The sequence below is a fragment of the Brachybacterium endophyticum genome, from assembly GCF_003130585.1.
Classification (GTDB): Bacteria; Actinomycetota; Actinomycetes; order Actinomycetales; family Dermabacteraceae; genus Brachybacterium; species Brachybacterium endophyticum.
This window is the reverse complement of sequence record NZ_QFKX01000002.1, coordinates 57672-115342: the sequence shown is the minus strand read 5'-3', so window position 1 is coordinate 115342 and position 57671 is coordinate 57672. Positions and strand designations below refer to the sequence as shown.

Here is a 57671-nt window from a genome sequence, read left to right as displayed (position 1 = left end):
CCTCCTGGTCGGCGCGAACCCCGGCTACCACCGGCACCTCGATACGGCGGCGGGGCGGCTCGCCCGCGACGCCCGGCCCCAGCGTGTGCTCGACCTGGGATGCGGCACCGGCGCCTCGACGGCGGCGATCCTGCGTGCGGCCCCGTGGGCGAGTGTGCGCGGCGTGGACGCCTCGGCGGGGATGGTCGAGCGCGCCCGCGCCAAGCAGTGGCCGCCCGGTCAGGTGGAGTTCGCCCAGGGCATGGCGGGCGACGCGGAGGTGATGGCCGGCGAGGAGGGTGAGCGCCCCTATGACGCCTGCCTCGCCGCCTACCTGCTGCGGAACGTCCCGCCCCACGACCGCACGGCGGTGCTCCGCTCCGTGGGTGAGCAGCTGCGCGAGGGCGGTGCGCTCGCGATCCAGGACTACAGCGTCGCCGGTTCCCGCCGGGCGGCACTGGTCTGGCATCTGGTGTGCTGGCTGGTCGTCATCCCGCTGAGCGCCCTGACGCTCGGCGACACCCGTCTCTACCGCTACCTGTGGCGCAGCGTGCGGGAGATGGAGGACGTCGGATCGTGGCGCGCGCGCCTGCGCGAGGCGGGGTTCGAGCCCGTGGCGGTGCATCCCGGCAGCGGCTGGCAGCGAGACCTCCTGCACACCGTGATCGCGGTGCGGCGATGACCCCGCGCATCCGACGCGCACCGGGGACCGACCACTCGCAGCTCCCGGGTCGGGACCGCCGTGCCGTGCTGCACCACGGGCCCGAGGGCGCGGAGCGGGCCGAGGGGCGCACGGCGATCGTGATCGGCGGCGGGATCGCGGGGATCTCCGCGGCGACCTCCCTGGCCGAGCGCGGGGTGCGGGTGCAGCTGCTCGAGTCCGAGAGCACCTGGGGTGGTCGGGCGCGCTCCTGGGAGGTGGGCGAGGGCCGCTCGATGAGCCGCGGCTTCCACGCCTTCTTCCGTCAGTACTACACGCTGCGACGTCTGCTGGCCCGCGTCGAGCCCGCTCTCCCGCAGCTGCGCGACGTCGGGGACTACCCGCTGCAGATGGCCGACGGGCCCCGCGACTCCTTCCGGGGCATCCCGCGCACTCCGCCGCTGAGCGTGGCCGCTTTCGCCCTGCGCAGCCGCAGCTTCCCCCTGCGCGAGCTGGCCGGGGTCGATCTCGGGAGGGCAATGGACCTGCTGCGGGTCGAGTTCCCCGCGACCTACACCGAGCTCGACGGACTGAGCGCGCAGGAGGTCCTGGATCGTCTGCGCTTCCCGCACGACGCCCGCCACCTCGCGCTCGAGGTGTTCGCGCGCTCCTTCTTCGCCGATCCGCGGGAGTTCTCCGCCGGGGAGCTGGTGGGCATGTTCCACGCCTACTTCATGGGCTCGGCCGAGGGACTGATCTTCGACGTCCCCGTCGACGCCTACTCCCCCACGCTGTGGGACCCCCTGGTCGCTCGTCTGCGCGCGCTCGGCGCGAGCACCCGCACGGGCGTCGCCGCGCAGCACATCGAGGTGGGCGCCGACGGCGGCGTGGTCGTCCCCACCTCGCAGGGCGAGCTGCACGGGGACGCTGTCGTGCTGGCCGCCGATCCGCGGGCGGCGCGCGGTCTGCTCGGAACGACGCGCACGGAGGCCCCGGGCTGGGGCGACTGGACCGGGCAGGTCTCCGCGCAGCGCAACGCTCCCCCGTTCGCGGTGTGGAGGATGTGGCTGGACCGCCAGGTCTCGGCAGCAGCCCCTCCCTTCCTGGGCACGAGCGGCTTCGGGCCGCTCGACAACGTCTCGGTCCTGGACCGCTTCGAGGCGACCGCGAGGGCTTGGGCCCAGGAGAACGGCGGCAGCGTCGTCGAGCTGCATGCGTATGCCCTCACCGGCCACGCTCCCGAGCAGGATGCCGGGCTGCGCCGCGAGCTGTTCGCCCAGCTGCTGCGCATCGCCCCGGAGCTGCAGGGCGCCGGCATCGTGCACCAGGAGTGGCTGGTGCGCGACGACTGCCCGCTGATCGGCACGGACCCGTGGGGCGCGCGCCCGGGCGTGGACTCGCCCGACGGGCGGATCGTGGTCGCCGGGGACTGGCTGCGCACGCCCGAACCGGTCGCGCTCATGGAGCGCGCCGCGACCACCGGGGTCCAGGCCGCGGATCGACTGCTCGCCCGCTGGGGCGTGCGCGGCGAGGACTGGTGGAGCGTGCCGATGACCGGTGTGCTGCGTCGCCGCCGACGGTGAGGACGTCGAGCGGGCGCGTGGTCACCGGGCCTATCGGCCTGCGCTCGCCGACCGTGGTCGGCCGTCGCTCGCCGACAGCGGCGCGGGCAGCGGCGTGCTGGTGGTGTCCCCGCGCAGGCGCTTGAGCACGTTCTCCGCGCTGATCAGGCACATCGGGACACCGACGCCGGGCAGCGTGGTGCCGCCCGCATACAGCAGCCCGCGGACCCTGCGGCTGCGGTTCGATCCCCGCAGGAACGCGGATTGCCGCAGCGTGTGGGCGGGCCCCAGGGCGTTGCCGCGCCAGGAGTGGTAGTCCGCCGTGAAGTCGCCGGGACCGAGGGTGCGGCGCACCTCGATCCGGTCGGCCAGGTCGGGGACGCCGGCCCACTCGGAGATCTGCGTGATGGCGCGGTCGACGGTCCGCTCGACCTCCGCGTCCCCCGCGCCGTCCACGCCTCCCCGGCCTATGCCCTCCCCCGTCGGCGTCTCGGGGGAGACCGGGACCAGCACGAAGAGGTTCTCGCCGCCCTCGGGGGCGACCGCGGGATCCGTGCGCGAGGGCGCGCAGACGTAGATGCTCGCCGGGTCGGGGGCGCGGGTGGAGCCCTCGAGGATCTGGGCGAAGTTGCGGTCCCAGTCCTCGGTGAACAGCAGGTTGTGGTGCAGCAGCTCGGGGACGCGGCCGCGCACGCCGAGCAGGGCGAGCACCGCCCCGGGGCCGGAGGTGCGCCGACGCCAGAAGGCCTCGGGATACGTCTGCAGCTCACGCGGCAGCAGCGCCGTCTCGGTGTGGTGGAGGTCGGCAGCCGAGACCACCACGTCGGCGTCGATCCGCAGGACGTCCCCCTCGGCGGAGCGGGACTCGACGCCCGTGACGTGCGCTCGTCGGCCGCTGCGTGCGGTGCGGATCCGCTCGACCTCGACGCCGGTGCGGATCTCCGCGCCGGCGTCCGCGGCGAGCCCGTGCAGCACCTCGACGAAGCGGGTGAAGCCGCCACGCGGGTAGCGGACCCCGTCGTCGAGGTCCATGGCGCTCATCAGGTGGTACAGGCTCGGTGCGGTGCGCGGCGTGGCGCCGAGGAACACGGCCGGATAGCCCAGCACCTGACGCAGCCGGGTGTCCGTGACGGTGCGCGCGACCCGGTGGTGCAGCGACTCACCGAGCAGACGCGCGAGAGACCCCGCCTGCGGCGCCAGTGTGAGGAGCGTGCGCAGCGGGAGGCGGGAGAAGGTCGTGTACAGGAAGCTGTCGATCGCCATGCGATAGGCGGAGCCTGCGGAGTCCAGGTGGCGACGGAGCGCCTCGCCCGCACCGCGCTCCTCCGCCTCGAACGCCCGCGCGGAGCGGTCACGGTCCCCGTAGAGATCGAGCGGCCCCGAGTACCGCTCCCCCAGCACGCGATAGGCGGGGTCGAGGTCCACGAGATCCAGGTGGTCCTCGAGCCGGGTGCCCAGCAGCGAGAAGAAGTGCTCGAAGCACTCGGGCATCAGCCACCAGGACGGCCCGGTGTCGAAGCTGAAGCCCCCGCTGCGCCAGGTGCCGGCGCGCCCACCGACCTCATGATTCCTCTCCAGCACGGTAACCCGGTGGCCCTCGGTGGCCAGCAGCGCCGCCGTGGCCAGGCCCGCGACGCCCGCGCCGATCACCACCACGCGGCGCGGGGCGTCGCTCCCCTGCCCGGCGCCCGGCGCCACGCGCGTCACCGCTCTCCCTCCCGGCGGCGGACACGCTCGCCATCACCACGCAGCGGGGCCCCTGCCCACGCGGCCCGCGCCGCGAGCACGGCCTTGCGCGGGGCGGGCACCCTGACCCGCCGCGCGCCCAGCTGCGCGGCAGGGGTCGCACGCAGCCTGGAGGCGAGCTCCGCGAACAGGTCGTGCGCGGCCTGCACGGCCGCCCTGCTCGAGGCGGGAAGCAGCCCGATCACCTGCTGGGCGCTCGCGAGATCGCGCTCGATGTCCTCGACCAGCGCGGTCTTCTGCGCCTCGGTGGGGCCGCCCGCCTCGAGCCCCGGGAAGTAGGCGCGGCCGCGCCCCTCGGCGTCGTCACGCAGGTCCCGCAGGAAGTTGACCTTCTGGAAGGCGGCGCCGAGCCTGCGGGCGCCCTCGACCAGCTCCGGGTCGGGCGCGACCGCGACGTCGGAGTGGTCGGTCGCGAAGACCCGCAGGCACATCAGGCCCACGACCTCGGCCGAGCCGTCCACGTACTGCGCGAAGCTCTCCTCGTCGTGCACCGAGATCTCGAGATCGGCCCGCATCGAGGCGAAGAAGGGCCGGGTGAGCTCGGTGCTGATGCCGCAGCGGCGGGCCGTGTCCGCGAAGGCGTGGATCACCAGGTCGCTGCTGAACCCCGAGGACATGGCGGCTTCGGTGCGCTGTTCGTAGTCCTCGAGATGACGGGCGATCTGCGCCGTGGTGGCGCCGTGACCGGCGGCGGCGCCGTCGACGATCTCGTCCGCGACACGGACCAGCGCATAGATGCAGCGCACCCGGGAACGGACGGGCTCGCGCAGCAGGCGCGTCGAGAGGCCGAAGCTCGTGGAGTACTGGGCGATCACGCGACCGGCGGCGGCTCGGGCCGCTCGTCCGTACTCCGCTGCCGCCCGGGCCTGGAGTCCCTGTGTCATCGCCGGCTCCTTCCCTCGTCGGCCACTCCACCGCCGTGGATGGTCCCCTGCACGCCGGCGCGCCGACGTGCCCCGCTCACGGTCTGTCGACGTCGTGATTCATCCTGCGCAGGAAGTCGGTGATCACGGAGCGATCGGCCGGCGAGAGCGCCGCGGCGACCTCGTACATCCGGTCGTGGACGTCGTGGAGGGTGCGTCGCACCTCCTGGTCGCCTCGAGCGGTGGGGACCACGGCGATCGAGCGCCTGTCCTCCGGGTGAGGCGTCCGTGTCGCGTACCCGTCCCGCACCAGTCGGTCCACCAGGGCACTGACCGAGGCGCCCCGCAGGTCCAGCCGCTCGGCGAGGTCGCGCTGGCGCAGGACCCGGCCCGCGGAGCTCGCGGAGAGCAGGTGGCGCAGCGCCAGCAGGTCCTTCTCCCCCATGTCCATGTCGGAGCGGATCCTCGCCCGCATGCGGACGCCGGACTCCTGGTAGCGACGCAGCTCCTCGAGGAGCGCCGTCGGGCTGGGTGAGGTCTCGTCGGGCGCGGGGTACCAGTAACCGCGCTCGTCGGTCGACGCCGACTCCGCGCGCCGTCCGGCGTCGGAGGCGCGCGAGGGGGATGAGGAGTCCACGACCGAGCACCTCCTGGGTCTCGTGGGGCGGCCGCACACCATTGTGCCCGATCGTCGGCGGGGTGAGCGGTCGGCGGCAGCCGGCGGACGGAATGGACACAGGGCCACACTAATGCATAGATTGTCTAACTGTTCTACTTTCTACCGGAGGTGCCATGGGCTCGCGCCGAGACCACCCGTTCCATCCCGCCGTGGACGCGTCCACCCGCCACTCGCCGCGTGAGCGACGAGCCCTGCCGACCTCCTACGACGCGGTGCTGCTGGCATCCTTCGGAGGGCCCGAGAAGCAGGAGGACGTCCTGCCGTTCCTGCGCAACGTCACCCGTGGCCGCGGGATCCCCGACGAACGCCTCCTCGAGGTCGGGGAGCACTACCGTGCTCTCGGCGGACGCTCGCCGATCAACGAGCAGAACCGCGACCTGCTCGCAGCTCTGCGCACCGAGTTCGACGCGCGCGGCATCGACCTCCCCCTGTACTGGGGCAACCGCAACTGGACACTCACCATGCCCGAGGCGGTGCGTCAGCTCGATGCGGACGGCCATCACCGGGTGCTCGCGGTCGCGACCAGCGCCTACTCCTCCTACTCCTCGTGCCGGCAGTACCGGGAGGACTTCGGCGGAGCCCTCGTGGAGGCCGGGCTGCTGGGGCGGATGCGGATCGACAAGGTGCGCCCCTACTTCGACCACCCGGGCTTCCTGGAGCCGACCGTCGACGGACTCGTCCGGGCCGTCTCCGAGGTGACGTCCGACGCCGCGCGAGCACCGCGGGTGCACGTGCTGTTCTCGACCCATTCGATCCCCACGGCGATGGAGCTCGCCTCGGGCCCGCAGGAGGAGAGGTCCGAGTGCTTCGGAGCTTCCGAGCAGGGCGAGGACCGACCGCGCGGTTGGTATCTCGAGCAGCACGAGGCCGCATGCCGGTACGTGATGGAACGCGTGGGCGCGACCCTGCCCGACTGCACACTTCCATGGCAGCTCGTCTTCCAGTCGCGCTCCGGTCCGCCCCAGGTGCCGTGGCTCGAGCCTGATGTCAACGACGTGATCTCCCGGCTCGCACGATCGGGCACCGCCGACGCCGTCGTGGTGGTGCCGATCGGTTTCGTGAGCGATCATGTCGAGGTGATCTGGGACCTGGACACCGAGGCCGCGGACACCGCCCGGGCCGAGGGCCTGGCCTTCCGGCGCGTCGCGACCCCCGGCACCGACCCGCGCTTCGTCGCGGCGCTCGCCGACCTGGTCGAAGAGCGCCTGCGCGCGGATGCGCCACGCCGCTGCGCGACCGGCTTCGGGGGCACCCCGGACGTCTGCGGGACGGCCTGCTGTCATTCCGGGAGCGCACGCAGCCGGGACGCCGTCACCACCTCGGCGCTGGACTCCGAGGCCGACGCGCGCTCCGTGCTCGGCGACCAGGGACTCCAGCAGATCCTCCAGGAGGCAGGAGCCGACTCATGAGCACCGAACACCCCGAAGACCATCCCGACGGCCGACGCGTGCTGGTCACCGGGGCGACCGGCTACGTGGGCGGCAGACTCGTCCCGTCCCTGGTCACCGAGCAGCTCACCGTGCGCGTGGCCGGCCGCAGCGCCGAGCGCCTGCGCGCGATGCCCTGGGCCGAGGACGTCGAGATCGCCGAGACCGACCTCGACGACCGGGCGGCCGTGCGCCGGGCACTCCGCGACGTCGATGCGGTCGTCTTCCTCGTGCACGCGATGGGCGGCGGCAGCGGCTACCAGGAGCGCGAGGCCCGGATGGCGCGGATCATGGCCGAGGAGGCGCAGCGCGCCGGCGTGGGCAGGATCGTGTACCTCTCCGGGCTCCACCCGCGCTCGCAGGACCTCAGCGAGCACATGGCCTCCCGTGAGCGGGTCGCGAGGATCCTGCGCGAGGGCGAGGTGCCGACGCTCGTGCTCGAGGCAGCCACCGTGATCGGCGCCGGCTCGGCGAGCTTCGAGATCATCCGGCACCTGGCCGAGCGCCTGCCTGTGATGCCCGCCCCCAGCTGGGTGCACAACCGCATCGAGCCGGTCGCGATCACCGACGTGCTGCACTACCTCACCCGTGCGGTGCTGCACCCCGAGCCGATCGCGGACACCCTGGGGGTGGGCAGCGGGGAGCGCGAGCTGCGCTTCGCCGACCTGCTCGAGCAGTACGCGCAGGAGGCGTCACTGCCCCGGCGGCGCGTGTACGCCCTGCCGTTGCCCGCACCACTGCTGTCCGGTCTCTGGATCGGCCTGGTCACGCCGGTGCCGCTCTCGATCGCGGTGCCCCTGGCCCAGTCCATGCGCCACGAGGCGATCACGCACGCGCCGCTCGCGCAGGAGGTGCTGGGCGCACCCGAGGGCGGGCCGCTGCCGTACCGGGAGGCGGTGCGCGCCGCGCTCGCGGCCCAGAAGTCCGGTGACCTCGTCTCCCGCTGGGACGACGACGCCACCCTGGCGCGACGCCCCGAGGCGCCGCTGCCCGAGGACCCGGAGTGGGCCGGCCACACGGTCTTCACCGACGAGCGCGAGCGCACGGTCGAGGACGTCGACCCCGAGCGCGTGTGGGAGGTCATCGAGGGGATCGGCGGCGCCTCGGGCTGGTACTCCACTCCCCTGCTGTGGTCGCTGCGGGGCCTGGCGGACAGGATCATCGGCGGGCCAGGGCTGCGCCGGGGCCGCCGCGATCCGCGGCACCTGCGCGAGGGCGACGCGGTGGACTGGTGGCGGGTGGAGCGCGTGGAGCCCGGGCGCCTGCTGACGCTGCGCGCGGAGATGCGCATGACCGGGAGGGCCTGGCTGCAGCTGGGCGTCGAGACCACCGAGGACGGCACCCGGTACCGCCAGCGAGCGGTCTACTTCCCCGACGGTCTGCTGGGGCGTCTCTACTGGTGGGGGATCTCCCCCTTCCACGCCCTGGTCTTCCCCTCGATGGCGCGCAACATCATCGCCGCCGCCCGCGACGTCACGCCGCGAGCAGACCCGCGACCAGGTAGGCGGCGCAGAGAACGCCGATGACCAGGGCGGAGGCCGTTCCCGCGAGCATCGGCAGTCCGTCGCGCGAGAGCACGCCCCGCCCGCGCAGGCTCTCGTGCGCGCGGCGGTAGCCGGTCGCGGCGAGCACGTAGGCGAGGACCGCGAGGCCGCCGCCGATCACCCCGGCGAACACCGCGAGCAGCCCCAGTGCGTCCACGGTGAAGCGCATGCCCACCAGGCTCGCGACGCCGAAGGCGAGGCAGGTGCGGCGCCAGGCCAGCAGGGTCCGCTCGGGCTGCAGCCCCTTGTCGAAGACGGTCTCGCTCGGGGTGTGTGCGCCGTCGTCGGCCGCTCCCTGCGGAGGTGGCGTCGCGCTGCTCACGCGTACAGACCGATGGTCACCAGCGCGGCGGCCACCACCACGCCGAGCACGAGGACCGCACCGACGCCGAGGCCGGGCAGCGGTGTTCCGCGGCGCAGCGAGACCTCGGTGCTCCGCCACCCCCGCCACGCCTGTCCAGCACACAGGGTGCCGAGCACCAGGAACACCAGCGCGGCGGCCGTGCGCCAGGCGACCGCCTCCGGCAGCGAGAGCGCCTCGAGCGCGAACGCCCCTGCGTACAGCGCGAGCGCCGTGCGCAGCCAGGCCAGGAACGTGCGCTCGTTGGCGAGGCTGAACCGCGGATCGGGCTCCTCGCCCTCGCGGTAGACGGAGGCGGGGAAGCGGCGCTGCGCGGTCATGCGGTGGCCTTTCGCGAGGCGGGGGCGGAGACGGTCGCGGCGCCCGGGGCGGGGAGGGAGACGGTGCGGAACCCGGCGTTGCCCATGGAGGAGTCGGGCGTGTTCCGGGAGCGGGCGGAGTTGCGGTAGCGGTTGCAGTAGGAGTGGTGGCACAGGTAGCTGCCGCCCCGCAGCACGCGCGTCTCGCCCTCCTCGGGTCCGACGGGGTCGAGCACGGCTCCGCTCTCGGTGCGGGCCGCTCCGGGCCGACGGTACGCGGCGGGATGGAAGACGTCCTCGCACCATTCCCACACGTTGCCCACGCACTGGAACACCCCGTACCCGTTGGCGGCGAAGGAGCGCGCGGGAGCGGTGGTGAGGAAGCCGTCCTCGAGGGTGTTGGTGCGGGGGAAGTCGCCCTGCCAGATGTTCGCGCGCCAGCCGCCGCGCGCGGCGTCGCCGCCCGCATCCGGCTGCTCGTCGCCCCACGGGTAGGTCGCCCCCTCGAGGCCGCCGCGGGCCGCGTACTCCCACTGGGCCTCGGTGGGCAGGCGGCGCCCCGCCCATGTGCAGTACGCCTGCGCGTCGTTCCAGCTGACGTGGACGACCGGGTGGTCCTCGAGCCCGTCGAGGTCCGAGCGCCTGCCGCCGGGATGACGCCAGTCGGCACCCTGGACCCCTGCCCACCAGGGCGTGCCGGAGGCGGGGCCCATGATGTCGGCGTCCGCGGCCGCGATCGCGAGGTGGAAGACCGCCGAGTACCCGAAGACCTCGGCCTCGGTGCGGTGGCCCGTGGCGTCGACGAAGCGAGCGAACTCGGCGTTGGTGACGGTGGTGGCGTCGATGTCGAAGGCGCTCATGGCGACGAGGTGGCGGGGCACCTCGCCGTCGGCGCGGTTGCGGTCGCCGGAGGAGTCACCCATCGTGAAGGTGCCCGAGGGGATGGTGCAGACGTCGACCGCGCGCTGGTCCGGGTGCGTGTCCTCGCAGGGCGGCTCGCCTCCGCCGTCGGCCGTCGAGGGTCCCCCGGGGTCACGCCCGGGCATCCCGCATCCGCAGCCGTCCCCGGGTTCCTCCATGCTCCACTCCTCCTGCGCAGTGCCGCTGCCGTGCGGGCATCCGTACCTGCGGCTCGCTTCGCCGGTCGGGCGACGGTCAGGCCACGATCCGGGGACATCCTCTCAACTCCGACCCCGCGCGGTGCAGCGGAGGGTCGACACGAGGCCCGGCACCCCCGGCGCCGCCGGGGCCGATCACTGGCGGGAGAGCACGACCGCTCGCACCTGGTCCGCGGCCTCCCGCAGGGCCGACGGCCCCTCCGGCCCCTCGGAGTCCTCGGGGTCCGGGGCCGCCCTGCCCGTGTCGGCCGCGGAGCTCGCGCCGGCCGGGGGTGCGTATCGCGCCCGGGTGACCGCGCCCGCGATCCGCTCGGCCGCCATGTGCGCGCGCTCCGGCACCTCGATGCCCGCCTCCTGCGCGTCCGCGAGCAGCGTCTCCAGGGCCGCGGCGGGCGGCAGCGACCGGTCGAACCGGAGCACGGCGGGGTCGGTGCCGTAGAGGTGTGTCCAGCCCAGCAGGCGGATCGCCCGGGCACGGTAGTCGACCGCGCGGATCAGGTCGTTCCAGGCGAGATCGGCGGCCTCGGCGGGGTCGAGCGCGGCCCAGCGCTGCTCACGGGCGGCGAGCGCGCGGCGCCGCACGCCGCTGCGGGCGAGCGCACCACCGCCGAGGGCCGCCCCTGCGAGACCCAGGCCGCCCAACCCCCATCCCCACCAGGGCACCACGGCGTCGGCGCCGTCGGAGGCCCGGCTCGAGGTCGCCTCGTCGCTGCTGGAGGCCGACTCCTCGTCCGGGGTCTCCTGCTGGGAGGCCGTCGCGTCCTCGGCGGGAGTGGTCGACGAATCGGCGTCGCTGGTGGGGGTCTGCTCGGCGCTCTGGTCGGGGTCGGGGGTGTCGGCCGCGAAGGTCGGTGTCGCCACGCCGTTGTTCGCGGCGGCGGGGGTGGGCTCGAACCGCACCCAGCCGTGGTCGGTGCCGAACCAGGTCTCCGGCCAGGCATGGGCGTGGTGGTTGGTGATGGTGCGCGCGTCACCGTCGACGTCGCCCGCGGTGAATCCGATGCAGACCCGGGTGGGGAACTTCAGGTCGTTCATCACCAGGGCGAACGTGGCCGCGAACTGCTCGCAGTAGCCGACTCCCTCCGAGAGGAACGCGTCGATCGGGTTCTCCCCCGGGGAGGAGGTGACGGTCAGCGAGTACTCGAAGTTCTCGTGGAAGTAGTCGACGAGGGCTGTCGCGACGTCGTAGGCGACGTCCGAGCCGGCGTCGCGCGCGATCTCGGTCGCCAGCTCGTGGATCCTGGGGGTCGAGCCGACCTGGAGGTACCCGTTCTCGTACGGGATCCTCATCTGGTCCCGGCTCACGCTGCTGAGCGCTCGTGCGCTGAAGGTCTTGGGATCCACCGCGACCGAGTACGTCAGCCCGCTGAGGTCACGCGCCCCGCTGGAGATCGGCAGCTCGCCGTCGGTGGTGCCGTTCTTCGCGAGCTGGACGACGCGGTCCGCGTCGGACCAGCGGATGGGGAACGGGGTGGGCAGACGGTCGCCGATCATGTCGGTGATCGAGATGTCGTAGGTGGCGGCGTCGCGGGGCTTGGAGTCCTCGAGCTTGCGGTCGGAGTAGGAGGGCTCGGTGGTCTCGGAGCTCGGTCCGTGCTCGTTGCCCGCGAAGAAGCGCTCCCCGTCGAAGCGGGTGAGGGACTGCAGACGCAGGTAGCCGGGGTCGGGGGCATCGGTGCGCAGCTTCAGCATCTCCCGCTCGGCGCCCTGCTGCAGGTTGCGGCGCACCGAGATCGAGTCGTCGATCATCGCCCCGCCCATCAGTCCGCTGCGGCCCTGCCAGGCGTTGATCCGGTCGAGGTCGACGGGGAAGGCGGGGGTCTTCGCGCGCGGCAGCAGGGCGGAGGCGACGGGCGTGGCGAGCGCGACCACGCCGGCGCCCATCAGCCCGATCGCCAGACGGCGGCTCGGGCGGTCGCGGACTCCTCCCTCTGCTGTGTCCCGCTCCCGGGGACGCGGCAGGCTGCCGACGACCAGGACGACGAGCGCCCCGAGCACCGGGCCCACGACCGTGAGCCAGCCCCCGCCGTCGGGCACCATCAGAGCGGGGACCAGCAGGAACCCCAGCAGCACGACGGCGGTGACGGCGTACCAGTGACCCTCCACGCACAGCACGTCCAGCGCCAGCACCACCAGACCCACCAGCAGCAGCAGGACGATCCTGGCGGTGGGGGCGAGCTCGAGCGGTGCCTGGGCGGCGAGCAGCACGTTCACGCCCTGGCGCACCGCACCGACCTGCCCCGTCACGGCCCCCAGGACGCCGCCCCCGGGCAGGGCGCCGGTGACGATCTCGACCAGCACGGTGAGCACCACGAGTCCCGCCAGCTGCACGGGCAGCGCCCGCAGCCGGCGCGGTTCCCGCCACCGCACGAGCGCACCGAGACCGCCCACGACCAGGGCCGACAGCAGGGGCAGCAGCAGCCAGTCCGCGCCGGAGATGAGCAGGGAGAGCGGCGCGGAGGCGAGCACGATGGCGCCGGCGAGCACGAGGCTCATCAGCACCGGTCGCGGATCCCGGCGTCCTGTGGCATTCACCGGCGCATCGCCCCCTCGGTCCCGGCCGAGGCGTCCAGGACGTCCCGCAGGGAGAGGTCGGCCGGTGCGCTCAGGCGCAGCCAGGCGCCGTCGTGCACGGCACGGACCGCCCCGCGGTCCGCGCCCTCGGGTGGCGCGGGGAACAGGGCGATCGCGGTGCGACGCGAGGCGCGACCGGCGAAGCGGTCGAGCTCGAGGTCGGCGAAGGGCTCCCCGTGGTCCGGTCCCAGGGCGATCGCGAGATCGACATGGCCCGCTGCGTGATCGGTCGCCGCAGGACTGCAGTGGGGTCGGAACTCCACGCCGACCAGGTCGATGAGTGCGCTGCGCACGCTGATCGCCCCGGCCTCCGCGCCCAGCGGGGAGGCGCCGGAACCACCGCGTCCGAGCATCCGGGTGATCTCGTCGCCCTGTGCGTCCAGCACCCGGGTCTCCCAGCCGTGAGCGGCGAGGGAGACCAGCAGTGAGGCGGCGTGGTCGAGCAGGCGGTCCTCGACCGCCGCGCGGTCACCGGCGGGCGCCGTCCCGCCGTGGTCGCCCTGGGACCCGCGGGTGTCCAGCACGATCACGGCGCCCTCGCTGCGAGTGGGCTCCTCCTCGCGCGTCATCAGCTGGCCGGCGCGTGCGCTCGCTCGCCAGTGGATGCGCCGGATGTCGTCCCCTGCGGTGTAGGGGCGGGGGATGACGCCGAGCTCGCCGCTGCCGGCGCCCACGTAGGCGCTCTCGTGCTCGCTCGCCCCGATGCCCAGCCGCCGCGCCCCGGTCTCCTCGAGGTTCTCGATCCGCGGCAGGCCGATCACCCGCCCCGGGACCTCCACCCGTGCTCGCAGCAGCATCAGACCGAAGGGATCGCGCAGGCGGATCGTGCAGTCGCCGAGCTCGTGGATCCCGCGGCCGGTAACGCTCACGTGGTGCGGCATCCGTGCTGCCAGATCCAGGCTCCCCCGCCCCCCGAGCGCGGCGGGCAGGTCCAGGGCGACGGCGCCGTGGCCCAGGGGGATCCGTGCGGCCATGGCGGTGGGCAGCAGGCGCAGGTCCACGCGTGCGTCGGCCCCGGCGGTGACGGCCTCGTCGAGCACACGGCGCGACAGTCCCAGGCCCCTGCGCAGCAGCAGCACGGCGATCACCGAGAGCACCATGGCCAGCAGCAGGGCGATGCCGATCAACCGCCCGGCCATCAGCCCGGTGATCTCGCCGCCGGCCCACAGCAGGGAGGCGATCAGGACGAGCGCCGCCCCACGCGCCGTGGGCCGGATGCGGACGTGGGAGGCTGCGGCGCTCACGGCCTCGGCAGCCGCGGCCATCAGCTCACCGGGACCTGGCCGAGGACGTCCTCGAGCACGTCCTCCGCGGTCGCACCGCGGGAGAGCGCGCCGGGGCTGAGATGCAGGCGGTGGCGCCACACGGGGTGGATCACCGCGCGCAGGTCCTCCGGTCGCACGAAGCTCTCGGCGGTCATCGCGGCGTGGGCCTTGGCCGCGCGCAGCAGGTGGACCCCGGCGCGAGGGGAGGCTCCCAGCACGGTGCGCGGGTGCTCGCGGGTGGCGGCCGCGAGGCGCACCGCGTAGTCGACGAGGGAGGGGGCGGCGTGGATCCGTCGGATGGACCTCACGTAGCCGGCGACGGTCGCGGGATCGGTGCGCGCCCGCACCGCGTCGACGAGCTCGCGCTCCCCCTCGGGAACGGGGCCCGCCTGCGCGGCGAGCATGCGAGCCTCGGCGGTGGCGACCGGGTATCCCATCGACATCTGGGCCAGGAAGCGGTCGCGCTGCGCCTCGGGCAGACGGTAGGTGCCCTCCATCTCGACGGGGTTGGCGGTGGCGACCACCATGAAGGGATCGGGCAGGGCGAAGGTCTCGCCGTCGACGCTGACCTGTCGCTCCTCCATCGCCTCGAGCAGGGCGGACTGCGTCTTCGGGGACGCGCGGTTGATCTCGTCGGCCAGCAGGACCTGGGTGAACACGGCCCCTGGGCGGAACTCGAACGTCCCGGTGGACTGGTCGAAGATGCTGGCACCGGTGACGTCGCCCGGGAGAAGGTCGGGTGTGAACTGGATGCGGTGCCGCTCGGCGCCGAGCGCCGCGGCCAGGGACTTGGCGAGCATCGTCTTGCCGGTGCCGGGCACGTCCTCGACGAGCACGTGGCCGCCCGCGAGCATCACCATCACGGCGAGCGTCGCGGCGTCCTCCTTGCCCTCGACGACGGTCGAGATCTCCGCGACGATGTCGCGCGAGGCACCCGCGATCTCCTCCAGCAGGGCCGCGCTGGGTGGGCCGTCGGCGGCAGCAGGGGCGCTGGGAGCGGGTGCGGCGTCGACGGGCGCGTCGGGAGCGGGCGCGGCCGACGCGGACCGGTCGGGGTGCTCCCCCACGGGACCGCCGGTGGGTCGGATCCGGCTCTGTGTCATCAGTGCTCCTCGTTCGCGGACGTCGATGGAACCGCGCGACGTCGCGTCCCGACCGGGAGGTCGGGGCCCGCCGCGCGGGCACGAGGCGCACAGTCGAACACCCGGGAGAAGTCCGTGCATCCATTCGTGCGCCGATGCACAGGACATGCACTGACCAGCACCCGAAGTTTGCCGGGGTTTGGCGCGGTCCCGGCTCCACGGATGCTGTCCTGTTCATACAGTCTACGGAGCTTTCCGCAGGATCGACCAGAGAACAGCCAGGAACGGGCCGCGAGCCCGGGGACGTCAGGGCGCCGGCGGGCGCACGGAGGGGGACGAGCACGTGCCGCAGCAGCGCCCCCTCATCGGTGCCGCCGTCCTGCTCGGCGTGCTGCTCCTGCCCGCCCCGGCGCTGGCCGCGGGGTCGGACGGGTCCGACGGCAGCGCCCCGGACGGCGCGGGCGGCGGCAGGTCGGCATCGCCGTCCTCGGCGCTCCCCACGGTCTGCTCGGCGCTGACCGTCGCCGCCGACCACGAGGAGGTCCGCGCCGGCGACGACGTCGAGGTCGAGGCCTGCGGGTTCTCCGGGACGACGACGTCGGTCGACGTCACCGTCATCGGCTCCACGACCAGCAGCGAGGGCACTGCCGAGGTGAAGCCCGACGGCACCGTCCGCACCCGCGTCACCCTCCCCCGGACCGGCAGCTTCCGCATCACCCTCGAGGGGCGCGACAGCAGCGAGTCCGGCTCGGTGAGCGTGGAGGTCCACGACGGGGACGGGGCACAGGAGACGTCCGAACCGGCGGCGAAGGACTCCGAGGGCGACTCCTCCGCGGGAACCGACGGCACGGCGGGCGAGGAGCCGACCGGCGACGCCGGCTCCACGGCCTCCGAGGGATCCGAGGGATCCGACGGCACCTCCGACACGGGCTCCGACTCGCGGTCCTCCGACGCAGCGTCGGACACGGCGCCCGGCGCATCGTCCGGGCAACCGGCCGACGGCGCCTCCCCCACCCAGGACGGCGGGCAGACCTCCGACCGGCCGGACGCCCCCGTTGCGGAGGATCCGCAGGCGCCCGACCCTCAGCACGAGCCGGGTGCGGGCTCCGCAGCCGACGACGCCGGCAGCGATGATCGCGGCTCCGACCCCGCGGGGAGTCCCGGCTCCTCCCCCGCCTCCGATGGCGCCGCCGATCAGGACGAGGGCGAGGTGGCGCCGGCCTCCGAGGGCCGGGGGTCGCACCAGGGCAGCGCATCGGGCACGTCCCGTGATGCCGACGCCGGGGCCGGGGCGACGACCCGGGAGGCTTCCGGGACCGGGAGCGACCAGGACTCCGGATCGCTGCCTGCCACGGCCGCCCCCTCCGACGAGGGAGCGGCGTCACCGCCCCCGGAGAACGGCAGTGACGGGTCCGACCCGACGGCCACCGGTGCCTCCTCCGAGGGCTCCACCGCGCCCGCGGCGGGCGCCGGGACGGACGAGAAGCAGCTCCGGGCCTCGCGTCAACAGGATCACCGGTCGGAGGGGATGTGGACGCCGGTGCGCATGGCGGTGCTGTCCTCGCTGATCACCGTGCTCGTCGCGAGCGTCGCCGGTCTGCTGTGGTGGGACCGCCGCTGATCGGGAGGCGGTTTCCGCAGTAGCGGCGAGTGCAGGGCCTCTGCTTAGATGGAGGTCCCCATGGACGCTGAATCCACCGCCCACAGTCCCGGGCCTCGCGGCGTCACGCTGCGAGGCCTACCTCCGAGAGAACCGGGCTCGATCGAGCCCGTCCCGCGCCCGTCGAGGGGCGGTGAGACTCCATGGACGTCCTGCTGAACTGCCTGATGGTGCTGCTGTTCGTCCTGATCGGCGGCGTCTTCGCAGCCACCGAGATGGCGCTCGTATCGCTCCGCGAGGGGCAGCTGCGCCAGCTGGAACGGGCGTCGAAGGCCGGCCGGAAGGTCGCCGACCTGGCCCGGGACTCGGGCACCTTCCTCTCCGCCGTGCAGATCGGCGTGACGTTCGCCGGGTTCCTCTCCTCCGCGTTCGGCGCTTCCACCATCGCGCCCAGCATCGTCCCGGTGTTCGTCGGCCTCGGCATCCCCGAGGGCATCGCCTTCCCGGCTGCGCTGGTCCTGCTGACCGCCGTCGTCTCGTACCTGTCCCTGGTGCTGGGAGAGCTGGTCCCGAAGCGGATCGCGCTGTCCCGCAACGAGAAGGTCGCGACGGTCGTCGGCCCGCCCCTGGCGAAGTTCGCGGTGTTGATGAAGCCGCTGATCTGGATCGTCGACGTCTCCTCGGCCGGAGTCCTGCGTCTGCTCGGCATCGACCCGGACGACGACAGCTCCACGATGAGCGACGAGGAGGTCCGGGACATCGTCGTCAGCCATCAGGGATTCGATCCTGCGGAGCGGGACATGGTCACGGACCTGTTCCAGGCCTCCACCACGCTGCTGCGCGAGGTGATGCGTCATCGCCGGGACGTGGTGGCGCTGCCGGACGGCCTGACGCTGGGCGGAGCGGTCGCCGCCGTGCGCGACCATCCGTTCTCGCGGTACCCCGTCTTCCACGACACCATCGACGACGTAAGCGGCTTCGTCCACATCCGTGACCTCTACGAGGCCGTCGGGGAGACAGGCCCCGAGGCGGAGCTCACCACGGTGCTCCGGCCCGTGCTGATGCTGCCGGGGACATCGCCCCTGCTGCCGGCGATGACCCAGATGCGCAGCACCGGGCACCACATCGCGATGGTCGTCGACGAGTACGGCGGCACCGACGGGCTCGTCACCCTCGAGGACCTGATCGAGGAGCTGGTCGGCGAGATCTGGGACGAGTACGACGCCGCCGAGCACCGCGAGGACCTCCGCCTGCACGAGTCGGAGACCTTCGACGGGCAGACCAGCCTGGAGGACTTCGCGGACCGCGCCGGGATCTCGCTGCCCGAGGGCCCGTACGAGACGATCGCCGGATGGATGCTGTGGCGTCTGGGTCGCCTGGCGGACATCGGGGACATCGTGGAGATCCAGCCGGTCCGGGCCGAGTCCCCCGAGGACGAGCAGCCAGAGGCCGCCAGGCACCAGCTCGAGGTCGTCGAGGTCGAGAACAACCGGATCACCGGGGTCAAGCTCCGCACCGCCATCCCCAACCCGCAGCCCTCGCAGGAGGGCGTCACGGAGAGCACGGGAGAGGGGAAGCGGCCGACCTCGGCGTCCTCGGGCGACTGATCCGCCGGGGCCGGCGTCCCGCCCTAGAGTCCGACGGGATCCCGTTCGATGGGGCAGGTCATGCAGTGGCCGCCGCCGCGTCCGCGCCCCAGCTCCGCGCCGCGGATCGTGATGACGTCGACCCCGGCGTCCCGCAGGGCGGCGTTGGTCTGGGTGTTGCGGTCGTAGGTGATGACCACGCCGGGCTCGAGGGCGACGGCGTTGTTGCCGCTGTCCCACTGCTGGCGCTCCGAGGCGTAGAGGTCGCCGGCGGTCGCGACCGTGCGCAGCCTGTCCAGCCCCATGGCCTCGGCGACCACGTTCACGAAGCGACGGTCCCCCTCGTCGCGCACCTCCAGACCGAGCGGGGTGTCGGCGGGGCGGATGGTGAAGGCGTGGATCCCGTCGACGATCGCCGGGTGCACGGTCGCCAGATCCCGGTCGGCGAAGGTGAACACGGTGTCCAGGTGCATCGCCGCCCGCAGACGCGGCATCCCGGCGACCACGATCCGCTCCACGGTGCCGGCCGCGAACAGGGAGCTCGCGAGCTGGGTGATGGCCTGCCGGGAGGTGCGCTCGCTCATCCCGATCAGCAGGGTCCCGTCGCCCACGGGCATCACGTCGCCGCCCTCGAGGGTGGCCTGCCCCCAGTCCTGCTCGGCATCGCCCCACCACACGCGCGACCCCGCGAAGCGGGGATGGAAGCGCTGGATCGCCTGCATCAGCAGCGTCTCGTCCTTGCGGGCCTGCCAGTACAGCGGGTTCAGGGTCATCCCCTCCCCGATCCAGCAGGTGGTGTCGCGCGTGAAGAGGGTGTTGGGCAGCGGCGGCAGCAGGTACTCGGGCGTGCCGACGGACTCCCGCGCCAGGCTGGCGTAGTCGGTGCGCAGCTCGGCCGGCAGCTCGGTGGTGGCCATCCCGCCGATCAGCACGCGGGCGAGCGAAGGGCCGTCGAGGGTCTCGAGATGCTCGCGGGTCGCATCCACCAGACCCAGGCCCACCCGGTTGGGGATCACCTTGCGATCCAGCAGCCAGGAACGAGCCTCGGGCATCTCCACCGTGTGTGCGAGCAGGTCGTGCAGCTCGAGCACCTCGATGTCGCGCGAGGTCAGGGTCTCCACGAAGTCGGCGTGGTCCTTCTGCGCGGCCTCGACCCACATCACGTCGTCGAACAGCAGCTCGTCGCTCGTGGACGGCGTCAGGCGCTCATGGGCGAGTCCCGGTCGGCACACCAGCACGGTGCGCAACCGCCCCACCTCCGAGTGGACGCCGAAGGACGGCCTCGGACCGCCCGCCGTCCCTGCCCCGGTGCCGGAGGCGGCGGTGGTCGTGGCGCTCGAGCGGGATGCGGTGGGTGCGGGCGCGTCGTTGCGGTCTGTCATGGGTCCTCCCCGGGTCGGCCTCGGCGCACGGCGAGCGTGCGTCCTCGGGTGCACCCTCGCATGATGTCGCACGAGCAGGCGATGCGGTGCGGAACCCGGCCGACGAGCGTCGCGTCCTCCGGTCACGCGCGTCGCCTCCCCCGGTCACTTGCGGGGGTGCCACCCCCGAAGCGGCGGGGTGCGGGAGCGGCCGCGGGCGGCAGAGGGGATACTCGTACGGGTCCGGACCACGACCCCGCCAGGAGCTCCGATGCCCATGACCCCCGACGCCCCGCTCGGCACGGCCCTCTCGCCCTCCGGGTCGGACGGCCCTGCTCTGCCGCTGGTGGTGCTGCACGATCACCTCGACGGGGGTGTGCGCGCGTCCACGGTCCTCGAGCTCTCCCGCGAGTTCGGCATCGAGCTGCCGGAGGGGACGGTCGAGGGCCTCGCCGACTGGTTCTTCGAGGCCGCCGACTCCGGGTCCCTGCCCCGCTACCTGGGGACGTTCGCGCGGACCCTCGCCGTGATGCAGACGGCCCGGGCGCTGCGGAGGATCGCCCGGGAGTTCGTCGAGGACATGGTGGCCGACGGCGTCTGCTACGCCGAGACCCGCTGGGCACCCGAGCAGCACACCGAGGGCGGGCTGAGCATGGCGGAAGCCGTCGCCGCCGTGCGCGAGGGGCTCGAGGAGGGTGTGGCTGCGGCCGCCGCGGCGGGGCAGCGCATCGTGGTGGGTCAGATCCTGTGCATCATGCGCCAGAACGATCCGCGGGTGGCGGCCGATCACGTCGTCGACCTCGCGATCGCCGGGCGGGGCGAGGGCGTGGTGGGCGTGGACCTGGCCGGGCCGGAGGACGGCTTCCTCGCCTCCCGGTTCCGCGACGCGCTCGAACGGGCCCACGATGCCGGCGTTCACGTGACGATCCATGCCGGCGAGGCGGCGGGCATCGACTCGATCGCCGACGCGTTGGACTGCGGGGCCGAGCGCCTGGGCCACGGCGTGCGGCTCGTCGACGACCTCTCCGACTCCGGTCCCGGGCCGACGGCACGACGCGTCCGGGACCAGCGTGTGCTGCTGGAGGTCTGCCCGAGTTCGAACCTGCAGACGGGAGCCTTCGCGGACATGTCCTCCCACCCCGTCGAGGCGTTGCGACGCGCGGGGATGCGCGTGGCCGTCAGCTCGGACAACCGCCTGATGAGCCGCACCTCGACCTCCCGGGAGCTGCGACGGATCATCGACGTCCACGGCTGGTCGCTCGCCGAGCTCGAGCGCGCCGCCCTGGAGGGGCTGGACGCCGGGTTCGCCCCCGACCAGCAGAGGCATGCGCTGCGCGAGGATGTCGTGGTGCCCGCGTACCGTGCGGCGCGAGCCGCAGCGGAGCGCTGAGAGCGCGTCCGTCGGCCGGTCCCCGACCACGCATCCAGCACTCAGCCCCACGAAGGAGCGCCGCATGGCTGCCCGCCGCACCTCCCGCACGACGTCGGCCCCGCGATGGGAGCAGCTGGTCCTCCCCGACCTGGAAGAGGCCGACGGTGCCGTCCTGACTCCTGGCGCGTCCCTCGAGGGGCTCCGGGTGACGTCGGCCGACATCAGCGGACGGGACCTGCACGACCTCGTCCTCAGCGAGTGCGAGCTCGTCGATGTCCTCGCCCACGAGACCGACCTGCGATCGGCACGGCTGTCCGAGACGCGCGTCCGGTGTCTGGGCGCCCCGGTGCTGCGCGCGGGCCGGACGACCCTGCGGGACGTGGAGCTCTCCGCCTCACGTCTGGGCGCGGTCGAGCTGTTCGACGCGGAGCTCGACACCGTGCTGATCAGCGGCTGCAAGGTGGACTGGCTGAACCTGCGTGGCGCCCGACTGACCGATGTCACGCTGCGCGAGTGCACGCTCACCGAGCTCGATCTGGGCGAGGCGACGTGCGAGCGCGTGGCCCTCGAGGACTGCCGCGTCCAGACGCTGACGATGAATGCTGCGCGATGCCAGGACGTGGACCTGCGCGGTCTGGAGGTCGACTCGATCGTCGGGCTCGACGGCCTGCGCGGGGCCGTCATCGACGGCGTCCAGGCCACGGCCTGGGCGCCGTCGTTCGCCGATCACCTGGGGATCCGCCTGGAGTGAGAGCGGGGCGGGCGGGCCCCGTCCGCCCTCAGCGCTGGTGGCCGGTGGCGAGCAGCTCGGCGATCTGGATCGCGTTCAGGGCGGCGCCCTTGCGCAGGTTGTCGGCGACCGCGAAGAGCACGAGGCCCTTCCCGCCGGGCACGGACTGGTCCTGACGGACCCGGCCCACGAAGGTGCCGTCCTTGCCGGCGGCCTCGAGCGGCGTCGGCACGTCGACCACGGTGACGCCCGGGGCCGCATCGAGTGCGGCCTGCGCCTGCTCCGGGGTGATCGCCTGGTCGAACTCGGCGTGCAGGACGACCGCGTGGCCGGTCACCACCGGGACACGCACGCAGGTACCGGCCACCGGGAGCTCCGGGAGGTCCAGGATGCGCCGCGACTCGTTGCGCAGCTTCTGCTCCTCGTCGGTCTCGCCGGAGCCGTCGTCGACCTCCTTGCCCGCATAGGCGAGGGCGTTGAAGGCGATCGGCTTGATGTAGGTCTCGGGGGCCGGCAACTCGATCGCCGAGCCGTCCAGCGCCAGGTCCTCGAGGTGGTCCGCGGCGGCGCGCACCTGGGCGGCCAGCTCCTTGACCCCTGCGACGCCGGAGCCGGAGACCGCCTGGTAGGTGGCGACCTTCAGGCGCGCGAGGCCCGCCACGTCGTGCAGCGCCTTGAGGGCGGGCATGGCGGCCATGGTGGTGCAGTTGGGGTTCGCGATGATCCCGCGCGGCCTCTCACCGATCGCGTCGGGGTTGACCTCGGAGACTACGAGGGGCACCTCGGGGTCCTTGCGCCAGGCCGAGGAGTTGTCGACCACGACGGCTCCTGCTGCCGCGAAGCGCGGGGCGAGCGCCTTCGAGGTCGAGCCGCCCGCGGAGAATATCGCGATGTCCACCGGGTCGGTCTCGAGGTCGGCCGTCTCGGCGTCCTCGACCACGAGCGAGGTGGCCGCGTACTCGACGCTGGTGCCGGCGCTGCGGGCGGAGGCGAAGGCGCGCACGGCGCGGTGCGGGAGCGCGCGCTCGGCGAGCAGGGCGAGCATCACGCGACCCACCTGGCCGGTCGCGCCGACCACGCCGATCACCGGGCCCTCGGCGGAGTAGCCGGGGGTGGCGGAGAAGTCGGCGTCGGCCGCGGGCTGCCCGCCCTGGACGAGCTGGGGGTCCTGGGCGCTGGGGGAAGTCTGGGTCATCGTCCGGTCCCTCCGTAGACCACGGCCTCGGTGTCCTCGGCGTCCAGGCCGAAGGCGCTGTGGACCACGCGGACGGCGTCGTCCAGCCGGGAGATGTCGGTGACCACGGAGATACGGATCTCCGAGGTCGAGATCATGTCGATGTTGATGCCCGCTTCCCCGAGGGAGCGGAACAGGGTCGCCGAGACGCCCGGCGAGGACTTCATGCCGGCGCCCACGACGCTGAGCTTGCCGATCTGGTCGTTGTAGCGCACCTCGGAGTAACCGATCGCCTCGCGCGCCTGCTCGATCGCCTCGAGCGCACGCTCGGAGTCCGCCTCCGGGAGGGTCAAGGAGATGGCGACGGTGTCGTTGGTCGTGGAGGTGTTCTGCACGATCATGTCGATGTTCGCGCCCGAGGAGGCGACCACGTCGAACAGCAGCGCGGCCTTGCCGGGCTGGTCGGGGACCTCGACGACGGTGATCTTGCCCTCGCTGCGGTCGTGCGTGACGCCGGAGATGATCGGCGCCTCGAGGCCTGGGTCGTCGGTGAACTCCACGGGGATCTCCTTGCTGGGGTCGGCCGCATCCAGGCGCGGCACGTCGGCGATGCGGATGGTGACGTCGGGGTCCACGGGGACGACGCGCTCGAGGTCGCTCGAGACGATCGTCCCCAGGCGCCCCGAGAAGGAGCTGCGCACGTGCAGCGGCACCTCGTAGCGGCGGGCGTACTCGACGCTGCGACCCATCAGGATCTTCGCGCCGTTGGCGGCGAGGTCGAGCATCTCCTCGCACGAGATCACGGGCACCCGGCGGGCAGCCGGGGCGATCCGCGGGTCGGCCGTGAACACGCCGTCGACGTCGGAGTAGATCTCGCAGATGTCGGCCTCGAGGGCGGCGGCGAGAGCGACCGCAGTGGTGTCCGAGCCGCCGCGGCCCAGCGTGGTGATGTCCTTCGTGGACTGGGAGACGCCCTGGAAGCCGGCGACGATGGCCACGTGGCCCTCGTCCAGCGCGGTGCGGATGCGCCCGGGGGTGACCTTCTGGATCAGGGCCTTGCCGTGGACCTCGTCGGTGATCAGGCCGGCCTGCGAACCGGTGTAGGCGCGGGCCGAGATGCCGCTGTTGTTCAGCGCCATCGAGAGCACGGCCATCGAGATGCGCTCCCCGGAGGTCAGCAGCATGTCGAGCTCGCGGGGCGGGGGGTTCGGCGTGACCTGCTCGGCGAGGTCGATGAGGTCGTCCGTGGTGTCTCCCATCGCGGAGACGACGACGACGACCTCGTGTCCGGCCTTGGCGTACTGCGCGATGCGCTTGGCCACGCGGACCACCGAGGGGGCGTCGGCGACGGAGGATCCGCCGAACTTCTGCACGACCAGACTCATCGGGTGCGGGCTCCTTCGGGTGACCGGAGGCGCGTCACCGGCGCGACGCGCGACCGACGGTGGACACGATGGGCATGCCCGCCGAGGCGGCGAGCACCGTGTGTCCGCCGCCGGCGCGGCGGGCACTGTGTGAGTCTACGATCCTGGCGCATACCGGCAGCGGGGGCTCCCGATGCACGGACAGGGCGTGGCCCGTGTCACGTCGCGAGGGTCAGGAGGTGCGGATCGCTCACACCCGGGCGCGGAGCTCTCGGAGCAGAGCGCGGGCGCCCCGGGTGCGCAGCACGTCCAGCGCGTGCAGGTACGGGGTCGTGAACGCGTCCTGCTCGACGAGGTCGCCGAAGAGCTCGGCGTCCCGCAGGAAGGCCAGAGGGTCCTCGTCGTGCCGGGCGGCGGCGGCCATCACCCGGTCGCGGAGGCGGTCGACGACCGGCCACTCCTCCCCGTCCTCCCCGGTGCCCTCCGCGTAGCGGGCCCAGGAGGCCACGGTGGCCGCGCACGCGTCGACCGAGCCTCCTGCCTCGAGGATCTCCCTGATCATCGGCACCAGCCAGGTGGGGATGCGGTCGCTGGACTCGGCGGCCAGGCGCGCGAGGGTGTCGCGCACGTGCTCATTGGAGAACCGCGCCATCAGCTCGTCCTGGTAGCCGTCGAGGTCGATGCCGGGCACCTCGGGCAGCGTCGGTGTCGCCTCGCGCTCCATGTACAGCACGCGCGTGAAGGGGGCCAGGTCCTCGTCCTGGGCCGCTTCATGGGCGTAGGTGAGCCCCAGCAGCAGCCCGAAGTAGGCGATCGCCTGGTGGGAGCAGTTCAGCAGCCGCAGCTTCATCAGCTCGTAGGGCTCGACGTCCTCGACCATCTGCACGCCGACCTGCTCGTAGGCCGGGCGGCCCTGGGGGAAACCGTCCTCGAGCACCCATTGCACGAAGTCCTCGCTGACCACGGGCCAGGCGTCCTGCACGCCGTACTCGCGCGCGACCATCTCGATGTCGTCCTCGGCGGTGACCGGGGTGATCCTGTCGACCATGCAGTTCGGGAAGGCGACGTGCTCCTCGATCCAGGGGGCCATCGGCTCGCTCCCGTGCAGACCGGCCTGATCGCGCAGTCGCGCGTACTCGAGGATCATGCGCTGCGCCAGATCACCGTTGCCGCGCACGTTGTCGCAGGACATGACGGTGAACGGCGGAGCCCCTGCCGCACGACGACGCCGCAGGGCCTCGACCACGAATCCGAACATCGTCCGTGGGTGGCCGACCGGACCGGGAGCCGCTGCTCCGTCGGCGCCCGCGCGGCTCGTGTCCTCGAACCGTGTGCGGAGGTCCTCGAGGACCCCGGGGGTCTCGCGCCGGAACTCGCCGGTGGAGGGATTGACGTTGTAGCCGCCCTCGGTGACGGTGAGGGAGACGATGCGGGTGCCCGGGGCGGCCATCCGCGCGAGCACGGCCTCCGGGTCGTCGGGCGCGAACAGGTACTCGGCGATCGAGCCGATCACGCGCGGGCCCCGGGTGCCGTCGGGCGCCTTCGTCACCAGGGTGTACAGGCCGTCCTGGGCGTGCAGGGCGTCTCTCATGCGCGAGTCGCCGGGCAGCAGCCCCACCCCGCACAGCGCCCAGTCGCGATCGCGGCCGGCGCGGAACAGCCGGTCCAGGAACATCGCCTGGTGGGCTCGGTGGAAGCCGCCGACGCCGAAGTGGACGATGCCGATCTCCCGCTCCTTGAGCGGGTACCGGGGGACCTCGACCCGGCCGGAGGCCTCGATCTCGGGCAGGGCGGCAGCAGCGAGCGAGGTCATGGCTCATCCTTCGTCATCGGCGGATGGAGGTGGCGCCGACGATACCAGCGGCCCTCGCAGATGAGCGGGGCAGACCTCACCCGAGCACACGCGCCACCTGGTCCGCGAGCTCGGAGGAGAGCACGAGATCGTCGACGAGGCCCGCCCGCGCGGCAGCGATCACCGCCTCGGGATGGCCGACGGCCGGCGCGACCGCGACCACGTGGGTGCGTCGGAGCTGCTCGGGGCTGACGCCGATCACGCGTTCCTCGATGCCCGGATGCGCGATCCCGCCCTCGCGGTCCACCAGCACCCCGGCGCATTCGGCGACCACGCCCGCCTCTCTCACCCGGCCGCGCTCCTTCTCCGAGAGCCTGCTCCACAGCGTCGAGGCACCGGACCACCAGGCTCCGATCGAGACCGCGGCGACGTCGATCTCGTCGGCCGCCTCGAGCGCGGAGCGGACCTCGTCCATCCCCCGCAGAGAGGCCGCGACCTCGGGGGAGTCGACGATCAAGGGGGTGGGCAGGGCCCAGATGCCGCCGCCGGTGAACGATCCCAGCGTGTGGATGAGCGCCGAGGAGTGGGCACTGGAGTAGCCGTGGGCGCTCAGCGGGCCGACGAGCTGCACGAGGTCCACCCGCGGCAGCACGTCGAGGGCGTCGGGCAGGTGCACGAGGGTGCGGGACCAGGCGATCCCGAGGCGTCCCCCGTCGCGCAGCAGGTCCGGGAGCAGACGGCCCACCTGTCGCGCCAGCGCGGCCCGCATGGTCTCGTCGACGCGTGGGGAAGCCACCACGACCCGGGAGATGCCGAGCGCGTCCGCCAGCGGCGCGAGGTCGCGACCGGAGTCCGCCGGATCGTTGATCCGGATCTGCACGATGCCCTCCGAGCGGGCCTCCTCGAGGAGACGGGCAACCTGGAAGCGCGAGAGGGCGTGCTGCTTGGCGATGTCCACCTTCGATCGCCCCTCGAGGTAGTACTCGGTCGCCAGCAGCGCCTTGAGCGAGCCGTCGTCGGCCGCCATCGGACCTCCTCGTGCGATGCATCTGGTAGCGGGCTGCCGCGTCCCCGCGCGCGGGCCACGGCGGGCGCCGGGGCCCGCGGGACGTGCCCGCGCAGCCCGGTCCGGGCTGTTGCTCCGGGAAGCGTATATGACTAGGCTCACGCATCAGATGAGCGCCGCCGTGCATCAGATGTTCGTCGCCCCCGGCGAGCGGAGCGTAGAGCGCGCGATCCGTCGACAGAGCCGCCGACACCGCCCGAAGGGGACATCCCATGACGCATCGCCGATCTCTCCCCTCCTCCCACCTGCCCGTCACGCTGCCGCCCGCCGGCCGTGAGCGACCGACGCGACGCTCTGTCCTGGGGGCCGGGGCCCTGGGCGCCGCCGGCGCCGGTGCCTCCGCCCTCGGGCTGGCGGGCTGCGGCTCGGGCAGCAGCGGAGGCAGGCAGTCGATCGTGGTCGCGATCGTCTCGAACCCGCAGATGCAGGACGCGATCGGCCTGGTCGACCGCTTCCACGCCGACCACCCCGACGTCGATGTGCGCTTCGTGTCCCTGCCGGAGAACGAGGCGCGCGCGAAGATCACGGCGTCCGTCGCCTCCGGCGGCGGCGAGTTCGACGTCGTGATGATCTCCAACTACGAGACCCCGCAGTGGGCCGCCAACGGCTGGCTCGCCGACCTGCAGCCCTACATCGACAAGACCTCCGGGTACGCGCCTGAGGACTTCATCCCCACCATCCGGGACTCCCTCACCTACGAGAAGTCCATGTACTCGGTGCCGTTCTACGGCGAGAGCTCCTTCGTGGTCTACCGCAAGGATCTGTTCGAGAAGGCCGGGCTGACGATGCCGGGCTCCCCCACCTGGGACGAGATCCGCTCCTTCGCCAAGGCCCTCCACGATCCGGATGCCGGCACGGCCGGCATCGCCCTGCGCGGCCTGGCGGGCTGGGGCGAGAACCTCGCCCCGATGGACACCGTGATCAACACGTTCGGCGGGTGCTGGTTCGACATGGACTGGGCGCCCCGTCTGGACTCCGACGAGGTCCGCGAGGCCGTCTCCATGTACGTCGACACGGTGCGCAGCTGGGGACAGCCGGGAGCCGCGACGTCCGGCTTCGGCGAGTGCCTGACACAGTTCGCCCAGGGCAACGCCGCCATGTGGTACGACGCGTCCTCCTTGGTCTCCGGGGTCGAGAGCCCCGACTCCTCGACGGTGGTCGGCAAGACCGGCTACGCGCTCGCCCCCACGCAGGAGACGCCCCACGCGGGCTGGCTCTACGCCTGGGCGCTGGCGATCCCCGAGACCTCCGAGAAGAAGCAGGCCGCCTGGGACTTCATCGCCTGGATGACCCACCCGGACTACTTCCAGCTGGTCGGCGAGGACGTCGGCTGGGAGGCGCTGCCACCGGGATCACGCGCTTCCACGTACGAGATCCCCGAGTACAAGGAGCTCGCCGAGCACTACGCGAAGCCGACGCTCGACTCGATGGGCAACGCCACCCAGGAGAAGGCCATGTCCCAGGAGGTGCCCTACCCCGGCCTGCAGTTCGTGGGCATCCCCGAGTTCCAGGACCTCGGCACACGGGTGGGCCAGCAGTTCTCCGCCGCCATCGCCGGCGGACAGAGCGTCGACGACGCCCTGCGCCAGGCGCAGACCTTCGCCTCCTCCGTCGCCCGCACCTATGGATGGGAGGGCTGAGCCGTGATGAGCGCAGCCGCCACAGCCCCGACCCACCGCACCGCACGAGGCCGACGCCCTGCCGACCCGCAGGGCAGTGACCACGCGGCCCAGCACTCGCGCGCCGAGGGGTGGCGACGCCGCCTGCCCCTGATGCCCGCCTTCGTCTTCGTGGTGGTGTGCACCCAGATCCCGTTCCTGCTGACCATCTGGTACTCCCTGCGTTCCCGGAACCTGCTGCGCCCCGAGGGCGAGGAGTTCGTGGGCCTCCAGAACTTCATCGACATTTTCCGCGACTCCACGTTCCGCGGGGCCGCCCTGAACTCGATCCTCATCACGCTGGCCTGCGTCCTGATCGCCCTGCTGCTGGGACTCGGCCTCGCCCTGCTGCTGGACCGGAGGTTCCTGGGCCGCGGGGTGGTGCGCACTCTTCTCATCACACCGTTCCTGATCATGCCGGTCGCCGGCGCCATGCTCTGGTCGATCTCGATGTTCGACCCCACCTACGGCCTGGTGAACTGGCTGATCGGCCTGGTCGGGGCCGATCCGGTGGACTGGACCAGCCAGCTGCCTGTGCTCTCGATCGTGGTGGCCCTGGTATGGCAGTGGACCCCGTTCATGATGCTCCTGCTGCTGGCAGGACTGCAGTCGCAGACCGGCGACGTGCTCGAGGCGGCGTCGATGGACGGCGCCTCCCCCTGGCAGACGTTCCGCCTGATCACGCTTCCCCACCTGCGCTTCTACATCGAGCTGTCGGTGTTGCTGGGAGCGATCTACGTGGTCAACACCTTCGACCAGATCTATCTGATGACGGCGGGAGGGCCCGGCACCGCGAGCGCCAACCTCCCCTTCTACATCTACCAGCGCGCGTTCCTGGGCTTCGACATCGGCCAGTCGGCGGCGATGGGCGTGGTCACCGTCGTCGCCACCATCATCATCTCCACGCTCGCCCTGCGGCTGATCTTCCGCAGCATCAACGCCAAGGAGCAGTCATGAGCACGCTCACCGACGCCGCCTCCCCCGGTCCGTCGTCCCGGCCCGCCCCGGACGGTGCGGGGGCGGGAACCCAGGGCTCACCGGCGGTCCGGCCCAAGCGCGCCCGCGGGACCACTACCGGACGCCTGCTGGGCATCCTGGCCTGGATCGTCGGGCTGATCTTCTTCGCCCCGATCGCCTGGATGGTGCTCACCAGCTTCAAGCAGGAGTCCCAGGCGGCCGCGAGCCCGCCCACGTTCCTGTTCACCCCGACCCTCGACCAGTACCGCGCCGTCCTCGCCTCGGGCGCCGGCAGCTACCTGCTGAATTCGGTGATCGCGACCGCCTGCTCCACGCTGCTGGTCCTTGTGCTGGCGATCCCGGCGGCCTACGCGCTCAGCATCCGACCGGTGAAGAAGACCCAGGACGTGCTGTTCTTCTTCATCTCCACGAAGATGCTGCCGGTGGTCGCGGTGATCATGCCGATCTACGTGATCGCCGGTCAGCTGCGCATGCTCGACAACCTGATCACGCTGATCGTGCTGTACACGGCGATGAACCTGCCGATCGCGGTGTGGATGATGCGCTCGTTCTTCCTCGAGGTCCCCGGCGAGGTCCTCGAGGCCGCGTCGATCGACGGCGCCTCGCTGATGCGCACGATGCGCACCGTGCTGCTGCCGATGGTCGCGCCCGGCGTGGCCGCGACAGCGCTGATCTGCGTGATCTTCGCGTGGAACGAGTTCTTCTTCGCCCTGAACCTCACCGCCGCGAACGCCGCGACCGTGCCGATCTACCTGATGAGCACGATGACCTCGGAGGGGTCGTTCCTCGCACGGCTCTCCGCCGCCTCGGTGCTGGCGTCGCTACCGGTGGTCCTCGCCGGATGGATCGCCCAGAAGCAGCTGGTGCGCGGCCTGTCGATGGGCGCCGTGAAGTGAGCGGCCACCCGAGCTGACCGGCGCACTCCCGGCGTGACCGGGCGTGCGCCGGGCCGCCGGGCCCCGGGTGCAGGGCCCCGGGCGCTCAGCCGGCGAGGCGGGAGATGATCTCCTCGTTGAAGGCCTCGAGGTCGCCCGGGTTGCGGCTGGTGGTGATGCCGCGATCGGTGACCACCTGCTCGTCGACCCAGTCCGCGCCGGCGTTCTTGAGGTCGGTGACCAGCGCGGTGAAGCTGGTCATCCGCAGTCCGTCGACCAGTCCGGCCTCGATCAGCAGCCACGGGGCGTGGCAGATCGCTGCGATCGGCTTCTCGGCCGCGGCGAAAGCCTTCACCAGGTCGACGGCGTCGGAGTCGATGCGCAGGGAGTCGGCGTTCAGCGTGCCGCCGGGGAGGACGAGAGCGTCGTAGTCCTCGGCCTTCGCGCCGGCGATGGGCGCGTCGACGGGGAACTCCTGCCCGCGGTCCCAGTCGCCCTTCAGCGCCACGACGCTCGATTCCTCGGCGGAGAGCAGGACGGTGGTCGCGCCCGCCTCCCGCAGCGCCCGGAGAGGCTCGGCGAGCTCGGGCTCCTCCACGCCGCGGTTCGCGATCAGCGCGATGGTGCGTCCACTGAGGTCAGCCATGATGCTTCTCCTTCGACGGGTACGAGCACCCTGGGGTGCTCTCGATGTCGTTCGTCCCTCCACACTAGACCCCACGCCGATGCGTGGAGAAGGGTGCTCAACGCCCGCTCCCGCTCTCCCGGAAGGTCCGCAGACGCAGGCTGCTGAGCACCACGAACACACTGGAGAAGGCCATCGTGGCGCCCGCGAGCATCGGGTTCAGCAGCCCCAGGGCGGCGAGCGGGATCGCCGCGACGTTGTAGGCGAAGGCCCAGAAGAGGTTGCCGCGGATCGTGCGCAGGGTGCGGCGTGCGAGGCGTACGGCGTCGGCCGCGGAGCGCAGGTCCCCGCGCACCAGGGTGATGTCGGCGGCCTGGATGGCCGCGTCGGTGCCGCTCCCCATCGCGATCCCCAGGTCGGCCCGGGCGAGCGCCGCCGCATCGTTGACGCCGTCGCCCACCATCGCGACTCTCCGGCCCTCGTACTGCAGGCGGCGGACGACGGCGACCTTGTCCTCGGGCATGACACCCGCGATCACCTCGTCGATACCGGCCTGGCTGGCGATGGTCTCGGCCACGCGGCGGCCGTCACCGGTCAGCAGCACGGGGCGCAGGCCCAGCTCCCGCAGTCGGGCGACGGCCTGGGCGCTCGTGGGCCGGATCGCATCGGCGACCGTGAGGACACCGCGCACCGCACCTCCCCAGGCCACGGCGACCGCGGTGCGGCCATCGGCTTCGGCGTCCGCCACGGCGGCGGCGAGCGCCGGCGGGATCTCGAGCGCCGCCGCCTCGCCGACCTCGCGGCCGACGCTGACCTCCACACCGTCCACCAGCCCGCGCACGCCCCGACCGGGCAGGGCCTCGAAGTCGGATGCCTCGGGGAGGTCGCCCACAAGTTCCCCTGCGCCGCGGGCGATGGCCTGGGCGATCGGGTGCTCGGAGGCGTCCTCGACGGCGCCGGCGCGGCGCAGCAGCTCCGTCCCGCTCACACCGTCGGCCACGTGCACGTCGACGAGGCTCATGCGCCCGGTGGTGACGGTGCCGGTCTTGTCGAGGACGACGGTGTCGAGGCCGCCGGTGCTCTCGAGGACCTCGGGGCCTTTGATGAGGATCCCCAGCTGGGCGCCCCGACCGGTGCCGACCAGCAGCGCCGTCGGCGTCGCGAGTCCGAGCGCGCACGGGCAGGCGATGATGAGCACCGCGACCGCCGCGGTGAACGCCGCCTCGGCGCCGTGGCCCGTGAGCAGCCAGGCGATCAGGGTGATCAGGGCGATCGCGAGGACGATCGGGACGAACACCCCGGAGATCCGGTCCGCCAGGCGCTGCACGCCGGCCTTCCCCGATTGCGCGTCCCTGACCAGTCGCGCCATCTGGGCGAGCTGCGTGCCGGCGCCGACGCGCGAGGCCCGCACCACGATCCTCCCGCCCTGGTTCACGGTCGCACCGGTGACGACGTCGCCGGGGACGACCTCCTGCGGCACGGATTCCCCGGTGAGCATCGAAGCGTCCACGGCGCTGCGGCCCGCGACGACCTGCCCGTCGGTCGCGATCTTCTCGCCCGGTCGGACCACGAACCGGTCGCCGACCGCGAGCCGCCCCACCGGAATGCGGGTCTCGACGCCGTCGCGGAGCACGGCGACGTCCTTCGCGCCCAGGTGCAGCAGGGCGCGCAGCGCGGCTCCGGCGCGACGCTTCGAACGCTTCTCGATGTAGCGACCGGCCAGGACGAAGAGGGTCACGCCGGCGGCGACCTCGAGATAGATCGCATCGGCCTCGGTGCTGCGCGCGATGCGCAGCGAGAACTCGTGTCGCATGCCCGCGATCCCGGCGTCGCCCAGGAACAGTGCGTACAGCGACCACAGGAACGCGGCGACGGTGCCGATCGAGATCAGCGTGTCCATGGTGGCGGCGCCGTGGCGGGCGTTCACGGCCGCCGCGCGGTGGAAGGGCCATCCCGACCACAGCACGACCGGGGCGGCCAGGGCGAGGACGAGCCACTGCCAGTACGTGAACTGCAGGGCCGGGATCATGGACAGCAGGATCACCGGGATGCCCAGCACGGCCGCGCCGAGCAGCCGCCCGCGCAGGTCGACCAGCTCCGGATCCGCGGCGACCGCCGAGGAGCCGTCGTCCGCGTCGTCGTCCCCCGCACCGCGCTCGACTCCGTCCTCCGGGTCGGGATCGGGCGGCAGCGTCGCGGTGTACCCGGCCTTCGCGACCTCCCCGATCAGGGTCTGCGCATCCATCGCCGCCGGGGCGCTCACGTGAGCCGCCTCGGTCGCGAAGTTGACGCTCGCCCGCACGCCGTCGAGCCGGTTGAGCTTGCGCTCGATGCGGTTGGCGCAGGAGGCGCAGGTCATCCCGCCGATATCGAGGTCGACGTCGCGCAGGGGCTCCTCTGCTCCCGTGCGCTCGTGCGCATCGGTGACGGACATGCGGACCTCCTCACGGCATGGACGGGAACGGGCCGGACCCGCGTGGGCCGGGCCCGCGCGACGGGATCAGCCGACGGGCTGGGCCGAGTAGCCGGCCTCCTCGACGGCGGCGAGAACGTCCGCCTGATCGAGCGGCGCCCCGCTGGTGACGACCAGGCGCCCGGTCTCGTGGCTGACCTCGACGCCCTCGACGCCGGGGACCTCGCCGACCTCCTCGCGCACCGACATCTCGCAGTGCCCGCAGGTCATCCCGCTCACCTGGAACGTCGTCGTGGTCATCGGTCTCCTCCTGGATCCGTGGGGGCGGGCCGGGGTGCGGTCCGCCGGAGCACCTCGAACGTATACCCCTAGGGGGTATGTGTGCAAGAGGATCACACCGGCGCGGAGCCCGTCGACCGGGCTCCGCGGGACGCGCCGCATCGGTGGGCCCCGAGCACCTCCTCACCTCCGGTAATCTGCTCGGACCGGACCATCTCCGTGCTCCTCCCCCGTCCCGTCCCTTCGCTCACCCCGGAGGTCCCCGTTGGCACCCAGGAAGGCACCCACCGTCTACGACGTCGCGTCGAGCGCAGGGGTCTCGATCGCGACCGTGTCACGGGTGCTGCGCAGCCCGGCCAAGGTCTCCGAGAGCACGCGGGATCGCGTGCAGCGGGCGATCGATGCCCTCGGATACGTGCCCAACGCGAGCGCTCGCGGCCTCGCGGGGCGACGCACCGGAGTGCTGGGGCTGCTGCTCCCCGGCCCCGCCGACCCGCTGGCCGCGCACGCGGACCACGCCGCCGGCAGCGAGGTCGGCGTCATCGACGACACCGACGGCTCCTACGCCGACCCCGACCGCAACCGCTACTTCGAGCAGCTGGTGCGCGGCTGTGAGATCAGCGCCTGGAGCGCCGGGTACGCGCTGCTCATCGCCTCCGGCCAGCACCTGGCCCGCACCGTCGTGCTCCACGACCTCGAGGGACGCGTGGACGGGCTGGTCGTCTTCGCGGGCAGTGTTCCCGACGACCTGATCGCCCGATCCGCCCGGCGCCTGCCCCTGGCGGTCGTCGCCGGCCGCGCCGAGGGCGCACCCGACTCGGTGCGCGTGGACGACAGCGGGGGGATGGAGGCACTGACTCGCCACGTCCTCGCGGCCAAACCCCCGGGACCGGTCCTCTACCTCGCCGGCCCGGCGGACTCCGCCGACGCCCGTGATCGCGAGCAGGGCTTCCACGCCGCGATCGCCGATGCGCGGGCCGCCGGGAGGGACGTGGAACGCCATCTGGTCCCCACCGACGGCACGGCCGAGGCCGCGTTGGCGGAGACGCGTCGGATCCTGCGCGAGACCCGGCCGGCCGCGGTGATCGCCGCGGACGACCCGAGCGCGCTGGCTGCGCTCGCCGCTCTGGAGGAGGCCGGGATCTCCGTGCCCGATCAGTGCGTGGTCGCCGGGTTCGGCGGCGTCGAGGAGGCGCGGCTCTCCCGGCCGACGCTGACCACCGTTCGCCAGCCGATGACGGATGTCGGCATCCACGCGGTGCGCACCCTGCAACGACGCCTCGCCGATGCCGACGCCGACCCGGTGGACCTCCGGCTGCCCGTGGACCTGCTGCTGCGGCAGAGCTGCGGCCCGGCCTGAGAACTGCGGCGCGGCCCGAGCACTGCGGCCCGGCCTGAGCGCTGCGGCGCGACCTGAGAGCCGCGGGGCGCGGCGGCCCCGCCCTCAGCCGAGCGGCAGCACGAGCATCCCCTCAGCGAGGTCCCGGCCGACCTCCGAACCAGCAGCTCCGGGCACGCGCACCCGCGTGCGCGCTCCGGCTCCGCTCTCGACGTCGACCTCGACGCCGGGGGTGAGGCCGTGCTCGCGTGCGGCGCGCAGCACTTCGGGGTCGGCGTCGGAGACCACGAGCACCCGGTACCGGCCCGGCCCGGGGACGTCCGCCAGGGTCGTGGCGTCCTCGGGGTGCACCCACCGGTGGTCGGCGTCGGGGATCGGGTCCCCGTGCGGGTCGGCCGCGGGGTGGCCGAGCACGGCGTCGATCCGGGTGATGAACGTGTCCGAGACGGCGTGCTCGAGGCGCTCGGCCTCGTCGTGCACCTCGTCCCATCCGTAGCCGAGAGCCTCGACGAGGTAGGTCTCCAGCAGGCGGTGGCGGCGGACCATCGCGATCGCGCACTGGGCACCGGCGTCGGTGAGCTCGACGGGCTTGTAGGGGACGCGGGTGACGAGGCCCTGGGCGTCGAGACGCTTGAGGGTCTCGGTGACGTTGGCCGCGCTGGTGCCGAAGCGCTGGGCGATGTCCCCGGTCGTCATCGGCTCGGCGCCCCATTCGGTGCGCGACCAGATCACCTTGAGGTAGTCCTGGGCCACGGGACTGAGCTCATCGGGTTTCACCTCGGCATCGTATCGCCGGGGCCGGCCCCGACCGTCGGCCGCCGGCCGAGGGCCGAGGGCCGTCGGCCGTCGGCCCCGTCCGTCAGCCTCCCGCGAGGGAGCTGGGGACGAGCGCGAGGTTCAGCGCGATGATGAGCGCGACGACGATCCAGGCGATCACCGTGACGACCCGCGCATTGGCGAAGCGTCCCATCAGCGCGCGGCGGCTGGTCAGGGCGACCAGTGGGATCAGGGCGAACGGCAGGCACAGGCTGAGCACGACCTGGCTGAGCACGAGGGCCGCGGTGGGCTCGGTACCGAGCGCGAGCACCAGCAGGGCGGGCAGCAGGGTGAGGGCGCGGCTGACCACCAGCGGGATCCTCACGTGCAGCATGCTCTGGAGGATCTCCGCACCGGCGTAGGCGCCGACCGAGGAGGAGGCGAGACCGGAGGCGAGCAGCCCGATCCCGAACAGCACCCCGATCACGGGGCCGGACGCTGCGGCGATGGCGTGCTGAGCGCCCTCGATGGTGTCGGTGCCGGGGATGCCCGGCAGCGCCTCGGCGGCGAGGACGAGCATCGCGATGTTGACGGTGCCGGCGACGCACAGCGACAGGGCGACGTCCCAGCGGGAGGCGCGCACCACCCGGTCCACCGTCACCGGACCGCCGCCGGTTCCGTGACGATCCCGCACCAGCCCGGCGTGCAGGTAGATCGCGTGGGGCATCACGGTGGCGCCGAGCATCGACGCGGCGAGCACGACGGTGCCGGCACCGTCGAAGCGCGGGACGAGCCCCTCGGCCAGCGCGACCGGGTCGGGCGGGGCGACGAAGAGCCCCGCGAGGAACCCGATGGTGATCACGGCCAGCAGGCCGATCACGACGCGCTCGAACGGCCGCTGGCCGTACCGGGACTGGACCGCGAGCAGGCCCATCGAGACCACGCCGACGATGATGCCGCCGACCAGGAGCGGCAGCCCGAACAGGATCCGTAGCGCGATCGCTCCGCCCACGACCTCGGCGACGTCGGTGGCGATCGCCATCGCCTGGGCCTGCAGCCAGAAGAGCAGGCGCGAGCGCCGACCGAGGGATCGACCGAGGTGGTCGGCCAGGGTGCGCCCGGTGACCGCACCGAGCTTGGCCGAGAGGTACTGGACGAGCATCGCCATCGCGTTCGCGACCACCAGGACCCACAGCAGCAGGTATCCGTGCCGCGCGCCCGCCGTGATGTTCGCGGCGATGTTGCCGGGGTCCACGTAGGCGACGGCGGCCACGAAGGCCGGACCGAGAAGACGCAGAGTGCGTCGCGGGCGAGGCGTCCTCTCGCCTCCGGACGCGGAGCCGTTCCGCGAGGGAGGGCCCTCGCGGAAACGTTCGTGGACGATCGGCTCCGCCATGCGATTTAACGTACCTTAAATCGCGCGCGGACGCAGCCATTCGGTGCGGTACCGCAAGGATGTGGAGGGTCCGCCCCCTTCGTGCCTCAGGCGGGCTCGTCGCCCATCGAGTGGCCGTTGCCGTCGCCTCCGCCGTGACGCGCCTTGGCGTGCTTGCGCATCCCCTCGATGAGCATGGGGACCACCGAGACGAACACCAGCGCCAGCACGGCGAGCTCGAGGTTCTCGCGGATCACGGTGACGCCCCCGAGGGCGTAGCCCAGCAGCGTGATCAGCAGGACCCACAGCACCGCACCGATCGCGGACCAGGTGTAGAAGCTCCGGCGGTGCATCCTGCCCACGCCGGCGACGACGGTGATGAACGTGCGCACGACCGGGACGAAGCGTCCCAGCACGAGGGCGCGCCGGCCGTAGCGCTCGAAGAAGTCGATGGTGCGGTCGAAGTAGCGGCGCTTGAGCAGGCGCCCGTCGCGCTCGTAGAGCTTCCCGCCCAGTGCCCGGCCGATCTCGTAGCCGACGACGTTGCCGGCGAACGCGGCGATGCACAGGGTCAGCAGCGACAGCGCGAGCGGCACCGCCAGACCACCGCCGTGGGAGAACATCCCGACGGCGAAGAGCAGCGAGTCGCCCGGCAGGATCGGGAAGAACAGGCCGCACTCGATGAAGACGATCGCGTGGGCCACCCACCAGAACGCTGCACCGAAGCGGTCCAGCAGCTGGGAGGGGTCCATCAGCATGTGGATCAGGTCCATGGGGCTTCTTCCGTGGGCGGGGCGGTGCGCGGGGCGGACGTCCGGGGGTCCGTGCCGACGGCGGACGACGAGCGCACCAGTCCATCTTCGGGCACGAGCCCCTTGTTCTTCGAGGACTCGTGGTGCACGCGTCATGGCCGTGCTGTGGAGATGCTGTGCGCGGGGCCGACCGCTCCTCCCATCCCCGGTCCTCTCCCCCGGCTACGCTCGTCCAGGTGACGACACCGCTGTCCTCGCCCGATCACGCCGAGCACGAGACCGCCGACCCGGACACCGCCATCCCGGGGGCCGCTTACTCGCGCCCACCCCTCCCGCGTCCTCGGATCCCCCTGCCCGAGTCCTGGCGGGCCGACTGGATCACCGCACCCTCTCTCTCACAGGTGCCCGGATCCACGGAGACCTCCGCCCCGCTCTTCCGCCGCGCCTGGGACCTCCCTTCCGCCGCGATGCGCGCCACGCTGCATCTCTCGGGCCTCGGCACCGCTCTGGCCTGGGTGAACGGGTCTCCCGCGAATGATCAGCGCCTCGCGCCGGGGCTCTGCGACTACTCGGTCGCGGCACGGGCGGTCAGCTGGGACGTCAGCCGGCATGTCCTCGGCTCCCGCAGGGTCTCGCTCGCGGTGGAGATGGGGCGTGGCTTCTTCGACCTGCACACCCCCGAGGTGTGGATGTGGTCGACAGCGCCCTGGCGCGCGACCCCGCGGCTCACCGCCGAGCTGCACGTGACCTGCGAGGACGGGTCGACGCAGGTGCTGATGAGCGACGGCTCCTGGCGGTGCGGCACGGGCGGGCTCCGCTTCGACAGCCTCTACGAGGGCGAGACCTGGGACGAGGCGGCCGAGCCCCACGGTTGGAGGGACCCCGACTTCGAGGACGCCGCCTGGCCCAGTGCCGAGGCGGTCACGCCGGATCCGGCTCTCTCGGCCGTGCTCCCCCGTCCGCGAGCGGCCCGCGAGGTCGCGACCTCCTGGCTGCCGCTGCGGGAGGCGATGACCGAGCCGATCCTCGTGCAGGAGAGGATCCGTCCCACCTGGACGGCCCTCGGCGACGGGCGCTTCGTGGGTGACGTGGGCCGGGTGATCGCCGGATGGACGCGGCTGGAGCCCCTCGACGACGTCCGCCGCGAGATCACCGTTATCCACGGCGAGCGCCTCGCGGCCGACGGCTCCGTGATCGCCGAGAACTCCTTCATCCCCACCGGCAGGTTCCAGCGCGACGACGTGGCCCTCGAGGGCAGACCGGTCGAGTCGCACCACGGCTACAAGGGGTTCCGCTATCTCGAGGTGCGGGGCGCACAGCCCGGCACGGACCTCGAGGTGATCGCCCAGGCCGCCTGGGCCGACGTGCCCCTCGTCGGCGGGACCGACAGCTCCGACCCGACGCTCTCGTGGCTCGAACGGGCCTTCGTCGCGACGGTCCGCGCGAACCTCCACTGGGTGCTCACCGACACCCCCACCTACGAGAAGAACGGATGGACCGGCGACGCACAGGTGGCACTCCCCGCCCTGTTGACCCGCTTCGACCTGCGGGCATTCCTCACCAGCTGGCTCGACGACATGCTCGACGCCCAGCGGGCCGACGGCTCCCTGCCGGTGATCGTGCCCTCGGCCGGCTGGGGATACGGCGACGGGCAGTGCGCTCCCGCCCCGGAGTGGACGACGCTGTACCCGGTGCTGGTCGCGGCCCTCGAGGGTGAGTACGGCCTGGACCTCTGGCCGATCCACGGCGAGGCCGTCGAGCGGTACCTGGACTTCGAGCTCGGGCGGCTGGATGCCGACGGGCTGGCCGAGGGGATCCTCGGCGATTACCTCGCGCCGGGAAGGGAAGGCCCGCCCCCGGAGGACATCCGTCTGGAGTCCTCCTTGTTGCTGCGCCGCGCCCTGGTGGTGACGGCCGACAGCGGTCGCAGCGCCCACGCCGATCGCTTCCGCGCCGCCGCCGACTCCCTCGCCGAACAGGCCCTCCGCGTGTTCTTCGACGCCGAGCACTCCACCGTCGCCTCCCGTCCCCTGCGGGGGAGCCGGGCGCCGGCCGATGCGGACCCCGGCTTCCGCCAGGCGCCGCAGATCCTCGCCCTCGATGCGGGCATCGTGCCGCCGGACCACGTCAGCGCCGTGGTGGGCCACCTTGTCGAGGACATCCGTTCCCGGGGCGGTCATCACGATGCCGGATGCCTCGGCATGGCCCGTCTGTGCAGCGTGCTGGTGCGCGCGGGGCGGCCCGACGTCGCCCTCGAGGTCGCGACGAACCCGACGGCGCCCAGCTGGGAGAGCTGGCGGCAGTCGGGTCACCGCACGCTGCTGGAGATGTGGACCGACCCGGTGCGTTCACGCGCCCACTACTTCATGGGCGCCGGCATCGACGTCCTCGCCCGCGATCTCGTCGGCCTGGAGCGCACCTCACCGCACTGGCGGCGGTTCCGGGTCGCACCCACCCTGGTCCCGGGCCTCGCGGACATCAGCGCATCGCACGGCGGGATCCACGCGGGCTGGTCCTGGGCCGACGGCTCCGACGGCACGACCGGCACCGGCGGAGCCGTTCTGCGGGTGAGCGTGCCCGAAGGGTCTATCGCCGACGTCGTCCTCCCGGACGGGCGGGTCGCCGAGGTCGGGCCCGGCGAGCACACCTGGGAGCTCTGAACCGCCTGCTCAGCTCGTGACGTCGGAGCCGTCGTCCCCGGGGACGTCCCGTTCGATCTCGGCGAGCCAGGCGCGTCCGGCGACGTCCGAGGGCATCCGCCAGTCACCGCGGGGTGAGAGCGATCCACCGGCGAGCACCTTCGGCCCGTTGGGGACCGCGGAACGCTTGAACTGGTTGGAGAAGAAGCGGCGGACGAAGACGGTCAGCCAGTGCTTGATCTCCCCGCGCGTGTAGGCCCGGCGGTCCTCCTCCGGGTAGCCCACGGGCCAGTCGCCCGCCTCGACCTCACCCCACGCCTGATGGGCGAGGTAGGCGATCTTGCCGGGGCCGTAGCCGCGGCGCAGGAGGTGGTAGAGCGTGAAGTCGTGGAGGGCGTAGGGGCCGATCGAGTCCTCGGTGGACTGCGCCTTCGTGCCCTCGACGTGCGGGATCAGCTCGGGGGTGATCTCGGTGTCCAGCACGGCCTGCAGCACCTCGCCGGTGTGCGCATCGAAGATGCCCTCGCTGATCACCCAGCGGATCAGGTGCTGCATGAGGGTCTTGGGGACGCCGGAGTTCACGGTGTAGTGGCTCATCTGGTCGCCGACCCCGTAGGTGCACCAGCCCAGCGCCAGCTCGGAGAGGTCGCCGGTGCCCACGACGATGCCGCCGTGGTGGTTGGCCAGGCGGAACAGGTAGTCGTAGCGCAGGCCGGCCTGGACGTTCTCGAAGGTCACGTCGTAGACCGGCTCGCCCTCGCCCGCCGGGTGGCCCATGTCCTTCAGCATCTGGGTGCATGCGGGCCGGATGTCGATGGTCTCGAAGCTCGCGCCCAGGGCCTCGCCGAGCAGCTCGGCGTTGGAGCGGGTGCGCTCGGTGGTCGCGAAGCCCGGCATCGTGTACGCGAGGATCTCCGAGCGGTCGCGGCCCAGCAGGTCCATCGCCCGCGCGCACACGATCAGCGCGTGCGTGGAGTCCAATCCGCCGGAGACGCCGATGACGGGCCGGGTGCCGCCGGGCTCGCCGCCGCCGATCGCGCGCAGTCGCTGGACCAGCCCTGCGACCTGGATGTTGTAGGCCTCGTAGCAGTCCTGCGCGAGGCGCGAGGGGTCGTCGGGCACGAACGGGAAGCGGTGCAGGGGGCGGCGCAGAGGACCGGAGTCGGGGCGTCCCTGCCCGCCGTCCGTGCCCGCATCGAGGTGCGTGGTGTGTACCGTGACCCGGTCGCTGCCGGACACGGTGCGGCGGTTGTCGTCGAACGTGCCCTGACGGCGCCGTTCGGCGACCAGCCGGTCGAGGTCGACGTCCACGATCGTCGCGCTCGTCCCCTGGGTGAAGCGCGGCGACTCCCCCAGCAGGTCCCCGCACTCGTAGGCGAAGGTCTGCCCGTCCCAGGCCAGGTCAGTCGTCGACTCCCCCTCGCCGGCGGCCGCGTACACGTAGGCGGCGAGGCAGCGGGAGGAGGCGCTGCGGGCCAGCAGCTTGCGGTCCTCGGCGCGGCCGATGGTGATCGGGGAGCCCGAGAGGTTCAGCAGCACGGTGGCGCCGGCGAGCGCCGCCTCGGCCGAGGGCGGTACGGGGACCCACATGTCCTCGCAGACCTCCGCGTGCAGCACCAGGCCGGGTGCGTCGACGACGTCCACGAGCTGACGCACACCGAAGGGCACGTCGCGCCCGGCCTCGCCGACGCCGCGCAGCGTGATCCGCTGGTCGACCACGTCGTCGCCGGGGGCGTACCAGCGGCGCTCGTAGAACTCGCGGTAGGTGGGCAGGTTCGCCTTGGGGACCGCACCGAGGATGCGGCCGCGGTGGATCATCACGGCGGTGTTGTACACGCGCGAGCGCCAGCGCAGCGGGGCGCCGACGACGAGGACGGGCCGCAGGTCCCGACTGTTCTCCACGAGCGTCGCGAGGGCCTCCTCCGTCGCGTCGAGCAGGGGCTCCTGCAGCACGAGGTCCTCGAGCGAGTAGCCGGTGAGGCTCATCTCGGGGAACACCGCCACGGCCACCGACTGCGCCTCGAGGTCGGCGAGGGCCTCCAGGTGGCGACGGGCGTTGGTCGCGGGGTCGGCCACGGCGACCGGGAGGGTCACCGCGGCGATACGGGCGAAACCGTGGTCGTAGATCGAGGTCACGGGATCAGCGTACCCACGCAGCGCCGAAGTGGCCCGGCCGCCTCAGGGCTCGCGCAGCTCCGTGGTCGAGGTGGGGACGGCATGGCCGCTGCCCCGCTGTCGCGCAGACCCTGCCGACGGCCCGCCCTGCGCCCCGAAATCGGGCAGGGCGAGAGGGTCGCCGGTGGCCTGGCGCCCTGCCCCCGTCCCGGCGTCGGAACCCGAGGGCACGCCGGGCACGCCCGCGTCCGGAGCGGCGACGAGCGGCCGCAGATCGTGCTCGGAGGCCGTGGCCTCGCGCCGACGACGGATCTCCGCGATCACGACGGGATCCTGCGCGCGTTCCTCCCGGGTGCCCAGGAGCGGGGCGACCAGAGCGGTCGGGGTGCGGCGGCGCATGTAGCGCCCTGCCGGACCGTAGATCACGTAGCGCAGGTGGTGGCGCATCGCCCAGGTCCCCGCCAGGCCGATCAGGGGCACCAGCACGAGCACGTCGAGCACGAGCCACACCCAGCCGACGGCCGTGAGCACACCGCCGAGGCCGAGCGCGAGTCCCAGCACGATGACGGCGGTCAGCGCGATCCCCGCGTGCAGGGTCCCCGTCCAGGTCGCGACGGCCCCCTCCCACGGGTTCACCTGCACCCTGTCCGACCAGGAGCGGTAGGTGCGCTGGTCCGTCACCCTCCTGCGGTGAGGGCGCGCGAGCCGCAGCGCCACCAGCGGCGCGATCGCCAGGGCGCAGACGGTGATGCCGCCCAGCGGCACGGCGACCGCCAGCAGCTGCCAGGGCAATGCGGAGGGTGAGGACTGCTGCCAGGCGCTGGTCTCGGCGATCCGACCGAACAGCACGACGACGTCCGTCAGCGCGAAGACCAGCCACGCGAGCGCGAGCCCCGCGGGAACGACGAAGCGCATCCAGGCGCGGCCGGTGACCGTGAGCGCGCGCAGGCCGGCGCCCGGGCCGAGGTCGTCATCGGCGGGCGGGAGGTGACGACGGTCCTGTGCCAGCAGCCGGTGCGCCGCACCGGGACGTTCCTCGTGGGGGCCGATCATCGCGGCGGTCTCGAGCGCCGCCGGGGCGGGGCAGTGCAGCACCCGGGGTGCGCTGTACCAGCGGCGGAGCGCGAGACCGGCCAGCAGGGTCAGGCCGATCCCGATCGCGAGCATGCTGAGGGCCCCTGCGCTCAGCGCGCGCCAGTGCAGCGGGGCCCGACAGATCACCGCGAGGACCAGCAGGGCGATGGTGCCGTGGGCGGGGGCGATCAGCGGGAGAGCCGCGCGCTGGGCGACCGAGCGCTGGAAGGACGTCTCGCTGAGGTGCTCGCGGGGCCGCACCCGCCCCACGAGCGCTGCGGAGAGGGACAGCAGGAGGAGCGACAGCGCCGTCGCCAGCAGCGGCACCGCGATGACGGCGAGGAGGAGCCCACCGCTGCTGAATCCCGTCACCACCATGGCCTGGCGCAGAGCATGGGGACTGCCCAGGGCCGCCAGCAGGGACAGCGCCCAGTAGGTGGGCGCCGCTCCCAGGACATAGAGGACGACCAGGCACAGCCACAGCCCCCAGAGGATCAGGGCCGGCGCCCAGCAGGCACGCACCAGGGTGCGCAGCAGCGCCCGTCGGGAGTCCACCAGGTATTCCTCGGGCAGCACCGCGGCGGGGTCGGTGGGCGGCAGTCGGCGCGGAGGGTCCAGGTCCTGCAGAGGGGGCGCACTGCCGGGATGCATCGTCAGCGGAGCAGGTGGGCGCGAGCCCCGGTCGGCGGGCTGCTGCGACCTCGGGGGCTCCGGGACGCTGCTCGGCGTGCTCATGTGCAGCTCACACGCTTCGCCGGCCCAGGAAGGCGCGGCCCAGGGTGAGCTCGTCGGCGTAGTCGAGGTCGCCGCCCACGGGCAGGCCGGAGGCCAGGCGCGTGACGGTGATGTCCATGGAGCCCAGCAGACGCGAGAGGTAGGAGCTGGTCGCCTCGCCCTCGACATTGGGGTCGAGCGCGAGGATGACCTCCTCGGTCTCGCCGCTGCCCAGGCGCTTCATCAGCTCGGCGATCCGCAGATCATTGGGGCCGACGCCGCCGATGGGGTCGATGGCGCCGCCCAGCACGTGGTAGCGGCCCTTGAACTCGCGGATCCGCTCGATCGCGACGATGTCCTTGGACTCCTCGACCACGCAGATCACGCTGTCGGAGCGGCGCGGATCGGAGCAGATGCGGCACAGGGTCTCGGCCGAGACGTTCCCGCAGACCTCGCAGAAGCGCACGGTGTCCTTGACGCGGATCAGCACGTCGGCGAGCGTGCGCACGGAGTCCTCGTCGGCGTCGAGCAGATGGAATGCGATGCGCTGCGCGGATTTGGGACCGATACCGGGCAGCTTGCCGAGCTGGTCGATCAGGTCCTGGACGATGCCTTCGTACACCCTGCCACTCTAGGCGAGCAGGCGGACGTCCCCGGCGAGACGCGGCGTGCGTGTGAGAGGGTCCGGTCACGTGCGGCGAGCGGACGCCGCCGGCCGCGGCGAGGATCGCAGCTCTCGCCGTGGGCCGACGCCGCGGCTAGGGTGAGGCCACGCGACGAAGAGGAGCTGCGATGACGTCCCTGCCCGCCCCGTACGACGCCGAGGATGCGGTGACCGAGCTGCGGATCATGGACGCCCCCGAGGTGCCGACGGCGGTGGCCAAGTACGGCGACTTCCCGGTGCACAAGCTTCCGCAGCTGATGGACGGCGTGTTCTCCCACCTGACGTCGGCGCTCGAGGCGGCAGGCCTGCGCGCGATCGGCCCGGCCTTCTCCCTGCACCACCGCTTCCCGGTGGACACGGCCGACATCGAGGTCGGCGTCCCGATCGACGCGGCGCTGACGGGCGACCTCGAGCTGCCCAGCGGGCACACGATCACCGCCTCGGCCCTGCCGAGCGGCCGGGTGGCGATGCTCAGCCACCTGGGCGGCTACGCGGCACTGGGCGAGGCATGGGGCGGGTTCATGCACGCCGTGGGCGAAGAGGACGAGCAGTCCCGCTACCCGATCTGGGAGCTCTACGTCTCCGATCCTGCCAAGACCAAGGACCCGAGCACCCTGCGCACCGACCTGTTCTCGCTGCTCGAGTGAGCGTCAGGGGCACCGGCCAGGGGCGATGACTCCTCAGCGGGTCTCGTCGATGACCTCGAGGACCTTGCCGCCCAGGACGGTCTCGGCGATCTCGCGGCCGCTGCGCGTGGCGACCTGCACGTCCTCGTCGTACCAGGTCGCACCGCCGGTCGGGTCCTCGTCCTCGGGAGGCGGCTCCGGCGGATCATCCTGCGCAGGGCCCCGGCGCCGGGTCTGCTGCTGTCCCCGCGACGCCAGCGCCGCCTCCCGGGCGAGAGCGGCGCCGGTCGACCGGGTCGCCGGGTTCTGGTCGCTGGGAGCCGGCGATGCCGAGGTCGCCGACGGGGCGGGTGACGCTGACGGGGCGGGCGTCGCCGACGGCGCGGATGTCGCCGACGGGGCGGGGGCCGCCGAGGGAGCCGCGGCGGGTCCGCCACCCGAAGGACCCCCGTCGCTCCAGCTCTCGTCGTCCCCGTCCCGCTCGGCGGCGAGGTCGGGTGCGACGTCATCCGTCCCGGCATCCCCGGGTTCGGCGGGGCCCGTGGGCCGGTCGGGCCCGTCGGCGGGGCGGTCATCGGCCGCAGCGCCGAGGCTCGGCTCCGTCTGCTCCTCTGCCGCGCGGAGGGGCGGCAGGGAGCGCACCGTCCGTCCCTGGGCGATCGCGAGCTTCAGAGCGGCCTGCCCGTGAGTGCGCGGCTCACCGTCCGGAACGCTGTCGCGCCCTTCGTCGTGGACCTCGAGCACCTCGCCGGCAGCATCACCGGAGGCATCCACACGCTGCGCAGGTGACTCCGTGGGGCTGTCGGCGACAGGCTCCGGTGCGCTGGCCGCGGACGCCGGCTCCTGACCGCGCAGTCCGCTGCCGCCGGGCAGGTCGCTGCTGTCCACCACGTTCCCCGACGGCGCACTCCGCGGGGCCGACGGTGCGGCATCCTGCGGGTCCGGCGGGTAGGCGTCCTCCGGCTCCGGTGGGTACGGGTCGTCATCGGGCTCGGGCGGGAAGTCCTCGGGCCGCGGCGCCGCAGCCCCCGGCCCCTGAGCGTTCCCCCGCGGAGACCCCGCGGGCGCGGGACGCTCGGTCGCGGGCCGGGACGAGGCGCCTCGTCCGTCAGCCGCACCCGTGGGCGCCGGTGCGTCCGGCGCCGCAGTGCGGTCCCCGGCCCCGCCGCTGCGTCCACCGTCGTTCCCGGCGCCGACGCTCGTGCCGCCCGCCGCAGGACCACCGCCGCCAGGGCCACCGCTGCTTGGGCCACCGCCGCTCGGGCCACCGCCATCGGGGCCACGACCCGCCGGTCCCCCGCCCGCAGGTCCGCCGTCCGAGCCGCTGCTCGAGCTGTCGTCCGAGGGGTTCTCGTCCACGACCGCCTGGACCGTGACGTCCATGTGCAGGATCTTGCGCACGGCCTGCGCGAGATTCTCCGCTCCCGTGCCGCGGCCGAAGGCGTTCAGCAGGCCGGAGGAGCGGAAGCTGATGGTCAGCTGCGAGTCGTTCAGGCTCGCGACGCTCGCGTGTTGGGAGACGAGCGCCCACGCGGGCCGCCGGATCTGCTGCAGCGCGTCGAGGATGGCCGACCAGTTCTCCCGGACCTGCTGCGCCCCGTCGCCGCCGCTCTGACCGCCGCCGTCCCCCGGGGCCGCCGTGCTGACGTCGGATGTCGGACCCGACTGCGGGGGCGCCTGGTCCTCGGACGTCGATGCCTGCCCTCGCTGGCCCTGTGGTGCCGAGGTGGGAGTCGGCGCGGGCGCTGCGTCGGCCGCAGGCGCGAGGCCCGGAGCGGCGGAGCCGTCACCACTGCCTCCGCCACTGCCCTCGGCGCGGGTCCCGGACGGATCCGCAGCCGGTCCGGTCGTCCCGCCACGCGGGGTGCTGCCCGGGATCGCGGCGATGGGGCCCCAGTCGTCGTCGGCCGCCGAGGATGCCGAGGCCGTCGCGGCGCTCGGAGCACCCGACGCGCTGGAGGCCGTCGCGGAACTCGGCGCACCGGCGGCATCCGGAGCTCCGGTGGAGTCCGGGCCGACGCTCGCGCTCGACCTCGTCTGCGGATCCGAAGTGGGTTCTGTCTGCGCCGACCGGCCCTGCGCCGCCTGGCCCTGCGCCGACCGGTCCTGCGTGGACCGGCCTTGCGAGCTGCGGGGATCCGTCTGCTGCTGCGTGCCCGTTCCCCATCGGGCCTCCGCGCCGCTGTTCTGAGAGCCGTTGCTGCGCGGCAGCGCGGCCCGAGCCGCGGCTGCTCCGCGGGGAGCTCCCGGGGCGGCGTCTCCCCCGCCGGCGGTCGCGCCGGCCGAACCCCCTGCACCGCCGCCTGCGCCCCCTGCGGGCGCGGCGCCGGCGACGGGAGCGGACTGGACCTGCTGACCCCGCAGCAGCAGCCGCGCCGCGAGCAGCTCGAGGTGCAGACGCGGGCTGGTGGCGCCCGACATGGTGCTCAGCGCCTGGTTGACCAGGTCGCCGCTCAGCGAGAGATCGGCGACGGGGAACCAGCTCACCTGTTCGCGCATTCGCTCGAGCTCGTCGGCCGGGGTCTGTGGGAGCAGCTCGTGGCCCCGCTCGGGGACGGCGGCCAGGACGATCAGGTCACGCAGCCGTTCCAGCAGGTCCTCGACGAAACGGCGAGGCTCGTGGCCGGTCTCCAGGACGCGCTCGACCGCCCGGTAGAGAGTCCCGGCGTCGCGGCGCCCGATCGCGGTGATCGACTCGTCCAGCAGGGAGGTGTCGGTGAAGCCCAGCAGGCTGATCGCGGTCGTGTAGTCGACGCCCTCCTCGCCGGCGCCGGCCATCAGCTGGTCGAGCACGGAGAGGGTGTCGCGGGCGGATCCGCCGCCGGCGCGGACCACGAGCGGCAGTACGCCCTCGCCCACCTGCACGCCCTCCGCCTCGCAGACCTGCTCGAGGTAGGGGGTGAGCACCTGCGGCGGGATCAGGCGGAACGGGTAGTGGTGCGTGCGCGAGCGGATGGTGCCGATGACCTTGTCGGGCTCGGTGGTCGCGAACACGAACTTCACGTGCTCCGGGGGCTCCTCGACGAGCTTCAGCAGGGCGTTGAACCCGGCCGAGGTCACCATGTGCGCCTCGTCGATGATGAAGACCTTGTAGCGGTCGCGCGCGGGCGCGAAGGTGGCGCGCTCACGCAGCTCGCGCGCGTCGTCGACGCCGCCGTGGCTCGCGGCGTCGATCTCGACCACGTCGAGGCTGCCGGGCCCGCCGCGCGCGAGGTCACGGCAGGAATCGCACTGGCCGCAGGGAGAGTCCGTGGGCCCTTCGACGCAGTTCAGGCACCTCGCGAGGATCCGCGCGGAGGTCGTCTTGCCGCAGCCGCGCGGCCCGGAGAACAGGTAGGCGTGCCCGACCCTGCCGTTGCGCAGAGCCCGCATGAGCGGCACGGTGACGTGGTCCTGGCCGATGACCTCGGCGAAGGACTCAGGGCGATAGCGACGGTACAGAGCGGTGACCACCCGACAAGGCTAACCGGGCGGTGGGACCGTCGGTGCCCGTGTGGACGGACCACGGGACGGCACGCCGAAAGGGTCACGCTCCCATCGACCGACTACTGCTCCTGCTTGCCGGCTCGCTCCTCCTGAGCATCCTGCTCAGCCTCCCCGTCGTGCACGTCCTCCTCGTCCTCCTCGGGCGAGCTGTCTGCCGCTCCCGACCCCGACTGCATCCCCTCGGGCCGCCGGGCCTTCTCCAGACGGTCGCGACGGTCACGGATCCCGGCGATCGTGACCAGGAAGACGACCACCACGACCAGGACCGGGACCAGCCAGTCGAAGACCCAGCCCGGCAGGTCGAGCCCCAGGTGGATCTCGGGGATCCATCCGAACAGCAGGTCCCACAGACGGTTCAGGGCGCTGCGCACCGGGTCGAGCACGACGTCGATCAGGTCGAGCACCGGCCGGATCAGCCCGCCGACCCACTCCCGGATCCCCCGTGTGGCCTCGTCGACCCAGCTGGTCACCGGTGCCGCTCGTTCGGCGATCCATCGCTTCACCGGATCGAGGAGACCGGACAGCAGAGCGCCGATGCCCAGCAGGGGCAGGAGGTAGCGCATGGCCTGGGCGCCGGCCGCGATCAGTCCGAACCGCACCGGGTGCTCGGCCTTGCGGGCCTCCCGGGCGGCCGAGGTCGATCCCTGCTCGGGGACCAGCGGGGTGCCGCGCAGCTCCTCCGCGCCGACGACGTCGACCTCGCCCGCCGCGCCCGGCAGGGCCGTGCGCACCACCAGCTGCTCCCCGTCCTTCATGCGCCCCTTCTCCGTGGGGCGGCGCACCGTGATCCGGTGCCGGAAGAGCCCCTCGTCGAACCGGATCGCGAGCCCGTCCTCCGTGGTGACGTCCTCGGCGGAGTCCTTCGTGGCGAGGGCCTTCTCGGGCTTCGGCGTGTGGCGCACGCCGTCGATCACCACGTCGACCTCGGTGTCGAGGAAGCGGTGGCGCACCTCTGCGACGTAGTCGTGCCCCTGGCGGCTCCCCTCGTAGCGCACATCGGCGCCGAAGCGCGTCGGTGCGAAGTCACCGAACGGGACGGCGTCCTCCGACGTCGTCCCGGGCGCGCCCTTCGTCTCGTGCGTGGTCCCCTCGTCCTGCATGCCTCCATCGTGCCGGTACCGGCCGCGCCGAGGGATCGTGCGAAAGCATCACCGACCGCCCGACGTGGGTCGGGCGGTCATCCCGATGGACGAGGGACGCGGTGACGGTGCACTGCGCTCAGGACGTGGCCCCGGTGCAGCGTCCGAGCAGGGCGCGGGTGGGGCCCGGGTGGGGTCCGGGTGGGGCCTGGGTGGGGCCTGGGCGCGGTCCGCGGGAGGAGCTGGGGCCGGAGCCGGGGCCGCGCGCAGGGATCGTGTCGTTCGATGGTTCCTGGTGAGGTCTCGAGCGCTCAGGGACGTCGAGACCTCACCGGAAGCCATCGAACGAACCGCCGCGCCGGGTCGACACCTCACCGAGCGACCCCCGCCCTCACGCCCCGCGGTGCAGGACGTGCCGCAGCGCCTCCTCGAGCTCGGGATACTCCGGAGCGAACCCGCTGCCCAGCAGGCGTGATGCGTCGACGTCCTGGTCGGCGCGGACGAGCTCGCGGGCGCCCTCCCGCCCCAGGACCAGCGCGGGCCCGAAGGCCGGCGTGGGAATCAGAGCCGGGCGGTGGAGCACCCGCCCCAGCGTGCGAGCGAACTCTGCCGAGGAGACCGGCTGCGGACCGACGGCATTGACCGGCCCCGAGAGCTCGTCGCTGAGCAGTGCGTGCGCGTAGGCGCGCACCATGTCGTCCAGCGTGATCCAGCTGATCATCGCTCCGCGCGCGGCGAGACGGCCACCGGCGCCCGCGAGGAACAGCGGGATCTGCGGGAGCAGCGCCCCTCCCCCGTCGGACAGCACGATGCCGGTGCGCAGGTGCACCACGCGCACGCCCGCATCGATCGCGGGGCGGCTGCTCGCCTCCCATGCCCGACACACCTGGGCGAGCACGTCGTCACCGGGCGCGGCGTCCTCGGTGAGCTGCTCGCCGGGCCTATCCGCTCCGTAGTAGCCGATCGCGCTGGCCTGCAAGAGGACGCGGGGCCCGTCGCTCATGCCGGCGAGGGTGCGGGCGATCAGCTCTCCGGTGCTGGTGCGCGAGGAGAGCATCTCCTGCTCGGTGCGTGGGGTGAAGCGGCTGGAGATGGGGCGTCCCGCGAGGTTCACGACCGCATCGACGCCCTCGAGGTCCGCCGGGTCGAGCAGCCCGCGCTGCGGGTCCCAGGCGATCTCCCCGGGGCCCGCTTCGCGACCGCGGACCATCCGCAGCACCGTGTGACCCCCGGTGCGCAGCAGCGCGGTGAGCTGGGTTCCGATCAGGCCGGAGGCGCCGGCGATCGCGACCGTGAGGCGCGGGGCCCGGGCGTGGCGGGCGTGGAAGGCGAGGTCGTCGTGCAGCTGGGCGGAACGGAAGGCGAGCATCTGCCCGATGGAGCGGCGGGCGGTCCACTCGGCCCGCCCGCGCGACAGGGACCCGGCGAGGTCCGTGGCGGCGGGGAGCTCGACGTCGAGGTGGTCCTCGAGGACCGAACGACCCGCTCCCGCGCCGCTCATCGTGTGCTCGTGGCGCCAGGCCCGGAACGGTCCGGTGACCTGCTGGTCGACGAAGCGGTGGACGGCCTCGTCCCCCTCCCCGACGTCATCGCGTTCGGCATGGCGCAGCTCCCAGGTCAGGTGCGCGGGGCCGGGGAGCGCCGGCGGCCCCAGCAGCACGCGGGTGCGTCGGCCGACGTCGAGTCCTCCCGCTTCGGGATCGGCGATCCGCGCGATCCCGGGAGGTGTCAGTCGCACGAGGGCACCGGGGCGCTCGTGCCAGGTCAGGACGTCCTGGACGGGGTGCTGGAGCTCGGTGCGGTGGTCGATGCGCATGGACCCTCCCAGGGTCGGCGTCGGGACGGGCATGACAGGGTGAGCACGACGCTACGCCCCTGCGCAGAACGACGTTCGTGCGCCTGCTCCGAGGAGCAGACGCACGCAGGTCACGGCGGGGCGGGGATGCGGGGTCCGGATGCGGACCCCGCGGGAGCTCCCGGCTCAGTCGAGGGCGGGCACTCCGGTGCGTCCCTCGCCGGCGCGGGAGTCGGTCCGCTCCTCCCAGAACTCGGCGTTGCGGATCTGCAGCGGACGCGGATCGAACTGGGGATCCTTGCCCTCTCGCTTCTGGCGTCGGTAGTCCTTGAGCGCCTTCAGCGCGGGGACCTGCAGGACCAGGATCGCGAGGATGTTCAGCCAGGCCATGGCGCCCACGCCGATGTCACCGAGCGCCCAGGCGGTGCCGGTGCCGGTGGACAGGCCACCCACCAGGACGGCGATGACCATGAGCACGCGCAGCGCCCACACCAGGGCGCGGCGCACCGAGTGGTTGGGGACCCAGCGCATGAGGTAGGTCAGGTTCGTCTCGGCCATGTAGTAGTAGGCCACGATCGTGGTGAAGGCGAAGAAGAACAGGGCGAGGGCGATGAACGAGGGCCCCACGCCCGGCAGCACGGTGTCGAAGCCGGCCTGGGCGAACCCGGGGCCCACGGGCACGGAGTCGGCCACATTGCCCGGACCCTTCGTGAGGATCTGGGAGGGATCCTCGACAGCATCCGTGTAGACGCGGTACATGCCCGTGGACAGGATCATGAACGCGGTCGCGGAGCAGACGAACAGGGTGTCGACGTACACCGCGAAGGCCTGCACGAAGCCCTGCTTGGCGGGGTGGGACACCTCGGCGGCAGCGGCCGAGTGGGGGCCGGTGCCCTGACCGGCCTCGTTGGAGTAGAGGCCGCGCTTGACGCCCCAGGAGACGGCGAGGCCCCAGATCGCGCCGTAGACGGCATCCAGGCCGAAGGCCGAGCTGAAGATCCCGGAGAAGACGGGCACGATCTGGTCGGCGTTCACGAACAGCACGACGATAGCGGCGAGGATGTAGATGACGGCCATCACCGGGACCACGAGACCCGCGAAGGTCGCGATGCGCTTGACGCCGCCGATCACGATCAGCAGCAGCAGCGCGAGCACCACGACGGTGGAGATCCACTGCGGCAGGCCCCAGGCTCCGAAGGCCGAGACGGAGATGCCGTTGGCCTGCACACCGGGCAGGAAGAAGCTCATGGCCAGCACGGTCACGATCGCGAAGACGATCGCGTAGACGACTGAGAAGCCCTTGGCCGCGGTGTGCTTGTAGGCCTTCTCGATGTAGAAGGCCGGGCCGCCCCGGTACTCACCGGTGTCGCGGTCGCGCTCCTTGTAGATCTGGCCGAGCGTGCACTCGATGAACGAGGTCGCCGACCCGAGGAAGGCCATCGCCCACATCCAGAACACAGCACCCGGCCCGCCGAAGGCGATCGCAGTGGCGACGCCGGCGATGTTGCCCGTTCCCACACGACCGGCCAGGGAGATCATCAGCGACTGGAAGGAGGAGACGCCGCTCTCCGACTTCTCGCCCTTGACGATTTGCCGCAGCATGTCGGGGATGTTCGTGACCTGGAGGAGCAGTGTCCTCGCGGTGAAGTACAGGCCTGCACCCAGGCACAGGATGATGAAGGGCGTGCCCTGGATGTGTCCGGACAGCCATGAGATGACGTCGCTCATGCGGGGTGGCTCCTGAGGAGGGGGCAGGGAAGGTCACTGAGCAGTGTGACGCACCTCAATGCCGCACGCCGCCAATTCGGGACTTGTTGCGCAATCGAGACCGAACACCCGGCCCGGCACCGTCGCGCACTCCGGACGCGCCCCTCATCGCCTGCCCCACCACGCCCCGGGGCTCCCTGCGCCCAGGCATGCGAAGACCCCTCGCGCACCTGCCAGAGCCCACCTGCCCTTGCTGCCGTCAGGCCCTGGGGGAGTTCAGTGAGGTGACACCACGCGAGGGGTCGCTCATGACTCTACCGAAAGGGCGCTTCCCGCGCGAACCCCCGGGGCCGCACCGTGCGACGGAACACGCAGGAGGTCGCGCACTTCGAGGGCCGACGACGGGATGTCACGGCCCACCCCGGCGCCGTAGGATGGTGACCCCGGTCACGCGATCCGGAGCCTCTGCGTTCCACCCCTGCGCGACCCACCGATGGAACCGATCTCAACGAGGAGAGTCATGACCGTCTACGCACGCCCCGGGACCGACGGAGCGAAGGTCTCCTTCCGCTCGCGGTACGACAACTACATCGGCGGCGACTGGGTGCCGCCCGTCAAGGGCGAGTACTTCGAGAACCCGACGCCCGTCACCGGCCAGACATTCTGCGAGGTGGCCCGCTCCACCGCCGACGACGTCGAACTCGCCCTCGACGCCGCCCACAAGGCAGCGCCCGACTGGGGGAAGACCCCGGTCGCCGAACGCTCGGTGATCCTCAACAAGATCGCCGACCGCATCGAGGAGAACCTCGAGACCCTCGCGGTCGCCGAGACCTGGGACAACGGCAAGCCGATCCGGGAGTGCCTGAACGCCGACCTGCCGCTGGCGGTCGACCACTTCCGCTACTTCGCCGGCGCGATCCGTGCCCAGGAAGGTGCCCTCTCCCAGATCGACGAGGACACCGTCGCCTACCACTTCCACGAACCGCTGGGCGTGGTCGGCCAGATCATCCCGTGGAACTTCCCGCTGCTGATGGCCACCTGGAAGCTCGCCCCCGCGCTCGCGGCCGGCAACTGCGTGGTCCTCAAGCCCGCCGAGCAGACCCCGGCCTCGATCTTCGTGCTCATCGAGCTGGTCGGGGACCTCCTGCCCGAGGGTGTCCTCAACGTCGTCAGCGGCTTCGGCGCCGAGGCCGGCAAGCCGCTGGCCTCCAACAAGAGGATCGCGAAGATCGCGTTCACGGGTGAGACGACCACCGGGCGCCTGATCATGCAGTACGCCTCGCAGAACCTGATCCCGGTGACCCTCGAGCTGGGCGGCAAGAGCCCGAACCTGTTCTTCGACGACGTCGCGAGCGAGAAGGACGCCTTCTACTCCAAGGCCCTCGAGGGCTTCGCGATGTTCTCGTTGAACCAGGGCGAGGTCTGCACCTGCCCCTCCCGCGCGCTCGTGCAGAACGGCATCTACGACTCCTTCGTGGCCGACGGCCTCGAGAGGGTGAAGGCGACCAAGCAGGGGAACCCCCTGGACACCGACACCCAGATCGGTGCCCAGGCCAGCAACGACCAGCTCGAGAAGATCCTGTCCTACATCGACATCGGCACGCAGGAGGGGGCGAAGATCCTCACCGGCGGCGAGCGTGCCGACCTGGGCGGCGACCTCTCGGGCGGCTACTACGTGACGCCGACGGTCTTCGAGGGGAAGAACTCGATGCGCATCTTCCAGGAGGAGATCTTCGGGCCGGTCCTCGCGCTGACCTCGTTCACCGACTACGACGACGCGATCAGCATCGCCAACGACACCCTCTACGGGCTCGGGGCGGGACTGTGGTCGCGCAACCAGAACACCGTCTACCGGGGTGGCCGCGCCATCCAGGCCGGACGCGTGTGGGTGAACAACTACCACTCCTACCCGGCGCATGCCGCGTTCGGCGGGTACAAGTCCTCCGGCATCGGCCGCGAGAACCACCTGATGATGCTCGACCACTACCAGCAGACCAAGAACCTGCTCGTCAGCTACTCCGAGGACGAGCTCGGCTTCTTCTGATCGGGGGGTGGGGAGGGTGGCCCACGCAGGCCGCCCTCCCCACCGACCACCGACCACCGACCACGTCGTCGCACGATGTCCCCGATCTCACCGGAACGGAAGGATCCCATGTCATCCCAGCCATCCACCCCTGCGCCGGAACCGGCACCCCAGGCCGGACAGCCGCCGGCGCCACCGCTGCCCGAGCCGACGTCGGCCGACGACGTGCTGGAGGCCGATCCCACGATAGAGGGCGAGGACTTCTCCCGGGTCGCGTTCACCCGCGATGCGGTCGTCCAGCTGCAGCGTCTCGTGGACCGCAACGGGCCGCTGATGTTCCACCAGTCCGGGGGCTGCTGCGACGGCTCCTCCCCCATGTGCTATCCGGCCGGGGACTTCATCACCGGGGACGCGGACGTGCGCATGGGCCACGTCGAGGTCCCGCTGCCCGACGGCACGACCAGCCCGCTGGACTTCTGGATGAGCCGCGAGCAGTTCGCCTACTGGCGCCACACCCACCTGACGATCGACCTGGTCGACGGGCGCGGCGGGGGCTTCAGCCTCGAGTCGCCGGACGGCAAGCGGTTCCTGACCCGCAGCCGGATGCTGCCCGAAGGCGCAGCGCCCCGCGAACAGCTGGACGTCTGAGGCAGTCGACCTCGAGGGCGTCCGCTCTCACGCCACCCAGGCGGCCACCAGCGGCAGCACCGCCGTCATCGCCAGGGCGTTCAGCACCATGGCGGCGCTCGACCAGCCGCCCGCAACCGGCGACTCGGCGAGCGCACGGGACGTGCCGATGCCGTGGCTGGTGAGTCCGATCGCGAAGCCGCGGGCCCGCTCGTCGCGCACGCCGGCGAGGCTCAGCAGCAGCGGCGCGAACACGGCCCCGAGGATCCCCGACAGGATCGTCAGCACGACGGCCAGCGACGTCGAGGCCTTCAGGGTCTCGGCGATCGTGAGGGCGACGGGGGAGGTCACCGATCGGGGCAGCACGGAGCGCAGGATCGTCGCGTGGGTGCCGAAGACGGTGAGCGCGCCGATGGTGACGCCGAGGCTGACCACGGCCCCGGTGAACAGGGTCAGCAGCACCGCGGGTGCCGAGCTGCGCAGGGCGCGGCCGTTGGCCAGGAGCGGCAGGGCGAGAGCGACGGTCGCGGGGCCCAGCAGCAGCGTCAGCACGGTGACCTGGCGCAGGTACTCCGCGTAGCTCAGGCCGGTGGCCTCGAGGACGAGAGCGACCACGGTGACGGTGACGAACACGGGCGTCAGCAGGGCAGGACGCCCCCGCCGCCCGTGCAGCCAGAGCGCGCCGAGATAGACGACGAGGGTCAGGACGAGACCGAAGACCGGCAGGTGGATGATCGTGCTCATGCGCCCGCTCCCCCGGTCGCCTGATCTCCCGCAGCGGTCGGGCCTCCGTCGGGCGCCCGTCGCCCGCGCTCGGCGCCGCGCCGGTCCTGGCGCCGCAGCAGGGCCTGCAGGAGCCTCCCCGCCACCAACAGGGTGATCACGAAC

General features: G+C 72.7%; 45 protein-coding genes and 1 other RNA gene (2 of these 46 cut by a window edge). 16 read left to right on the top strand and 30 right to left on the bottom strand.

Translation table 11 applies throughout. The annotated features are described in order from the left end of the window. On the top strand, positions 1-661 hold the 3' portion of the coding sequence (locus DEO23_RS04940) for a class I SAM-dependent methyltransferase (protein ID WP_205678871.1). It extends 56 nt beyond the left edge of the window; 661 of the gene's 717 nt are visible here — the last part of the coding sequence; the start codon falls outside the window, past its left edge; it ends in the stop codon at positions 659-661. Then, positions 658-2202 carry an FAD-dependent oxidoreductase gene (locus tag DEO23_RS04935; RefSeq protein ID WP_109274925.1) on the top strand — a complete coding sequence of 515 codons (1545 nt, stop codon included), beginning with the start codon at positions 658-660 and terminating at the stop codon, positions 2200-2202. Before DEO23_RS04940 ends, DEO23_RS04935 begins: the two co-directional genes overlap by 4 nt. A 30-nt stretch (positions 2203-2232) precedes the next feature. On the opposite strand, the gene crtI is transcribed toward DEO23_RS04935, so the two are convergent. From crtI to DEO23_RS04920, 3 genes are all read right to left on the bottom strand, one after another. Next, positions 2233-3888: a phytoene desaturase family protein gene (crtI, locus tag DEO23_RS04930; RefSeq protein ID WP_240613223.1), complete on the bottom strand. Its 1656-nt coding sequence runs from the start codon at positions 3886-3888 to the stop codon at positions 2233-2235. Then, positions 3885-4811, bottom strand: coding sequence for a phytoene/squalene synthase family protein (locus DEO23_RS04925; protein ID WP_109274924.1), 927 nt, complete (start codon positions 4809-4811; stop codon positions 3885-3887). The genes crtI and DEO23_RS04925 overlap by 4 nt, the downstream gene beginning before the upstream one ends. Before the next feature lie 76 nt (positions 4812-4887). Beyond that, positions 4888-5427, bottom strand: a complete 540-nt coding sequence (locus DEO23_RS04920; RefSeq protein ID WP_240613222.1) for a MarR family winged helix-turn-helix transcriptional regulator — start codon at positions 5425-5427, stop codon at positions 4888-4890. A gap of 191 nt (positions 5428-5618) precedes the next feature. Between DEO23_RS04920 and DEO23_RS04915 the strand changes: the two genes are divergently transcribed. Beyond that, positions 5619-6878 (top strand): ferrochelatase, encoded by a 1260-nt coding sequence (locus tag DEO23_RS04915; RefSeq protein WP_240613221.1) that lies wholly within the window; start codon positions 5619-5621, stop codon positions 6876-6878. After that, positions 6875-8422: an SDR family oxidoreductase gene (locus tag DEO23_RS04910; protein WP_109274921.1), complete on the top strand. Its 1548-nt coding sequence runs from the start codon at positions 6875-6877 to the stop codon at positions 8420-8422. Before DEO23_RS04915 ends, DEO23_RS04910 begins: the two co-directional genes overlap by 4 nt. Here the strand turns inward: DEO23_RS04910 and DEO23_RS04905 are convergent. From DEO23_RS04905 to DEO23_RS04880, 6 genes are all read right to left on the bottom strand, one after another. After that, positions 8370-8762 carry a DUF202 domain-containing protein gene (locus DEO23_RS04905; RefSeq protein WP_109274920.1) on the bottom strand — a complete coding sequence of 131 codons (393 nt, stop codon included), beginning with the start codon at positions 8760-8762 and terminating at the stop codon, positions 8370-8372. The genes DEO23_RS04910 and DEO23_RS04905 overlap by 53 nt on opposite strands. Then, positions 8759-9121, bottom strand: a complete 363-nt coding sequence (locus DEO23_RS04900; protein WP_109274919.1) for a YidH family protein — start codon at positions 9119-9121, stop codon at positions 8759-8761. The genes DEO23_RS04905 and DEO23_RS04900 overlap by 4 nt, the downstream gene beginning before the upstream one ends. Then, on the bottom strand, positions 9118-10179 hold the full coding sequence (locus tag DEO23_RS04895; RefSeq protein WP_205678869.1) for a formylglycine-generating enzyme family protein: 1062 nt from the start codon (positions 10177-10179) through the stop codon (positions 9118-9120). The genes DEO23_RS04900 and DEO23_RS04895 overlap by 4 nt, the downstream gene beginning before the upstream one ends. Positions 10180-10353: 174 nt before the next feature. After that, positions 10354-12753: a transglutaminase TgpA family protein gene (locus DEO23_RS16495; RefSeq protein ID WP_133249837.1), complete on the bottom strand. Its 2400-nt coding sequence runs from the start codon at positions 12751-12753 to the stop codon at positions 10354-10356. Further along, positions 12750-14057, bottom strand: coding sequence for a DUF58 domain-containing protein (locus DEO23_RS04885; protein WP_109274917.1), 1308 nt, complete (start codon positions 14055-14057; stop codon positions 12750-12752). The genes DEO23_RS16495 and DEO23_RS04885 overlap by 4 nt, the downstream gene beginning before the upstream one ends. After that, positions 14057-15160 (bottom strand): AAA family ATPase, encoded by a 1104-nt coding sequence (locus tag DEO23_RS04880; RefSeq protein ID WP_109274916.1) that lies wholly within the window; start codon positions 15158-15160, stop codon positions 14057-14059. Before DEO23_RS04880 ends, DEO23_RS04885 begins: the two co-directional genes overlap by 1 nt. 322 nt (positions 15161-15482) lie before the next feature. Here DEO23_RS04880 and DEO23_RS04875 point away from each other — a divergent pair, with 322 nt between their 5' ends. Next, complete coding sequence (locus DEO23_RS04875; protein ID WP_109274915.1) at positions 15483-16760, top strand: hypothetical protein; 1278 nt, start codon at positions 15483-15485, stop codon at positions 16758-16760. A gap of 182 nt (positions 16761-16942) precedes the next feature. After that, positions 16943-18346: a hemolysin family protein gene (locus DEO23_RS04870; protein WP_109274914.1), complete on the top strand. Its 1404-nt coding sequence runs from the start codon at positions 16943-16945 to the stop codon at positions 18344-18346. Positions 18347-18369: 23 nt separating this feature from the next. Here the strand turns inward: DEO23_RS04870 and DEO23_RS04865 are convergent, their stop codons facing one another. Beyond that, the gene (locus tag DEO23_RS04865) at positions 18370-19707 is read right to left on the bottom strand and encodes an arginine deiminase (protein WP_109274913.1); all 1338 of its coding nucleotides are present in this window, start codon (positions 19705-19707) and stop codon (positions 18370-18372) included. Positions 19708-19957: 250 nt separating this feature from the next. Here DEO23_RS04865 and DEO23_RS04860 point away from each other — a divergent pair, with 250 nt between their 5' ends. After that, positions 19958-21076 carry an adenosine deaminase gene (locus DEO23_RS04860; RefSeq protein ID WP_338067810.1) on the top strand — a complete coding sequence of 373 codons (1119 nt, stop codon included), beginning with the start codon at positions 19958-19960 and terminating at the stop codon, positions 21074-21076. A gap of 64 nt (positions 21077-21140) precedes the next feature. Then, complete coding sequence (locus DEO23_RS04855) at positions 21141-21809, top strand: pentapeptide repeat-containing protein (RefSeq protein ID WP_109274912.1); 669 nt, start codon at positions 21141-21143, stop codon at positions 21807-21809. Between the two features lie 28 nt (positions 21810-21837). Here DEO23_RS04855 and DEO23_RS04850 read toward each other — a convergent pair whose 3' ends face one another. The 4 genes from DEO23_RS04850 to DEO23_RS04835 all read right to left on the bottom strand — a co-directional run bounded on the left by DEO23_RS04850 (position 21838) and on the right by DEO23_RS04835 (position 27145). Beyond that, a complete protein-coding gene (locus DEO23_RS04850; protein ID WP_109274911.1) occupies positions 21838-22983 on the bottom strand; it encodes an aspartate-semialdehyde dehydrogenase in 1146 nt (381 codons plus the stop codon). Continuing rightward, positions 22980-24347 (bottom strand): aspartate kinase, encoded by a 1368-nt coding sequence (locus tag DEO23_RS04845; RefSeq protein ID WP_109274910.1) that lies wholly within the window; start codon positions 24345-24347, stop codon positions 22980-22982. The genes DEO23_RS04850 and DEO23_RS04845 overlap by 4 nt, the downstream gene beginning before the upstream one ends. A gap of 229 nt (positions 24348-24576) precedes the next feature. Beyond that, complete coding sequence (locus DEO23_RS04840; RefSeq protein WP_109274909.1) at positions 24577-26139, bottom strand: mannitol dehydrogenase family protein; 1563 nt, start codon at positions 26137-26139, stop codon at positions 24577-24579. Positions 26140-26215: 76 nt separating this feature from the next. Next, positions 26216-27145, bottom strand: a complete 930-nt coding sequence (locus DEO23_RS04835; RefSeq protein WP_109274908.1) for a sugar-binding transcriptional regulator — start codon at positions 27143-27145, stop codon at positions 26216-26218. Positions 27146-27396: 251 nt separating this feature from the next. On the opposite strand from DEO23_RS04835, the gene DEO23_RS04830 reads away from it, so the two are divergent. Genes DEO23_RS04830 through DEO23_RS04820 form a run of 3 tightly spaced genes read left to right on the top strand, consistent with a single transcriptional unit; the run spans position 27397 to position 30716 of the window. Further along, complete coding sequence (locus tag DEO23_RS04830) at positions 27397-28824, top strand: ABC transporter substrate-binding protein (RefSeq protein ID WP_109274907.1); 1428 nt, start codon at positions 27397-27399, stop codon at positions 28822-28824. Positions 28825-28830: 6 nt separating this feature from the next. Then, complete coding sequence (locus tag DEO23_RS04825) at positions 28831-29799, top strand: carbohydrate ABC transporter permease (RefSeq protein WP_109274906.1); 969 nt, start codon at positions 28831-28833, stop codon at positions 29797-29799. After that, positions 29796-30716 (top strand): carbohydrate ABC transporter permease, encoded by a 921-nt coding sequence (locus DEO23_RS04820; RefSeq protein ID WP_109274905.1) that lies wholly within the window; start codon positions 29796-29798, stop codon positions 30714-30716. The genes DEO23_RS04825 and DEO23_RS04820 overlap by 4 nt, the downstream gene beginning before the upstream one ends. Positions 30717-30801: 85 nt before the next feature. On the opposite strand, the gene DEO23_RS04815 is transcribed toward DEO23_RS04820, so the two are convergent. The 3 genes from DEO23_RS04815 to DEO23_RS04805 all read right to left on the bottom strand — a co-directional run bounded on the left by DEO23_RS04815 (position 30802) and on the right by DEO23_RS04805 (position 34033). After that, positions 30802-31341 (bottom strand): type 1 glutamine amidotransferase domain-containing protein, encoded by a 540-nt coding sequence (locus tag DEO23_RS04815; protein ID WP_109274904.1) that lies wholly within the window; start codon positions 31339-31341, stop codon positions 30802-30804. A 97-nt stretch (positions 31342-31438) separates the two neighbouring features. Continuing rightward, the gene (locus DEO23_RS04810) at positions 31439-33754 is read right to left on the bottom strand and encodes a heavy metal translocating P-type ATPase (RefSeq protein WP_109274903.1); all 2316 of its coding nucleotides are present in this window, start codon (positions 33752-33754) and stop codon (positions 31439-31441) included. A gap of 66 nt (positions 33755-33820) precedes the next feature. Next, positions 33821-34033: a heavy-metal-associated domain-containing protein gene (locus tag DEO23_RS04805; RefSeq protein WP_109274902.1), complete on the bottom strand. Its 213-nt coding sequence runs from the start codon at positions 34031-34033 to the stop codon at positions 33821-33823. 244 nt (positions 34034-34277) lie between these two features. On the opposite strand from DEO23_RS04805, the gene DEO23_RS04800 reads away from it, so the two are divergent. Beyond that, positions 34278-35372 carry a LacI family DNA-binding transcriptional regulator gene (locus DEO23_RS04800; protein ID WP_109274901.1) on the top strand — a complete coding sequence of 365 codons (1095 nt, stop codon included), beginning with the start codon at positions 34278-34280 and terminating at the stop codon, positions 35370-35372. Between the two features lie 84 nt (positions 35373-35456). Here the strand turns inward: DEO23_RS04800 and DEO23_RS04795 are convergent, their stop codons facing one another. From DEO23_RS04795 to DEO23_RS04785, 3 genes are all read right to left on the bottom strand, one after another. Continuing rightward, positions 35457-36128 carry a metal-dependent transcriptional regulator gene (locus DEO23_RS04795; RefSeq protein ID WP_109274900.1) on the bottom strand — a complete coding sequence of 224 codons (672 nt, stop codon included), beginning with the start codon at positions 36126-36128 and terminating at the stop codon, positions 35457-35459. Positions 36129-36210: 82 nt separating this feature from the next. After that, complete coding sequence (locus tag DEO23_RS04790) at positions 36211-37503, bottom strand: Nramp family divalent metal transporter (protein ID WP_109274899.1); 1293 nt, start codon at positions 37501-37503, stop codon at positions 36211-36213. An 86-nt stretch (positions 37504-37589) separates the two neighbouring features. Further along, positions 37590-38255, bottom strand: a complete 666-nt coding sequence (locus tag DEO23_RS04785; RefSeq protein ID WP_109274898.1) for a DedA family protein — start codon at positions 38253-38255, stop codon at positions 37590-37592. A gap of 215 nt (positions 38256-38470) precedes the next feature. On the opposite strand from DEO23_RS04785, the gene DEO23_RS04780 reads away from it, so the two are divergent. Then, the gene (locus DEO23_RS04780; RefSeq protein ID WP_133249836.1) at positions 38471-40894 is read left to right on the top strand and encodes a family 78 glycoside hydrolase catalytic domain; all 2424 of its coding nucleotides are present in this window, start codon (positions 38471-38473) and stop codon (positions 40892-40894) included. A gap of 9 nt (positions 40895-40903) precedes the next feature. On the opposite strand, the gene DEO23_RS04775 is transcribed toward DEO23_RS04780, so the two are convergent. The 3 genes from DEO23_RS04775 to recR are packed head-to-tail and all read right to left on the bottom strand — an operon-like array spanning position 40904 to position 45398. Continuing rightward, complete coding sequence (locus DEO23_RS04775; RefSeq protein ID WP_109274896.1) at positions 40904-43009, bottom strand: NAD(+) synthase; 2106 nt, start codon at positions 43007-43009, stop codon at positions 40904-40906. 42 nt (positions 43010-43051) lie between these two features. Further along, positions 43052-44797: a hypothetical protein gene (locus tag DEO23_RS04770; protein ID WP_133249835.1), complete on the bottom strand. Its 1746-nt coding sequence runs from the start codon at positions 44795-44797 to the stop codon at positions 43052-43054. 7 nt (positions 44798-44804) lie between these two features. After that, positions 44805-45398 carry a recombination mediator RecR gene (gene recR, locus DEO23_RS04765; protein ID WP_109274894.1) on the bottom strand — a complete coding sequence of 198 codons (594 nt, stop codon included), beginning with the start codon at positions 45396-45398 and terminating at the stop codon, positions 44805-44807. A gap of 170 nt (positions 45399-45568) precedes the next feature. On the opposite strand from recR, the gene DEO23_RS04760 reads away from it, so the two are divergent. Continuing rightward, positions 45569-46087 carry a GyrI-like domain-containing protein gene (locus tag DEO23_RS04760; protein WP_109274893.1) on the top strand — a complete coding sequence of 173 codons (519 nt, stop codon included), beginning with the start codon at positions 45569-45571 and terminating at the stop codon, positions 46085-46087. 33 nt (positions 46088-46120) lie between these two features. Here the strand turns inward: DEO23_RS04760 and DEO23_RS04755 are convergent, their stop codons facing one another. From DEO23_RS04755 to ffs, 5 genes are all read right to left on the bottom strand, one after another. Next, positions 46121-49519 carry a DNA polymerase III subunit gamma and tau gene (locus DEO23_RS04755; protein WP_109274892.1) on the bottom strand — a complete coding sequence of 1133 codons (3399 nt, stop codon included), beginning with the start codon at positions 49517-49519 and terminating at the stop codon, positions 46121-46123. 92 nt (positions 49520-49611) lie between these two features. After that, positions 49612-50652 (bottom strand): hypothetical protein, encoded by a 1041-nt coding sequence (locus DEO23_RS04750; RefSeq protein ID WP_109274891.1) that lies wholly within the window; start codon positions 50650-50652, stop codon positions 49612-49614. A 370-nt stretch (positions 50653-51022) separates the two neighbouring features. Next, positions 51023-52447 (bottom strand): TIGR01777 family oxidoreductase, encoded by a 1425-nt coding sequence (locus DEO23_RS04745; RefSeq protein ID WP_109274890.1) that lies wholly within the window; start codon positions 52445-52447, stop codon positions 51023-51025. 165 nt (positions 52448-52612) lie between these two features. After that, positions 52613-54154: an alanine/glycine:cation symporter family protein gene (locus tag DEO23_RS04740; protein ID WP_109274889.1), complete on the bottom strand. Its 1542-nt coding sequence runs from the start codon at positions 54152-54154 to the stop codon at positions 52613-52615. A gap of 189 nt (positions 54155-54343) precedes the next feature. Continuing rightward, positions 54344-54440: signal recognition particle sRNA small type (gene ffs, locus DEO23_RS04735), an RNA gene on the bottom strand. 213 nt (positions 54441-54653) lie between these two features. Here ffs and exaC point away from each other — a divergent pair. Both exaC and DEO23_RS04725 read left to right on the top strand, forming a co-directional pair. Further along, positions 54654-56177 (top strand): acetaldehyde dehydrogenase ExaC, encoded by a 1524-nt coding sequence (exaC, locus tag DEO23_RS04730; protein ID WP_109274888.1) that lies wholly within the window; start codon positions 54654-54656, stop codon positions 56175-56177. Positions 56178-56285: 108 nt separating this feature from the next. Further along, a complete protein-coding gene (locus tag DEO23_RS04725; protein WP_109274887.1) occupies positions 56286-56804 on the top strand; it encodes a DUF779 domain-containing protein in 519 nt (172 codons plus the stop codon). Between the two features lie 27 nt (positions 56805-56831). Here the strand turns inward: DEO23_RS04725 and DEO23_RS04720 are convergent, their stop codons facing one another. Both DEO23_RS04720 and DEO23_RS04715 read right to left on the bottom strand, forming a co-directional pair. Beyond that, the gene (locus DEO23_RS04720; RefSeq protein ID WP_109274886.1) at positions 56832-57527 is read right to left on the bottom strand and encodes an LrgB family protein; all 696 of its coding nucleotides are present in this window, start codon (positions 57525-57527) and stop codon (positions 56832-56834) included. Continuing rightward, positions 57524-57671: the 3' portion of a CidA/LrgA family protein gene (locus DEO23_RS04715; RefSeq protein ID WP_109274885.1), read on the bottom strand. It continues 329 nt past the right edge of the window; only the last 148 of its 477 coding nucleotides appear in the window; its start codon lies off the right edge, out of view; its stop codon occupies positions 57524-57526. The genes DEO23_RS04720 and DEO23_RS04715 overlap by 4 nt, the downstream gene beginning before the upstream one ends.

Coding starts and splice junctions, on each gene's coding strand:
- DEO23_RS04785 (WP_109274898.1), bottom strand. CDS start 38,255: ATGGACCTGATCCACATGCTGATGGACCCCTCCCAGCTGCTGGACCGC.
- DEO23_RS04820 (WP_109274905.1), top strand. CDS start 29,796: ATGAGCACGCTCACCGACGCCGCCTCCCCCGGTCCGTCGTCCCGGCCC.
- DEO23_RS04750 (WP_109274891.1), bottom strand. CDS start 50,652: ATGCAGGACGAGGGGACCACGCACGAGACGAAGGGCGCGCCCGGGACG.
- DEO23_RS04855 (WP_109274912.1), top strand. CDS start 21,141: ATGGCTGCCCGCCGCACCTCCCGCACGACGTCGGCCCCGCGATGGGAG.
- DEO23_RS04830 (WP_109274907.1), top strand. CDS start 27,397: ATGACGCATCGCCGATCTCTCCCCTCCTCCCACCTGCCCGTCACGCTG.
- DEO23_RS04925 (WP_109274924.1), bottom strand. CDS start 4,811: ATGACACAGGGACTCCAGGCCCGGGCGGCAGCGGAGTACGGACGAGCG.
- DEO23_RS04880 (WP_109274916.1), bottom strand. CDS start 15,160: ATGACACAGAGCCGGATCCGACCCACCGGCGGTCCCGTGGGGGAGCAC.
- DEO23_RS04910 (WP_109274921.1), top strand. CDS start 6,875: ATGAGCACCGAACACCCCGAAGACCATCCCGACGGCCGACGCGTGCTG.
- DEO23_RS04895 (WP_205678869.1), bottom strand. CDS start 10,179: ATGGAGGAACCCGGGGACGGCTGCGGATGCGGGATGCCCGGGCGTGAC.
- exaC (WP_109274888.1), top strand. CDS start 54,654: ATGACCGTCTACGCACGCCCCGGGACCGACGGAGCGAAGGTCTCCTTC.
- DEO23_RS04725 (WP_109274887.1), top strand. CDS start 56,286: ATGTCATCCCAGCCATCCACCCCTGCGCCGGAACCGGCACCCCAGGCC.
- DEO23_RS04850 (WP_109274911.1), bottom strand. CDS start 22,983: ATGACCCAGACTTCCCCCAGCGCCCAGGACCCCCAGCTCGTCCAGGGC.
- DEO23_RS04840 (WP_109274909.1), bottom strand. CDS start 26,139: ATGACCTCGCTCGCTGCTGCCGCCCTGCCCGAGATCGAGGCCTCCGGC.
- DEO23_RS04810 (WP_109274903.1), bottom strand. CDS start 33,754: ATGTCCGTCACCGATGCGCACGAGCGCACGGGAGCAGAGGAGCCCCTG.
- DEO23_RS04835 (WP_109274908.1), bottom strand. CDS start 27,145: ATGGCGGCCGACGACGGCTCGCTCAAGGCGCTGCTGGCGACCGAGTAC.
- DEO23_RS04720 (WP_109274886.1), bottom strand. CDS start 57,527: ATGAGCACGATCATCCACCTGCCGGTCTTCGGTCTCGTCCTGACCCTC.
- DEO23_RS04805 (WP_109274902.1), bottom strand. CDS start 34,033: ATGACCACGACGACGTTCCAGGTGAGCGGGATGACCTGCGGGCACTGC.
- DEO23_RS04865 (WP_109274913.1), bottom strand. CDS start 19,707: ATGACAGACCGCAACGACGCGCCCGCACCCACCGCATCCCGCTCGAGC.
- DEO23_RS04790 (WP_109274899.1), bottom strand. CDS start 37,503: ATGGCGGAGCCGATCGTCCACGAACGTTTCCGCGAGGGCCCTCCCTCG.
- DEO23_RS04885 (WP_109274917.1), bottom strand. CDS start 14,057: ATGGCCGCGGCTGCCGAGGCCGTGAGCGCCGCAGCCTCCCACGTCCGC.
- DEO23_RS04870 (WP_109274914.1), top strand. CDS start 16,943: ATGGACGTCCTGCTGAACTGCCTGATGGTGCTGCTGTTCGTCCTGATC.
- DEO23_RS04845 (WP_109274910.1), bottom strand. CDS start 24,347: ATGAGTCTGGTCGTGCAGAAGTTCGGCGGATCCTCCGTCGCCGACGCC.
- DEO23_RS04740 (WP_109274889.1), bottom strand. CDS start 54,154: ATGAGCGACGTCATCTCATGGCTGTCCGGACACATCCAGGGCACGCCC.
- DEO23_RS04760 (WP_109274893.1), top strand. CDS start 45,569: ATGACGTCCCTGCCCGCCCCGTACGACGCCGAGGATGCGGTGACCGAG.
- DEO23_RS04825 (WP_109274906.1), top strand. CDS start 28,831: ATGAGCGCAGCCGCCACAGCCCCGACCCACCGCACCGCACGAGGCCGA.
- DEO23_RS04935 (WP_109274925.1), top strand. CDS start 658: ATGACCCCGCGCATCCGACGCGCACCGGGGACCGACCACTCGCAGCTC.
- DEO23_RS04900 (WP_109274919.1), bottom strand. CDS start 9,121: ATGACCGCGCAGCGCCGCTTCCCCGCCTCCGTCTACCGCGAGGGCGAG.
- DEO23_RS04770 (WP_133249835.1), bottom strand. CDS start 44,797: ATGAGCACGCCGAGCAGCGTCCCGGAGCCCCCGAGGTCGCAGCAGCCC.
- DEO23_RS04745 (WP_109274890.1), bottom strand. CDS start 52,447: ATGCGCATCGACCACCGCACCGAGCTCCAGCACCCCGTCCAGGACGTC.
- DEO23_RS04860 (WP_338067810.1), top strand. CDS start 19,958: ATGCCCATGACCCCCGACGCCCCGCTCGGCACGGCCCTCTCGCCCTCC.
- DEO23_RS04815 (WP_109274904.1), bottom strand. CDS start 31,341: ATGGCTGACCTCAGTGGACGCACCATCGCGCTGATCGCGAACCGCGGC.